The following is a 57050-nucleotide window of genomic DNA, read 5'->3' as shown; positions in this document are numbered from 1 at the left end:
GGCGGTTTCCGTGGCCGAAATTGAGCGCCGAGTACCCGGCAAGCATGTCGAGGTAGCGACGCCCCTCGACATCGGTCATCCACGCGCCGTCGGCCGAGGCGACCACGACGGGGAGCGGGTGGTAGTTGTGCGCGCTGTGCGCCTCCGCGGAGGCAATGGCACTCTCCGATGCAGACACGGGATCTCCGTTCGAGTAGAGACAAGACATCCGGCTGGGGCGGGGTCGTGCCCCTGTTTCTATCGTCGCTCGTATGGTGGACGAAGAAACCTTGCTGTGGGGCTTGGCCGCTAGGCTGGACACTACGCACGGCGACTGGCGTACGGGGAAGTGACCCCGAGGGAACCGCGCGCGGAAGATCACACGAGGTGCCGCCCGCCTGGGCACCACGGGACCCGTCCTGTGTGGTGCCGCTCGCCCCCTGCCTTCGGCGGGAGGAGCCCCGAGCTGCACCCCGGGACACGTCCCGTGTGGTGCGGCCCGCGCCCCTCGCCTCCGGCGAGGGATTCCGAGCCGTACCCCGGGACAACGACCGAGCAACGGATCGCCCCGGAGGACACCATGACTCTTCCCCTGCAGCACCCCGCACTCTCCGCCACCGACCCCGAACTGGCGGCCCTCATCGGCGCCGAGGAACAGCTTCAGGCCGACACCCTCCGGCTGATTCCCAGTGAGAACTACGTCTCCAGGGCCGTCCTGGAAGCCTCCGGCACCGTGCTGCAGAACAAGTACAGCGAGGGCTACGCCGGCCGCCGCTACTACGAGGGCCAGCAGAACATCGACCAGGTCGAGCGGCTCGCCATCGCCCGCGCCAAGGCCCTCTTCGGCGTCGAGCACGCCAATGTCCAGCCCTACTCCGGCTCCCCGGCCAACCTCGCCGTCTATCTCGCCTTCGCCGAGCCCGGCGACACCGTGATGGGCATGGCCCTGCCGATGGGAGGTCACCTCACCCACGGCTGGGGCGTCTCCGCCACCGGCAAGTGGTTCCGCGGCGTGCAGTACGGCGTACGCCAGGACACCGGCCTCATCGACTTCGACGAGGTGCGCGAACTCGCCATCAAGGAGCGGCCGAAGATCATCTTCTGCGGCGGCACCGCCCTGCCCCGCACCATCGACTTCGCGGCCTTCGCGGAGATCGCCCGCGAGTCCGGCGCCGTCCTGGTCGCCGATGTCGCGCACATCGCCGGCCTGATCGCGGGCGGCGCGCACCCCTCGCCGGTGCCGCACGCGGACGTGATCTCCACGACCACCCACAAGACCCTGCGCGGGCCGCGCGGCGCGATGCTGATGTCCCGCGAGGAGCACGCCAAGGCCATCGACAAGGCGGTGTTCCCCGGCCTCCAGGGCGGCCCGCACAACCAGACCACGGCCGCCATCGCGGTCGCCCTGCACGAGGCGTCCCAGCCCTCCTTCCGCACCTACGCCCAGTCGGTCGTCGCCAACGCCAAGGCGCTCGCCGACGAGCTCCTCGCCCGCGGCTTCGACCTTGTCTCCGGCGGTACCGACAACCACCTGATCCTTATGGACCTCACCCCCAAGGACGTGCCCGGCAAGGTGGCGGCGAAGGCTCTCGACCGGGCCGGGATCGTCGTCAACTACAACACCGTCCCCTACGACCCGAGGAAGCCCTTCGACCCCTCGGGCGTCCGCATCGGCACCCCCTCCCTCACCTCCCGCGGTCTGGGTACGGAGCACATGGCCGCCGTCGCCGACTGGATCGACCGGGGCGTGAGGGCGGCCGGCGCGGGCGACGAGGACGCGCTGGCCACGATTCGCGCCGAGGTCGCGGCTCTGATGGCCGAGTACCCCGCGCCCGGGCTGACTGCCTAGTGCGGTGACCGCGACGGCTGGCCGGTGGCCGGTGGCCGGTGGTCGGTGATCGGTGACCGGTACCGCGATGGCTGACCGGGCCCGGCCGACAGCCGGTTCGCGTGAAACGGGCCCTTCCGACTAGCCGTCCAGCAGCTGCTGGCGTGGTCCCGGCTCCGGTGTGCCGCCCCGCCCGAACGGCGGGCGCGGCAGCCGTGAGGCCAGCGGCCGCAGCACCAGGGTCAGCGCCGCCCCGGCCGCCAGCCCCGGTATCGCCCACCACCAGCCGGTGGTGGTGCCGTCGGAGGCAGGCGCGGCGGCAGGTGCTGTCGCGGGCTCAGCCTCCTGCTGGCTCTGCCCCTGGTCCTGAGCCTGCCCGTCGTCCCAGGCGGGCGGGTACTCAGCCACCCCGGCCCCGCCGGACTTCTTGCCCATCAGGCCCAGTTTCTTGAAGAGCCCGCTCAGCCCCGCGGGCTGCCGCGCCTGGTGCCAGTAGCCCCTCTGCGACTCCATTTCCCGCGCCGTATGTATCCAGACGGCGCCCGCCCGGTCGCGCGGATACACCCGGTCCACGCGCCAGGGCTGAACGTCATGAACCATCCAGGTCACATTGATCTGCCGGGCGTCCACCGCCATGTCCAGCGACGGCGGCCGGTCCGTCTGTCCCTTGGTCGGACCGTCGCCCAGCAGGTTCAGCAGGGCTGTGTAGTCCGTGTCGGAGTAGTAGAGAGACGCGGTCTCGCTGCTCTCCGGAGAGGTGATCAGCACACTGGTCGGCCCTCCGGCCACCGCGCCCGGGGCGAGGACCCACGTCAGCGCGAGCACCGTCACCAGTGCGGCAAGTCGTACCAGCAGTCGCATACTTCCCCCAGCCGACGTCCGGTACGGCCCCTCCGCACCGCGTCACCTCTGGTACACCGCCCGCCCGCTTCAGGTTCCACCCCGCCCGCTGCCAATTTCAGCGCGTCGATTCCGCGATCTCCTTGGCGCGCAGCAACTGAGGCACTCCCTCCAGCCGCCAGGTCGTCCGCTCGTCCGCCTCCGTCCACAGCAGCGTCGGGCCCGCCGACCGCTCGGCCTGCGTCCACACCTCGCCACGGGCGTCAGTCATGCCGAACCGCAGCAGATGCGGCTCGGCGAACCACAGCCCCATCCCGCCGCTCAGCGTCACCCACTCCGGCATGATCCGCGCCTGCTTGGCGAAGCCGAGGTCCAGCTTCGCCGGGAACTGGTCCAGCCGGATCGTCCGCCCCCGCTCGCTCCAGCACAGGCTCAGCACCGACCGGCCCGCGGGTCCTTCGGTCACCGAGACCGCGTCCGGGTCGCCCAGCCCGCCCGGCAGCCGCGCCCGGAATCCCGCGCGCCGCTCCGCCTCGGCCAGCGGCACCGGCCCGTGGCACCACGGCGGCTGGGTCCCCTGCCGCGGCGGCATCGTGGGGTCGTACCGCACCTCGACCCCGCCGAATCCGAACCAGTCGGCGACCGTTGCCCGCACCGGAGGCGTGAGCACCAGCACGACCAGCACCCCGGACAGGACGACCGTCAGCGCGCGCCACCTCCGGCGCGTCCAGAGCCTGAACCGCTCGGCCCGCCCTGGCTCGGCAGGCGGGGGCACCGCCTCGGCGAGGAGCTGGGCCAGCACCCGCTCGGCCATCGTCTCGCCGTCGACGTCCGGAATCCTGATCCCGCGCCCCAGCCCGCGCAGCTCCTGGCGCAAGGCCTCGTGCGGCTCCTCGCCCAGGGCCTCGTGCGGCTCCTCACCCAAGGCCTCGTGCGGCTCCTCGTCACTCATGCTCCTCACCTCCCTTCCCAGGAATGAGCTGCCCCAGCTTCGCCAGCGCGCGGTTCAGCCGGGACTTCACCGTGCCGCGTGGCCAGCCCAGCGCCTCGGCCGTCTCCGCCTCGTCCATCTCCAGCAGATAGCGGTAGGTGACGACCTGCCGCTGCTCCTCGCTCAGCTCCTCCAGCGCCGCCAGCAGCACCGTCCGCCGCTCCTCCGCCAGGGCCGCCACTGCCGGGTCCGCCGACTCCGGTATCAGCGGCTCGGAGCCGATCAGCAGTGCCTCCCGTCCGGCGAGCGCCCGCAGCCGCACCGCCGAGCGCACTGTGTTCCTCGTCTCATTGACCACGATCCGAAGCAGCCACGGACGGAACGCGGCGCCGTCCCGGAACCGCCCCAGCGCCTGGTACGCCTTGAGGAAGGCGCTCTGCACCACGTCCTCCGCGTCCGCACCGGCACCGAAGGCCACGGCCGCCCGCAGCGCGACATGCGTGTGGGCGCGCACCAGCTCCGCGTACGCCTCCGGCTCTCCGGCGCGCACCCGCGCGATCACCGCAGCTTCGTCCTCGACGATGCGGCCCCCCTCCGGACCCGCGTCCAGGGTCGCCTCCCGCGCCCTCACACCTTTCATACACCGGCGGCCGGGGATCGGTTCCACACCTGAGAGAATGATGAACATGGCCTCAGACCGACCCCGCGCGCTCTCCGGTATCCAGCCCACCGCAGGCTCGTTCCACCTCGGGAACTACCTCGGCGCGATCCGCCAGTACGTGGCGCTGCAAGACACCCACGACGCGTTCTACATGGTCGTGGATCTGCACGCGATCACCGTGCCGCAGGATCCGGCCGAGCTGCGCGCCAACACCCGGCTCGCCGCCGCCCAGCTGCTCGCCGCCGGTCTCGACCCCGAGCGCTGCACTCTCTTCATCCAGAGCCACGTCCCCGAGCACGCCCAGCTCGGCTGGATCATGAACTGCCTCACCGGCTTCGGCGAGGCCTCCCGGATGACGCAGTTCAAGGACAAGTCCGCCAAGCAGGGCGCCGACCGCGCCACCGTCGGGCTCTTCACGTATCCGATCCTGCAGGTCGCGGACATCCTGCTCTACCAGGCCAACGCCGTCCCGGTCGGCGAGGACCAGCGCCAGCACATCGAGCTCACCCGTGATCTCGCCGAGCGCTTCAACACCCGCTTCGGCGACACCTTCACCGTCCCGGCGCCGCACATCGTCAAGGAGGTCGCGAAGATCTACGACCTCCAGGACCCGTCGATCAAGATGAGCAAGTCGGCGTCCACGCCGAAGGGCCTGATCAATCTGCTCGACGAGCCCAAGGCGACCGCCAAGAAGGTCAAGAGCGCGGTCACCGACACCGACACCGTGATCCGCTTCGACCCCGTCGAGAAGCCCGGTGTCTCCAACCTGCTCACCATCCACTCCACCCTCACCGGCAAGACCATCGCCGAGCTGGAGGCGGAGTACGAGGGCAAGATGTACGGCGCGCTGAAGACCGACCTGGCCGAAATCATGGTGGAATTCGTCACTCCCTTCCGCACCCGCACGCAGGAATATCTGGACGATCCCGAGACGCTGGACTCGATTCTGGCCAAGGGCGCGGAGAAGGCCCGGGCGGTCGCAGCCGAGACGCTGGCCGCCGCATACGACAAGGTGGGGTTCCTGCCGGCCAAGCACTGAGTCCGTAGTGAGTCCGTACTGAACCGGCACTGAATCATCACTGTGTCCAAGGACTCTGGCCACACATACGGTGCAGCAGCCACACTGGCGGCTGCACACCTAACTACCGACGACTGAGGAGAACGACGTGGGGACCGTAACGCTCGGCGTTTCGATCGCGGTCCCGGAGCCCTATGGCAGCCTGCTCCAGGAGCGGCGCGCGGGCTTCGGGGATCCCGCCGCGCACGGAATCCCCACACACGTCACCCTTCTCCCGCCCACCGAGGTCGACGCCGAGGCCCTGCCCGCGATCGAGGCGCATCTCGCCGCGGTCGCGGCGGCCGGCCGACCGTTCCCGATGCGGCTCTTCGGCACCGGGACATTCCGCCCGCTCTCGCCCGTCGTCTTCGTCCAGGTCGTCGAGGGCGCGGCGGCCTGCTCCTGGCTGCAGAAGCGGGTGCGGGACGCGTCCGGGCCGCTCGTGCGTGAGCTGCAGTTCCCGTACCACCCGCACGTGACCGTGGCGCACGGCATCGCCGAGGAGGCGATGGACCGGGCGTACGAAGAGCTGTCCGAGTACGAGGCGGCCTGGACCTGTGCCTCCTTCGCGCTGTACGAGCAGGGCGCGGACGGCGTGTGGCGCAAGCTCCATGAGTACGCCTTCGGCGGCGACGTCGCGGCCGTTCCCGCCCAGGGATCCCCGGTCGACGAGCCCGCCACGACCCTCTGACCCCCGGGTCCGTCAGAGCGGCAGTCTGCGGAACAGCGGGCGCGGCACATGCCGCAGCGCCGACATCACCACGCGCAGTGCCCCCGGCACCCACACCGTCTCGGAACTGCGCCGCAGCCCCAGTTCGACGGCCGCGGCGACCGCTTCGGGGGTGGTGGCGAGTGGTGCCTGAGCCAGCCCCGCCGTCATTTTCGTAACGACGAATCCGGGGCGTACGACCATCACGTGCACGCCAGTCCCGTACAGCGCGTCGCCAAGACCCTGGGCGAAGGCATCCAGGCCCGCCTTGCTGGAGCCGTAGATGAAGTTGGCGCGGCGGGCGCGCTCGCCGGCGACCGAGGAGAGCACCACCAGCGAGCCGTGCCCCTGGCTCTGCAGTGCGCCGGCGCACACCAGACCGGCCGAGACCGCGCCCGTGTAGTTGGTCTGTGCGACCCGGACCGCGGCCGGCGGATCGGCCTCGTCGTTCGCCTGGTCGCCGAGGACGCCGAAGGCAAGCAGCACCATGTCGATGTCGCCCTCCGTGAAGACCTTGCTCAGCACATCCTCGTGCGCGGCACAGTCCAGGGCGTCGAAGGCGACGGTGCGGACGTCGGCCCCGAGCCTGCGGAGCTCGGCGGCCGCGTCGTCGAGGCCGGGGGAGGGACGGCCGGCCAGCCAGACCGTGCGGGTGCGGCGGGCGATGAGCCGGCGGGCGGTGGCCAGGCCGATCTCCGACGTGCCGCCGAGGACGAGCAGGGACTGAGGGCTGCCGAAGGCGTCCTTCATCGGTTGGTTCTCCTGGAAGGTCAGTAGTGGCAAAGTCAGACGGTTGGAGAGTCGGACGGCTAGAGAGTCAGTCGGCGCGAGAGGTCGGAGGTGAAGACTCCGCCGGGGTCGAGACCGGCCCGCACGGAACGGAATTCGGGCAGCCGCGGATACATCTTTGCGAGCAGTTCCGGGCGCAGCCTGGAGTCCTTCGCCAGATAGACCCGGCCGCCCGCCTCTGCGACCTCCTCGTCCAGCTCGTCGAGGAAGGCGCCGAGCCCGCTCAGCCCGGCCGCGATGTCGAGGGCGAGCGTCCAGCCGGGCATCGGGAAGGACAGCCACCCGGGATCGCTCTCGCCGAAGCGCTTCAGCACCGCAAGGAACGACGGGCAGCCGCGCCGTGAGATGCGCCGCACGATTCGGCGCAGGGTCTCCTCCTGCCCGTACCCGACGACGAACTGGTACTGCACGAAGCCGCCGCGGCCGTAGATCCGGTTCCAGTGAGGGACGCCGTCCAGGGGGTGGAAGAAGGCCGAGATCTTCTGCAGCTCACCGGTCCGTGAGCGGGGTGCCCTGCGGTACCAGAGCTCGTTGAAGAGCCCGACCGTGGCGCGTCCGAGCAGCCCTTCCGGTACGAATCCGGGGGCGGGCGGCAGTTGTCCCGGGCGGAAGGACAAGGGGGCGCGACGGGCGGTCCGTGGGAGCGCGGCCAGCGGCGCGTGCTCCCCTCTCGTCAGGACCGAGCGCCCCATCGCGCGCCCGCGCGCGAGGAGGTCGATCCAGGCGACGGAGTACCGGTACCGGTGGTCGGTGGCGGTGAGTCTTGCCATCAAGTCGTCCAGATCCTCCGCCCGTTCGGTGTCGACGGACATCAGGGAGGTCTCGACCCGGTGGAGCTGGACGGTCGCCGAGAGGATCACGCCGGTAAGGCCCATGCCGCCCGCCGTCGCGTCGTACAGGTCGGTGCCGGGGAGGACCGTACGTACCGTACCGTCCGCAGTCAGCAGCTCCAGCGAGTGCACATGGCGGGCGAACGAACCCGACACATGGTGGTTCTTGCCGTGGATGTCCGCGCCGATCGCGCCGCCGACCGTGACATAGCGGGTCCCGGGCGTCACCGGCACGAACCAGCCGAGCGGCAGCAGCACTTCCATCAGCCGGTGCAGACTGACGCCCGCGTCGCACACGACGACGCCCGTTTCGGCGTCGATGGTGCGGATGCGGTCCAGCCCGGTCATGTCGAGTACGGCTCCGCCCGCGTTCTGCGCCGCGTCGCCGTACGCCCGCCCCAGCCCGCGCGCGATGCCGCCGCGCGCGCCCCACTCCCGTACCGCTGCCGCGGCCTCTTCGTGGGTACGGGGACGCAGCAGACGGGCGGTCGTCGGAGCCGTCCGGCCCCAGCCGGTGACGGACACGAACTCGGAACCGGCACTGGCACTGGCACTGGCACGTGCGTCGGTGATGCGGGTGTCGGCAGCCACGCCCATGACCGTATAGCCACCTATGCCCTCTTTTTGCGGTACCTCAGGTGACTCGCCGAAATGGGTGATTATACGAGTGTCATCAAAGAATGACGTGAAAGTCGGCCGGTCGCCGACGAGAGTCGCCCCTGGCTCATGAGAGGGGTGGCAGATGAGATACGTCGACTGTGCGGCCGCCGACCGGCGGTTGTTGGCGGCGATGCGTGACTGCGGCAGTCAGCCGCGGATCGCCGCAGCCGCCCGCGCGCTCTCCCTCAGCGGCGAGCACGGCGCGCTCTGGCTCGCCGGGGGGCTCGTCGGCGCGGCGATCGACCGTGAGCGGCGCGGAGCCTGGCTGCGCGCCATTGCACTCGTGGGCGCCGCGCATCTGGCGAGCATGGGCGTCAAGCGGGCAGTACGCCGCCCCCGCCCCCGACTCCCGCACCGCGAGCCGCTCGTCCGCGTCGCGAGCCGTCACTCCTTCCCCAGCTCACACGCCACCTCGGCGGCCGCGGCCGCCGTGGCCTTCGGCGCGCTGCGCCCGGCCGGCCGCCGGCTGGCACCGCCGCTGGCGGCCGCGATGTGCGTGTCCCGTCTCGTCGTCGGCGTCCACTACCCGACGGACATCGCGGCCGGTGCCGTACTCGGCGGTCTGACCGCGGGCATGGGCGCGGCCTGGATGACGCGCCCGCTGGCTCCGCCCGCAGCGGGAGGCGGGCGGAATGGCTGAGCGCGGCTCCGCGCTGATCGAGCGGCCGGAACGCCCCGGCCGGTCAGGACGGCCCGCACAGCCCCGGGCCGTGACCCTGCCCGTCGGGCTGCTCAGGACCGCCCGGCCACGCCAGTGGATCAAGAACGTCCTGGTCGTGGCCGCGCCCGCCGCCGCCGGAGACCTGGGCTCCCGGCACGCCGCCGTCCAACTGTCGATCGTCTTCGCCCTCTTCACGGCGGCCGCCTCGGCCGTCTACCTGATCAACGACGCCCTCGACGCGGATGCCGACCGGGCCCACCCCGTCAAGTGCCACCGGCCCGTCGCCGCCGGCGAGGTGCCCGTGACCGTCGCGCACACCCTGGGAGCGGTGCTCGGCGTCGCCGCGGTCGCCGGGGCGGCGGCCCTGTGCAATCCCATGACCGGCGCACTGCTCACCGCGTATCTGTCGATGCAACTCGCCTACTGCGTCTGGCTCAAACACGTCCTCGTCGTCGATCTCGTCGTCGTCACCGCCGGGTTCCTGATGCGCGCGATGATCGGCGGGGTCGCGCTCGGCATCCCGCTGTCGCGCTGGTTCCTGATCACCACCGGCTTCGGCGCGCTGTTCATGGTGGCGGCAAAGCGCTACTCCGAAGCCGTGCAGATGGAGGACCGCAAGGGCGAGACCCGGGCGCTGCTGGGCGAGTACACGACCGGGTATCTGCGCTTCGTCTGGCAGCTCGCGGCCGGCGTGGCCGTGCTTGCCTACTGTCTGTGGGCCCTGGAGAGCGGGGGCGTGGCCGCCCAGGCGCTGCTCCCCTGGCGGCAGCTGTCGGTGATCGCGTTCATCCTGGCGGTGCTGCGGTACGCGGTCTTCGCGGACCGGGGCACGGCCGGCGCACCCGAGGACGTGGTGCTGCGCGACCGGGCGCTCGCCGTCATCGGCCTGATGTGGGCGGCGATGTACGGACTGGCGGTCGCCGACCTGTGAGCGGACTGTGGCCGACGGGCCGCGTCCGGCCCGCGCGGCACGTGGCGTGGTCCGCGCGGCACGTCCCGTGGCCCGAGCGGCACGTCCCGTGGTCCGAGCTCGGCCGGGACCCGCTGACCGCCAAGGCCTGCCTGCGATTCTGGGGCACCCGAACGCTGGTATTCGGTGCGGAGGGTACGCGTACGACATGGAATGGCTGACCAAGCTCCCCGTCATCGGCCCGCTCATCGCCCGGCTGATGCGGACCCACGCCTGGCGTTCCTACGAGACGCTCGACCGGGTGCACTGGTCGCGGCTCGCCGCCGCGATCACCTTCATCAGCTTTCTCGCACTCTTCCCGCTGATCACCGTGGCCGCGGCGATCGGCGCCGCGCTGCTCGACAAGGAGCAGCTGAAGAAGCTCGAGGACAAGATTTCCGAGCAGGTGCCTGGCATCTCCGACCAGCTCGACATCAACTCCCTGGTCGCCAACGCGGGTACGGTCGGGCTCGTCGCGGGCGCGCTGCTGCTCATCACCGGCGTCGGCTGGGTCGGCTCGATAAGGGAGTGTCTGCGCGCCGTCTGGGAGCTGGACGACGAGGGCGAGGGCAACCCGGTCCTGCGCAAGCTCAAGGACGGGCTCGTACTGCTCGGGCTCGGCGTGACCGTGCTCGTCTCGCTCGCCGCGTCCGCCCTCGGCTCCACCGCCGTCGGCTGGAGCGCCGACCGGCTCGGCATCGACGAAGGCGGAGCCGAGGGCGTACTGCTTCAGATCGCGGCGATCGCGATCGCCGTACTGGCCGACTTCCTGCTGCTGCTCTACGTCCTGACGCTGTTGCCGGGCGTGCAACCGCAGCGCCGCCGCCTGGTGGTGGCGGCGTTGATCGGCGCGGTCGGCTTCGAACTGCTCAAGCTGCTGCTCGGCGGCTACATCAGGGGCGTAGCCGCGAGGAGCATGTACGGAGCCTTCGGCGTCCCGATCGCCCTGCTGCTGTGGATCAACTTCACCGCGAAGCTGATGCTGTTCTGCGCCGCCTGGACGGCGACGCCGAGCAAGAACGCTGAAGAAGCGGCGGCCGGCGCCGCTAGCGGCGGCGCAGCGGCCAGCGGCGGTTGACCAGGAACACGCCGGCAGTCAGCAGCGTCAGCACCCCGCCGATCACGGCGAGCGCGATGCCGATGCCGCCGGAGCCCCGCTTCGCGTCTGCGGCGGTCTTCGCCGGAGCGCCGTTGTTGGCCGGCTCCGCGCCCTGGGACGCGGTGGCGGACTTCGGCGGGACCAGCTCGCCGACCGGCTTGACCTTCCCGGCCGCCGCGAAGCCCCAGTCGAGCAGCCTTCCCGCTTCCTTGTAGACCGCCTGGCTCTCGCCGGGGTCCGGGTTCATGACGGTGACGAGCAGCACTTTGCCGTTCCGCTCGGCGACTCCGGTGAAGGTCGCGCCCGCGTGCGTGGTGTTGCCGTTCTTGACGCCCGCGATGCCCTTGTACGGGGTGATGCCGTAGGCGCCGGTGAGCAGCCGGTTGGTGTTCTGGATCTCGAACGTCCCACGCTGCTTGCCCTCGACCTTTTCGCCGGGGAACTTGGCGCTCGCCGTCGAGCAGTACTCGCGGAAGTCCTTCTTCTGCATGCCGCTGCGGGCGATGAGGGTCAGGTCGTACGCGGAGGAGACCTGGCCGTTCGCGTCGTAACCGTCGGGCGAGACGACATGCGTGTCGAGCGCCTGCAGTTCGTCGGCGTGCTCCTGCATGTCCTGGACGGTCTTGGAAACGCCGCCGTTCATCGCGGCCAGCACATGTACGGCGTCGTTGCCGGAGCGCAGGAACACGCCGAGCCACAGATCGTGCACGGAGTAGGTCTGGTTCTCCTTGACCCCGACCAGGCTGCTGCCGTCGCCGACGTCCGCGAGCTCGTCGTTGGTCACCTTGTGGATCTCGGTCTTGGGCAGCCGGGGGAGCACGGTGTCCGCGAACAACATCTTGAGCGTCGACGCCGGGGGCAGCCGCCAGTGGGCGTTGTGCGCGGCCAGCACCTCGCCGCTCTCCGCGTCCGCGACGATCCAGGACCGGCCGGTCACCTCCTCGGGCAGGACGGGCGCGCCGGGGCCGAGGCTGACCTGGGTACCTGCCTTGCCGAGTTGGGCGCCGCCGACGGTGGACATGGAGGCCGGGGGGTTCGGGCGTTTCTCGTCTGCCAGGTCGTCGTAGGTGTCCGCCGATGCGGGAGCGACGGCGAGGGCAGGCAGCAACGCGGCGGCGGTGACCGTCAATGCGGTCCTCTTCAAAGCAGACACGGACGAGAACGTACATGCCTTTGCAGAAAATATGGTTATCAGCCCGGTGACCCGCCGGGGGTAACGCCGGGACAGCCCACCCCGGAAGCCCCGGTCGGAGGACGGCCGCGATACTGAGTCCATGAAGCTCAGCCGCCCCGTCTCCTGGTTCCTGCTCGCCTTCGGGGTGTGGAGCTGGTTCATCTGGATCACTTTCGTCAAGAACCTGTGGAAGGACGGGAGCGGGCTCGCCTTCGACGACGCGGGTGACCCGACGGCCTACTTCTGGGTCCATCTGCTGCTCGCCATCACGTCCTTTCTTCTGGGGACGGTCGTCGGAGTGATCGGGTTGCGTGGGGTGCGGGCATTGCGCCGCGAGGGGCGCGACGGGCGCGACGCGCGCGCCGAGGCTGACAGGGATATCAGGGATATCAGGGATAACAGGGATTAGGTGAGCGGTCCGTGCCGGTGGTTGTCCTGCTCGTGGTGATTGTGGTTGTCGCCCTGCTCGGGGGCGTGCACTGGTACGTATGGCGGCGGCTGGTCCGCGACACGACGGCGCGCGGCGGGGTGGCCCGTCGGGTGGGCACGGCGGCGGCGTGGGTACTGCCGCTGCTGACGGTGGGGGCGCTGGTGTCGGGGCGGGCGGGGGCGCCGTTCTGGCTGGAGCGGGTGCTGGCGTGGCCGGGGTATCTGTGGCTGGCGCTGCTGCTGTATCTGACGCTGGGACTGGTGGTGGGGGAGGGGGTGCGGCCTCTGCTGCCGCGGGTGCTGGAGCGGCGGGCGTCCGGGGTGACGGGAGGGAATTCCCCCAACCCGCCCCTTCCCGAAACTGGGGGGCAAGCCCCCCAGGCCCCCGAGCCCGCCGCAGGCTTCGCCGCGGCACCGGACGTGCCCGCACCGGACGCGCACGTGGGTGCGTTGCGCACCGCGGCGCACGGGGACCCCGGTACGGTCGCCGCCGCGGCGTCGGCCGCGCACCTGGCTGACGCGGCCCCGGCCGGGCTCGCCGACCCGGCCGCCGCGGGCTTCGCCGCGGCGCCGGGCACATCGGTGCTGGACACGCACCCGGCCGACACGGCCGCCGCCGCGCGGGACATGCACTTGGCCGACCCGGGCCCGGTTCGGGCCGAGCCCGTCGACCCGGCCGCCCAGGCCCCGGCCGACCCGGCCGCCCCCGACGCGCACGCGGATCCGGTCGGGCCTGCCGCCCCCGGCGCGCACGCGGATCCGGTCGGGCCTGCCGCCCCCGGCGCGCACGCGGATCCGGTCGGGCCTGCCGCCGCGGCCGCCTCGGACGCCGCGCCCGACCCAGGCGCCGACATCGCGGGCCCCAGCGCAGCCCTCTCCCGGCGGCTGTTCGTGGCTCGCGTCGTCGGCGGAAGCGCCGCCGCCGTTGCTCTCGGGACCGTTGGGTACGGGACCTACGGCGTCCTCCGTGGGCCCCGGGTGAAGCGTGTCACCGTGCCGCTCGGCAAACTTCCGCGCGCAGCCCACGGGTTCCGGATCGCCGTCGTCAGCGACATTCATCTCGGGCCGATTCTCGGCCGCGCGCACACCCAGCGCATCGTCGACACCATCAACGCCACCTCGCCCGACCTCGTCGCCGTCGTCGGCGATCTCGTGGACGGCAGCGTCGCCGACCTCGGGGCCGCCGCCGAGCCGCTCGCGCAGTTGCGGACGCGGCACGGCGCCTTCTTCGTGACCGGCAATCACGAGTACTTCTCCGGCGCCGAGGAGTGGGTCGACCACGTCCGCGAGCTCGGGCTCCGCCCGCTCCGGAACGAGCGCGTCGAGATCGCCGGTTTCGACCTCGCCGGCGTCAACGACGTCGCGGGCGAGAGCGAGGGCGACGGCCCTGACTTCGGCAAGGCGCTCGGCGACCGGGACCGGGCCCGCGCCTCAGTCCTGCTCGCGCACCAGCCCGTCGTCATCCATGACGCGGTCACGCAGGGGGTGGATCTCCAGCTCTCCGGGCACACCCACGGCGGTCAGCTGTGGCCCGGCAACTACCTCGCCGCCCTCGCCAACCCCACCGTCGCCGGTCTCGAACGGTACGGCGACACCCAGCTCTACGTGACTCGGGGAGCGGGCGCGTGGGGCCCGCCCGTGCGCGTGGGGGCCACCTCCGACATCACGGTCGTACAGCTCGCTTCCCGCCAGGCATAGCCGAGGTCGAAGGTGAGGAGCGACTGGTAGACGTTGCTGTACAGCGGGAGGTCGCGAAGGCTGTGCCGCTGGTGCCGCTGGTGCCGCTGTGGCAGAAGAAGGACTACGTCCTGAGCAGCGAGGACGTCAACGGCTCGCAGTATTTGACGGACGGCACCGGCATCTGGCGGCTCTGGGAGCTCGGCTGGATCTGAACGCCTCGGCTGGATCCGAACCGTGGTGTCCGGGCCTAGGTCACAGCCGCCGGGAGCGCCGCCGGGAGCGCCACCGTCACCGCCAGTCCCTTGCCCGGCGCCGTCCGGACCGTCACCGCGCCGCCGTGCGAGGCCACCACCGCCTGCACGATCGCCATGCCCAGCCCGCTGCCCGCAGGCTGACTCCCGCCGCCTGCCGCCCTGAAGAAGCGGTCGAAGATGCGGTCCGCGTCCTCGCGGGCCATGCCCGGCCCCTCGTCCGCGACCCGCAGCCGCACCGCTCCGGGGCCGTGCCCCGCGCCGTCCTCGCGCGCCAGCTCCACACGTACCGGCGCGTCGGCCGGGGTGTGGGCACGTACATTGGCCAGCAGATTGCCGACGACCTGCCGCAGCCCGGACTCGTCGCCGTGCACGACCATCGCACCGTCGGCCCGTACGTCGAGCGGGCGCTGCGGCTGCTGGGCCCGCAGATCGTCCGCCGCGTCCCGCACCAGAGCGCTCAAGTCGACCGGACACAGCCGCAGTTGTGCCTGCTGGTCCAGCCGGGCCAGGGTCAGCAGCTCCTCGACGAGCCGTCCCATCCGGTCGGCCTCGGCGGTCATCCGGGCCAGCGCCCTGGTCCGCTCGGCGGGCTCGCGCAGCATCCCCTTGTCGTACAGCTGCAGATAGCCGCGGATCGCGGACAGCGGCGTACGCAGCTCGTGCGAGGCGTCCGCGACGAACTGCCGCAGCTGGGCCGCGCTGTGCTCGCGCGTCTCGAACGCCGACTCGACCTGGTGGAGCATCGAGTTGAGGGCGATCCGCAGCTGCTCGATCTCGGTGACCGGATCGCGGCTGCCCGGCACCCGTCGCGTGAGGTCGCCCTCGGCGATCGCGGAGGCCGTCTCCACCATGTCCTCCAGCGGCCGCAGCCGATGGCGGGTGCCGAGCATGGTGCCCACTGCGAGGAACGTCAACAGGACGGTGCCCAGCGCGAGATCGAGCTTGAGTGCCTTCTTGATGGCCCCGTGCACGGACTCGGTGGAGGTCGCCATGAGCACGAACGTGCCGTCGGCGAGGCGCGCCCCGACGCCGCGGTACGCGTCGCCGTCGAGCGTCAGGTCGTGTGCCTCGGCGGACCCGGCGAACACGGCCGGGTCGCCGACGGCCGATGTGAGCTCGTGCTGCCTCTCCGTGGGCGCGATTCCAGCGAAGGCGATGGGCTGCCCCTTCGCGTCGAGGGCGACGAAGACCGTGTCCGCCCGGGGCAGGGTCCTCGCCGCCGCCCTCTCGGGGTCGTACTTGTCGCGCAGCGCCCCGATCGCGCTCAGCGAGTCGATCTGCTTCTGGGTGAGGCCGGCGCCCTGCAGCGCGTTGCGGGACCCGAGCAGCTCGGAGTCGACGTTGTCCAGCAGATAGTGCCGCATGCCCATCAGGCTGACCGCGGTGGCCGCGACGATGCCGAGGGCCAGCAGAGCCACGTTCACCAGGGTGAGGCGGCCGCGCAGGGAGTGGATGCCGCGGTGGTTGCACCTCATGCGAGTCCGTATCCGACGCCCCTGCGGGTGGTGATCAGCGGCGGTCCCAAGGGGTCCAGCTTGCGCCGCAGATAGCTGATGTATGTCTCCACGACGGTCGACTCGGCCTGGTGCTCGTACTGCCAGACATGGCGCAGCAGTTGCTCCTTGGGGACGATGCGCCCGCCGTTGCGTACGAGAAAACGCAGCAGCGCGTACTCGGTGGGCGTGAGCTGCACCGAGCAGCCCGCGCGCCGCGCCGCGTACGTCGCGTCGTCCAGCTCCAGATCCCCGTACCGCAGCGGCGGGCGCACCGGCAGCACATCCGTGGGCCTGGTGCGGCGCAGTACGGCCCTGATGCGGGCCACCACCTCGTCGACGTTGAACGGCTTGGTGATGTAGTCGTCGCCGAAGCCGAGCGCCCCCACGATCTCGGCGGGCGCGTCGCGCGCGGTGACGAAGACGACGGCCATATCGGGGTGCAGGGCGCGCAGTTCACGCCCCAGCGCCCGCCCGTCGCCGTCCGGAAGCATCACATCGAGGAGCGCCACATCGGGGCGCGTCTGCCCGGCCAGCCGCTGTGCCTGCCGTACGCTTCCGGCCGTAATCACCTCAAAGCGGTGATAGCGCAGTGCGATGGCGAGGACGTCGGCGATGCTCGGCTCGTCCTCGACGACCAGCACGGTCGCTCCCTCATGGTCCATGCCCTCAGTATCGGCGTGTTCCCGGTGCGCGGGGCGGGTCACTGTCTTGGAGTTCCTTGAGAGTCATGGCCGCGTCACGCCACGGACCGTTTCCACGGCCGATTCTGGAGACCGGCCCGGGGGAGACGGATCGACGAAGGGGCAGGAATCGTGGCGGCATTGGCAGGCTGGTGCTATCGGCACCGGCTGGTGGTCCTGGTGCTGTGGGTGGGGGCGCTGTTCGGTCTGGGGGCCGCGGGCAGCGCGGCAGGCACCAACTACTCCAACAGCTTCAGCCTTCCGGACACCGACTCCACACATGCGTACGACTTGATGGTCAAGGCGTTCCCGGAGCGCTCCGGCGACACCGACACGGTGGTGTGGCGGGTCTCCGAGGGATCCGTGCGCGACACGGCGGTACGGGAGCGGGTGGAGCCCGCGCTCAAGGAGATCGCGGGCATGAAGGGGGTCGGCGAGGTCGCGAGCCCGTACTCGCAGGCAGGCGCGACGCAGATCAGCAAGGACGGGCGGATCGCCTACGCCCAGGTCACCTTCGCCGAGCAGGCCAACGCCGTGCCGAAGGAGCTGGTCCAGGACGTCGTCGACACCGCGCAGGACGCGGAGCGGACGGGTCTGCAGGTCGAGCTCGGCGGGCAGGCGATCTCCCGTATCCAGGAGCCGCCGGCCGGCACGGCCGAACTGGTCGGCATCGCGGCCGCCGCGGTCGTCCTGTTCCTGGCCTTCGGCTCGCTGTTCGCGATGGTGCTGCCGCTGGTGGTGGCCATCTTCGGCGTCGGCACCGGAATGCTGTCGACCATGCTGCTCAGCCATGCGACGGATGTGCCCGAAGTGGCGCCGCTGCTCGGCTCGTTGATCGGCCTCGGCGTCGGCATCGACTATGCGCTGTTCATCGTCACGCGGCACCGCAAGGGCATTCTGCGGGGCATGGCGCCCGAGGACGCCGCGGTCACCGCGCTGAACACTTCGGGGCGCGCGGTGCTGTTCGCGGGCGGCACGGTGTGCATCGCGCTCGCCGGCATGCTCGTGATGAACATGCGTTTCCTCGACGGCGTGGTGATCGCCACCTCGCTGACGGTCGTACTGAGCGTGCTGGCCGCGACCACCCTGCTGCCCGCGCTCCTCGGCGTCCTCGGCCCACGGGTGCTGAGCCGTCGCCAGCGCCGCAGGCTTGCCGCCGATGGCCCTGATACGGCGGAGTCGAGCGGCGCCGCCGCCCGCTGGTCCGCGACCGTGCAGAAGCGGCCCAAGTCGATCGCGCTGGTCGCGGTCGTGGTGATGGCCGCGCTGGCGATCCCCGTGCTCTCACTGCGGCTCGGCGCGACCGACCAGGGCAACCACAAGGAGGACACCACCACCCGGCAGGCGTACGACCTGCTCGCCGAGGGCTTCGGGCCCGGCTTCAACGGGCCGCTGCAACTGGTCGCGCGGGACGCGGAACCGGCGGCCGTCCAGGCGCTGGTGAGCACAGTGCGCGCCACGGAGGGTGTCGCCCAGGCCGTCGCGCTGCCCTCGTCGCCGGACTCCGGCGTCACGGTGATCCAGGTCGTCCCGACGACATCGCCGCAGTCCGAGGAGACGGACCAGCTGATCGACATTCTGCGCGGCGAAGTCATCCCGCAGTCGGGCGAGGAGGTCCATGTCGGCGGAGTGACCGCGATCTTCAAGGACTTCGCGGAGGTGACGGGCGACCGGTTGCCGTACTTCGTCGGGACGATCATCGCGCTGGGCTTCCTGTTGCTGCTGATCGCGTTCCGCTCGCTCGTCGTCCCGCTGACCGCCGCCCTGATGAACCTGATCGCGGCCGCGGCCTCCTTCGGCGTACTGGTCGCGATCTTCCAGTGGGGCTGGGGAGCGGAGGCACTGGGCCTCGGCAAGGAGGGCCCGATCACGGCGTTCCTGCCGGTCATCATGTTGTCCCTGCTCTTCGGGCTCTCGATGGACTACCAGGTCTTCCTGGTCAGCCGGATGCACGAGGAGTGGGTGCACACGAAGGACAACGCGCGGGCCGTCCGGGTCGGCCTCGCCGAGACCAGCCGGGTCATCAACTGCGCCGCCCTGATCATGATCTGCGTCTTCAGCGCCTTTGTGCTGAGCGGCGACATGGAGGGCGCGATGGCGGGCATCGGGCTTGCGGCGGCGGTGGCGCTGGACGCGTTCATCCTGCGTACGGCGCTGGTGCCGGCGGCTATGCATCTGCTGGGGAAGTCCAACTGGTGGCTGCCCGCGGGTCTTGAGAAGCGGCTGCCGCATCTGGCGGTGGAGCCGCGGGAGGACGTGCCGGAGCCGGCAGGGTCTGCCGCCTCCGGCTCTGTTCCCGCGCCGCGCTCCGGGGTGCCGGCGGGCATCGGAGGGTCCGTCGTCCACGGATTCGTCCGTACGCCGCAGGGCGAGCCGGTCGGGGACGCGATCCTCACCCTCGTCTCGCCGGGCGGCCGCCAGGTCGACCGGGTGGAGTCGCTGGCCGACGGCTCGTACATCCTGTCCGCGCCGGCCGGCGGGGCGTATCTGCTGGCCGTGACGGCGGGTGTCCATGAACCCTGGGCCGGGCACATCATGATCGGCGGCGATTCGCTGGTCCACGATGTGGTGCTCTCGGACGTGGGTGTCAGCCGCTGACCGCCAGATCCACGAACACCCCGGCTGCGGCCGGGGTGTTCGTCGTTCCGCATTCGGAATTCGGCATTCCGAATTCCGCATTCCGCATTCCGCGGTTCCGGGCTACTTCTTGCGGGCGGCGACCGTCTCCGCCATCCCCGGCAGGAAGTCCGTGAACAGCTCGTGCACATCGCGTACGAGCGGCCGCAGCACCCGGAAGCGGGCGAGCGCGATACCGCGCGTGGTGAGCCGCGCCCCGCGTTCGGCCAGGCGCCTGCTGCGCTCACGGCCCTCTGATCGGTCGAAGACCCAGAACAGGACGAGTCCCATCTGGGACAGCCACATCAACTCGGGCAGAACGTCGGCCAGTTCTTCCGGCACCTTCGCCTTGGCGCCTGCCAGGACTTCCCGGTGGACGGCGATGGCAGCCTCGCGGGCGTGTTCCGACTCGGGGGAGAAGGGGCTGAGCGGGCTCTCCGGGTCGGCCGCGTTCTTGAAGAACTGGGCCGCGAACTCGTGGTACGGCGCCGCGATGTCCAGCCACACCGTCATCACCCCGGCGAGCCGGGCCTCCAGATCGGTCTCCCGGTCCAGCAAGGGCCGGACCGCCTCCTGGTGCTCGGCGGCGATCCGGTCGTAGAAGCCCTGGACGAGGTGTTCCTTGGAGGAGAAGTAGTAGTACGCGTTCCCTACCGAGACCCCCGCCTCCTTGGCGATGGCCCGCATCGTCGTCTTGTCGTAACCGCGCTCCTGGAAGAGCCGGAGCGCGGTCTCGAGGATGAGCGTGCGGGTCTGCTCGCTCTTGGGGGCCTTTACTTCTGTCACGGTGTCCGAGCCTAACCGGGGACGGAACACTGGTCGTGGCAGGGCGTACCGATGGCCCCTCCACCCGCGGTCGCCTCGCGGTACCTGGCCGCCGCGAGCATCGTCACCCGTACGAACGGCAGTCCGGCCGGGGTGGCGAGCCAGTGGGCCTTGGGCCGGTACTCGGCCAGGGCCCAGAGGCAGACGATCCAGGCGGCGGGCCCGGTATAGATCTGGCCCCTGTCGCCGATGACGGTGATCTCCCGCAGGGTCGTGGCGTGGTCGAGGCGCGGGTATCTGCGCCGCGCCTCGACCGATCCTGCGGGCACCAGGTCCAGCGGTACGAGCTGCTTCTGCCGCAGCAGCCAGCTGCGCAGGTGGACGCAGAGGGAGCACTGGGCGTCGTACAGGACGGTCAGTCTCCGGACCGGGGTGCCCATCGCGCTCACGCTCCGGCGGGACCGGGGGTGGGTGCGTCCCACGGGCCCTGGGTCGCCTGGTTCGTCCAGCCCTGCGGCCCGACCGGCGGCACCTGCTCGCGCTCCATCACTCCGCGCCGGCGGATCTTGTTGAGGACCCAGACATTGCCGAGGTGCATGACGCCGAGGACGAGGAGCACGACGCCGAGCTTGACCGAGAGGGCCTCGAAGAGTCCGCGGGCGTCCTCGACCGAATCCGCCGCCTTGAGGTAGAGGGCGACGAAGCCGAGGTTCACGAGGTAGAAGCCGACCACCAGCAGGTGGTTGACGGCGTCGGCCAGCTTCTCGTCCCCCTGCAGGACGCTGGCGATGAAGATGCGCCCGTTGCGGCTCAGAGTCCGCGCCACCCAGATGGTGAGCGCCACGCTGATCAGCAGGTAGACGACATACGCAACAACAGTGAGGTCCATCCCCCACCCTCCCTTGAACGCGTTCAAAAGCTGGTGTCATGGACTGTAGACCTACTTTTGAACATGTTCAAGCGGGATGGAGGGTGGGTGGAAAACGAGGGGCGTGGCTCGCGTGCGGGCTCTAACCTCGGCCGGATGACGCTCTCTTACGACATGGCCGGTCAGGGGCCCGCGGTGGTGCTGCTGCACTCGTCGGTGTGCGACCGGCGGATGTGGGACGCGCAGTGGCAGGCGCTGGCGGATGCCGGATACCGAGTGGTGCGCTGCGACTTCCGGGGGCATGGGCAGACGCCGGCGGACGCGGGTGAGTACAGCGACGCGGAGGACGTACTGGAGCTGCTGGACGAGCTCGGCATCCAACGGGTGGCCCTGGTCGCCTCCTCCTTCGGCGGGCGCGTCGCACTGGAGGCCGCGGCCCGCAGGCCGGACAGGGTGACGGCGCTGGCGCTGCTCTGCCCGGGCATGCCGGGCCATGAACCGAGCCCGGAGCTGCGGGCTTTCGGTGCGCGCGAGGATGCGTTCCTCGACGTCGGTGACGTGTCGGCCGCCGTCGAACTCAACCTGGACACCTGGCTGGGCCCGCAGGCCGACGAGCGGGTCCGCGAGAAGGTGCGGATGATGCAGCGCCATGCGTTCGAGATCCAGCTGGCGGCGGACGAGGCGGCGGACGAGGCGGCGCAAGCGAGGGCGTCCGAGGCGTCCGACGAAGGGCCGGTATCACCCGCGCCCGCGCCCGCCACGGAGCCCGTCCTCGGAACGATCGAGGCGCCCTGCCTCGCCGTCGGCGGTGCGCACGACGTCGCCGACTTCCGTCGGATCGCCGCCCGGCTGCCGCAACTGCTCCCCGGCGCCCGTCACATCGAACTGGACTGGGCCGGTCATCTGCCCTCGCTGGAGCGGCCCGACGAGACCACCGCGCTGCTCCGCGGCTTCCTCGCCGAGCATCTGGGCGGCCGCGCCGACCTGCGCGGCCAGGACGTGCTCGACCTCCTGGACCTCCTCGACGGGGCCGGTATCGAGGTCTGGCTGGACGGCGGCTGGGGCGTCGACGCGCTGCTCGGTGAGCAGATCCGGGCACACAACGATCTCGACATCGCCGTACGTTCCGAGGATGCCGACCGCTACCGGCGGACCATGCGGGACGCGGGCTTCCGGCTCTTCCGGGACGACGGCCCCCACAACTTCGTCCTCGTCGACGACTTCGGCCGCCAGGTCGACGTCCACTTCGTCGACCTGTCCGCCACCCGGACCGACGAGCACGGCGCCCGGGTGTACGGCCCGGACGGCATCGCCTACCCGGTCGGCGCCTTCGGAGCAACCGGCACGGTCCTGGGCAGCCAGGTGCCGTGCTGCACGGCCGAGTTCCAGGTCGGATCGCACGCCGGATACGAGCTCGATGAGGACGACCTACGCGATGTACTCGCCCTGCACCGCCGCTTCGGCGTCCTCCTTCTGCCCGAGCATGCCGCCTACGCGTCGCGCCTGGGCTGAGCATGTTCCGTCGCGCCCGCCGGCCGCCGAGGCGTGAACGAGGCCCCAGCACGCCTTACATGCTGCTGAGCGACCGCGCGTAGTTGATCTGGCCCATCACCGTCTGGAAGGTATGAGGACCTTGGGCCGGAATCATCGTCGAGTGGTGCTTGCCGCCACTGGTCACCGTGACCTGGATGAAGCCCGTGGTCGTCTTCTCCTTCATCAGCAGGAAGAGCAGACCCAGCAGACAGAAGATGAAGAAGACGATCGCGAGCACGATGGCGTGCGTCGGGATCTTCTCCTCGGTGCGCGACATGTCGGTCGCGTTCCACACCGATCCCCGCAGCGGCAGCGTGCCGGCCGGCGTCACGATCGAGTCGCCCATGACGGTGATGTCACCGATCGACACCAGCGGCGCACCGCCCATCGGAGCGGGCGCACCCATCGGAACCGGAACCCCCGCGGGCATGGTCTGGCTGTAGTCCTGGCCCTGGCCCGGATAGCCGTACCCCGGCGCCGGATTGGGGTAGCCGTACCCCGGCGTCCCCGGAGGCTGCGTCGGCCCCCACTTGTACTCCCCGTCCGCGTACGGATTCGGCTCGCTCATGATCTCGTCCCCGCTTTCCTGCTGTGTCATGTCAGACGTGCTCGATCCTGCCAGGTATCGCCCGGTCGGTGAAGCGAAGCCGGTACGGCGAAGGGCCCCGCCTCCCAAGTCCCGGGAGCGGGGCCCTCGTACAGAGTCAGCCGGAAACGCTAGAAGCGACGCGTGATCAGCGCGCGCTTCACTTCCTGGATCGCCTTGGTGACCTCGATACCGCGCGGGCAGGCGTCCGTGCAGTTGAACGTCGTACGGCAACGCCACACGCCATCCTTGTCGTTGAGGATCTCCAGGCGCTGCTCCCCGGCCTCGTCACGCGAGTCGAAGATGAAGCGGTGCGCGTTGACGATCGCCGCCGGGCCGAAGTACTGACCGTCGTTCCAGAACACCGGGCACGAGGACGTGCACGCGGCGCACAGAATGCACTTGGTGGTGTCGTCGAAGCGCTCGCGGTCCTCGGCGGACTGCAGACGCTCACGCGTCGGCTCGTTGCCGGACGTGATCAGGAAGGGCATCACATCGCGGTACGCCTGGAAGAACGGCTCCATGTCCACGACCAGGTCCTTGAGGACCGTCAGGCCCTTTATGGCCTCGACCGTGATCGGCTTCTCCGGGTTGATGTCCTTGATCAGCGTCTTGCAGGCGAGCCTGTTCTTGCCGTTGATCCGCATCGCGTCGGAGCCGCAGATGCCGTGCGCGCAGGAGCGCCGGAAGGTGAGCGAGCCGTCGACGTCCCACTTGATCTTGTGGAGGCCGTCGAGCACACGCTCCTTCGGGTCGATCTCGATCTGGAAGTCCTGCCACTGGGCCTCGTCGGAGACCTCGGGGTTGAAGCGGCGGATCCGGAAGGTGACCGTGATGTACGGGGAGGCGGCAGCCTCCGCCTCGACCTTGTCCAGAGTTGGGGTAGCCATCAGTACTTACGCTCCATCGGCTGGTAGCGGGTCTGGACGACCGGCTTGTAGTCGAGACGAATGGACTCGACGCCGTCGTCGCCGACCTCGCGGTACGCCATGGTGTGGCGCATGAAGTTGACGTCGTCGCGGTTGGGGAAGTCCTCGCGGTAGTGACCGCCGCGGGACTCCTTGCGGGCCAGTGCCGAGACGGCCATGACCTCGGCCAGGTCGAGCAGATTGCCCAGCTCGACGGCCTCCAGGAGGTCCGTGTTGAAGCGCTTGCCCTTGTCCTGGATGGACACGTTCTTGTAGCGGTCGCGCAGCTCGCCGATCTTCTCGACCGCGGTCTTGATCGTCAGCTCGGTGCGGAACACCATGACGTTCGCGTCCATGGTCTCCTGCAGCTCGCGGCGGATGTCCGCGACCCGCTCCTTGCCCGTCGAGCTGCGCAGCCGCTCGACCTGCGCCTCGACCAGCGAGGCCGGGTCCTCGGGAAGCTCGACGTAGTCGCTCTTCGCGGAGTACTCGGCGGCGGCGATACCCGCCCGCTTGCCGAAGACATTGATGTCCAGCAGGGAGTTGGTGCCGAGGCGGTTGGCGCCGTGCACCGAGACGCAGGCGACCTCACCGGCGGCGTAAAGACCCGGGACGACGGTGGTGTTGTCCGCGAGGACCTCACCCTGGACGTTCGTCGGGATGCCGCCCATCGCGTAGTGCGCCGTCGGCTGGATCGGGATCGGGTCCGTGTAGGGCTCGATGCCGAGGTACGTACGCGCGAACTCGGTGATGTCCGGGAGCTTGGCGTCCAGCTGCTCCGGCGGCAGGTGGGTCAGGTCCAGGAAGACGTGGTCGCCCTCGGGACCGCAGCCGCGGCCCTCGCGGATCTCCGTGTAGATGGAGCGCGAGACGACGTCACGCGAGGCGAGGTCCTTCATGACGGGCGCGTACTTCTCCATGAAGCGCTCGCCGTCCTTGTTGCGAAGGATGCCGCCCTCGCCGCGGGCGCCCTCGGTGAGGAGGATGCCCATGCGCCAGATGCCCGTCGGGTGGAACTGGAAGAACTCCATGTCCTCCAGCGGCAGTCCGCGCCGGTAGCAGGCGGCCTGGCCGTCACCGGTCAGCGTGTGCGCGTTGGAGGTCACCTTGAAGAACTTGCCGGTGCCGCCCGAGGCGTAGATCACGGCCTTCGCCTGGAAGATGTGGATCTCGCCGGTGGCCAGCTCGAACGCGACCACGCCCGCCGACTTCTTGACGCCGTCGACCTCGGTGATCAGCTGGTCCAGGACGTAGAACTCGTTGAAGAACTCCACGCCCTCCTTGACGCAGTTCTGGTACAGCGTCTGGAGGATCATGTGGCCGGTGCGGTCCGCGGCGTAGCAGGACCGGCGGACCGGCGCCTCGCCGTGGTTGCGCGAGTGGCCGCCGAAGCGGCGCTGGTCGATGGTGCCGTTCGGGGTGCGGTTGAACGGCAGGCCCATCTTCTCCAGGTCGAGGACCGCGTCGATGGCCTCCTTCGCCAGGATCTCGGCGGCGTCCTGGTCGACCAGGTAGTCACCGCCCTTGACCGTGTCGAAGGTGTGCCACTCCCAGTTGTCCTCCTCCACGTTGGCGAGCGCGGCGGCCATGCCGCCCTGCGCCGCGCCCGTGTGGGAGCGGGTCGGGTAGAGCTTCGTCAGCACGGCGGTACGGCTGCGCTTGGTCGACTCGATGGCCGCGCGCATACCGGCGCCACCGGCGCCGACGATGACGGTGTCGTACTTATGGATCTTCATTGGTCTCGTCAGCCCCGGCTTTAGCGGATGTTCGGGTCGAAGGTGAAGATCACCAGCGTGCCCAGAAGGATGGTGAACACCGTGGCGGTGTACAGCAGGCCCTTGAGCCACAGACGCGTGTTGGCGCGCTCCGCGTAGTCGTTGATGACAGTACGGAGGCCGTTGGCGCCGTGCAGCATGGCGAGCCACAGCATCAGCAGGTCCCAGGTCTGCCAGAACGGGGACGCCCAGCGGCCGGCCACGAAGGCGAAGCCGATCTTGGAGACGCCGCCGTCGAGCACAAGCTGGATCAGCAGGTGGCCGATGACGAGGACGACGAGGACGACGCCGGACAGGCGCATGAAGAGCCATGCGGCCATCTCGAAGTTGCCGCGGGTCGCCTTCGGGGTCGTCCTGGTGCGTTGGCGCGGCGCCTCGATGTACGGGGCCGGGTTGTCAGTGTCGAATCGGAGGACAGGCTCGCCGCCCTCGACGGGGCCGACGGCGGACGTGGTGTCAGCAACTGTGTTGTTCGAAGACATGGTCTGGCGTCAGCTCCCGAACAGTTCACGTACGGCGTGGCCGAGCACCGGGTAAAGGGCGCCCAGCATCAGCACGAACCAGATGGCCATCACGGTCCAGAGCATCTGCTTCTGGTAGCGCGGGCCCTTGGACCAGAAGTCCACGGCGATGACACGCAGGCCGTTGAGCGCGTGGAAGAGAATCGCGGCCACCAGGCCGTATTCGAGCAGCGCCACGATCGGCGTCTTGTACGTGGCAACGACATCGTCATACGCCTCTGGCGAGACGCGGACGAGAGCGGTGTCCAGCACGTGTACGAACAGGAAGAAGAAGATGAGGACGCCGGTGACTCGATGAGCCACCCAGGACCACATTCCTTCCCGGCCGCGGTACAGCGTTCCAGCCGGCACGGAAGAACCCTCCGGGAGCGGGGATTGGGGCCTGCCGGCTTGGGGGGTCGGTCTGGCCCGGCCGGGTACGGTCCACCGGCCCCGGCCATCGTAGCGACGACTTGTCGGTTCGCTTGCCCGGGGTCCACAGGTGTGATCAAACAGGCAATCAAACAGCCTCGGACGGGCTATCGGGAAGCCCCTGCGACGTCTGATTCCGGATGGTTGGCCACTACATGTGCCAGTCGGGAGCGCGTGAGCCCTCGCAGCTGCTCGGCCGAGACGGCCCGCTCCTCGTCCGGTTCGTGGCCGAGACGGGCGCGGATGCCGGCCAGCACCTGGTCGAGGTACTCCTCGGGGCGGTACCCGTCGAGGCAGATCACGAAGGCGTGGCCGAAGCGGCTCTCGTACGCGGCGTGGGCGGCGCCGATCGCGGTGTGGGCGGCCTGGGGCGCGCCCGGGTGCACTCCGGCGGACGACTCGTCGGCGAGGGCCTCACAGAGGTCGGCGTGGGAGAGGTCGTAGCTGGCCTCGTCGGCGGCGGCGAGGAGCGCGTCGAGGTCGGGGTAGGGGCGGTGGGTGACGAGTCGCTGGGCCCAGCGACTGCTGCCGCAGCAGGCGAGAAGGGTGGCTTCGGCGACGTCGGCGGGGGCGGTGTTGAAGCGCTCGAGGCCGGGAGTGCCACGGTGCCGGCCCGGCAGCGGGGCCGGGTGTGAGGCCTGGGAGGGAGAGGTCTGGGAGGCCTGGGAAGTCTGGGAGGCCAGCTGGGACGGTATGGCCGATGGGGTGAGGGCGCGGGGCGTGTGGTGGAGTGTCGGCGGTCGCTTCGGGAGGCCGGCGTGGGATTCGCTGGACAGCGGGGGCTCCTCGAAAAGGACAGCTGGACGGCTGCGACGCAGGGGATGGATGGGTCATAACGCTATCCGCGCCCGACGGGAGCTGTCCGACGGATGCGCAATTTTCACCCGGACGAGAGAGTTTCGATCATGTGATGGACGATGGACGGGGGTGCTTCGCCGTAGTTACGCAATAAATGGGAGGTATCCGAGTGATACGGCACTTTGGGCGCACACGGTTCACCGGGGTTGTCCTCGCCGCAGCCGCGGCCTTCTCGATGACGCTGTCCGGCTGCTCGGCCGGTGAGCCCGACAGGGCGGGCGGCGGTGGTGCGCGGGGCGACGTGAAGGCCCCCACCGCGAGCCCGTCGCCGTCGCCGTCCCGGACGTACGCCCTCTCCAAGGCGCCCGCCACCATCCCCTCCGTACGCACGCACGAGCCGGCCCGCGGTCCTGGCTGGCGGCCCGGGCCCGGCGGGGGAGTCGTCGTCGCAAAGGGCAGTGAAGCGCTCGCCGACGAGGGCCGGCTGATAGCCGGCGAACTGAAACTCGGCTACCGCGGCGCGGTCCCGGCCCGTGCGGGCGACGTGGAACTGGCGCTCGCGGGCAAGGGCGGGCGCGAGTCGTACACCGTCCTCACCGGCGGCGGACGGGTGCGGATCACCGGTGCCGACGAGGCCGGCGCCTTCTACGGGACGCGGACCCTGAAGCAGGCCGTGAAGTCCGGCGGCCTGATGCCGGAGGGCGTCGTACGGGACGGGCCGGACCGGCCGCAGCGCGGGCTGATGATCGACATCGCACGCAAGCACTTCACCGCGGGCTGGATCGAGGACCGGCTGCGCGAGATGGCCGACCTGAAGCTCAACCAGCTCGGCCTGCACTTCTCCGACGACCAGGGTTTCCGTATCGCATCGGACTCGCATCCCGAGGTGGTCTCGAGTCAGCGCCTCACCAAGGACGAGGTCCGGCGGATCGTGGACCTCGCCGCACGGCTGCACATCGCGGTCATCCCGGAGATCGACTCCCCGGGCCACCTGGGCGCGGTGCTGGCCGCGCATCCGCAACTGCAGCTGCGGGACGCGGCGGGCAGGTCCGTGCGGGGCGCGATCGACATCGGGCAGCCGGCGTCGGCGCAGATCGTCGATGAGCTGCTGAAGGAGTACGCGGAACTGTTCCCCGGCGCGTACTGGCATCTGGGCGGGGACGAGTACCAGGCGCTGGTCCGGCAGAACCCGGAGGCGTCCTTCCCGCAGCTGGCGGCCCTGGCCCGGCAGAAGTACGGCCCGCAGGGGCGGGTCCAGGACCTGGCGACGGCCTGGGTGAACGACCGCGCGGCGGTGCTGCGGCCGGAGGGCAAGAAGCTCAAGGCCTGGAACGACGGCTTCTTCCGCGGCGGTGTGGTCGCCGTGGACAAGGACATCGAGGTCGAGTACTGGACGGGCAAGGAGATCGGCGCGCGCCCGCCGGTGGAGTATCTGCGCGAGGGCCGACGGCTGGTGAACGTCAACGACGAGTACCTCTACTACGTGCTGGGCCAGCCGCAGACCTTCGTATATCCGACCGGCCGGCGGATATACGAGCAGTGGAACCCGTTCGTCATCCGCGGCACCCAGCCGGTGTCACGGCAGTACTCGGACCAGATCCTGGGCGGCCGCTTCGCGGTGTGGTGCGACCTGTCCCAGTCCCAGACCCAGGACCAGGTGGCGCGCGGCATCGCCATGCCGCTGGCGGCGACGTCCCAGAAACTGTGGGACCCACGCAAGCCGAGCCGCAGCTGGCAGAGCTTCGAGCAGCTGGCGCGGACGCTGGGCTTGGCCTGAGCTGCGGATTCGCGCTGGACGGTGGCCGTCCCCGAGGCATATCTTCCGGGCGGCCGCGCGGTGTGCGGCCGCGATTCTGTGACGCCGCCGGGGGGGCGTCTTCGCACCCGTGGGGGGTCTGCTCAGCCATGCTCTGCTCCGACTGCCGGATGGATACGGCTACAACCAAGGAAGGTCTCTGCGACGCCTGCGCGCCTGCCGCGACCGCGGAGACTGCCGCGCCTGCCGCGCCTCCCGCGCCTGCTTCGACTGACAGAGCCGAGGGGCAGGACCGGCCGTGGCCCGCGGGGGGCCTGCGCTCGCCGGTCGGACTCTCGTACGCCGTCGTCGGGCTGCTCTGCTTCGTCATCGCTGCCGACGTCTTCGCCCTGTTCACCGCGGTCCCCCTGAGCCGCCTGACGGCGACGGTCCGGGACGGCGGGTTCGAGGCCTACCTCGGCGAGGACCTGGAGCGGGCCGACGTACTGATCGGCTATGCCGGCCGGCTCCAGACGGCCTTGATGGGGGTGACCGCAATCCTCTTCATCGCCTGGTTCCGCAGGGTGAGGTTCAACGCCGGGGTCTTCGCGCCGGATCTTCAGCAGCGGGGGCCTGGCTGGGCGGTCGGCGGTTGGTTCATCCCGATCGGCAATCTCTTCATCCCGCGCGGGATCGCCGCCAACATCTGGGCGGCGAGCCGGCAGGACCCGTACGCAACGCGGAAGCAGGAGCCGCACACCGTGATCAACATCTGGTGGATCGCGTGGCTCGCCGCGAATCTGCTCCCCCAGGTCGCGAGCAGCCAGTACGACTCGTCCCGGACGCCGGACGCATACAAGGCGGCCGGGACCGCTTTCATCGTCGCGGATCTCGTCGACATCGTGGCCGCCCTGCTCGCGATCCTCGTTGTCCGCAGGCTCACGCGTATGCAGCTCACCAAGGCGATGCGGGGAGCGGAGAAGGTCGCGGTGTGAGCCCGCCCGGGGGCGCGCGGGCTCACACCGCGTGATTCGGCCGAGGCGTTCCCAACAGGGCGCTCTGCAGGCCGAGTTCCCGTGGCGCAAAATGTAACAGAGCTGTGGCGTATATGTGTACGAGTTGCGCATGGTGAATAGCACACGTCGGCTTGACAGGACTGTGGCGGCAGGGGTGTCAAAGGGAGTACTTTGCGCCAAGCGGTCCGCGGCCCGCGCCGAGGAACTCTGCTTCCGATTGCTGGAAGGAACTGGGGATTCCCGGCCCGTGGGAGTGACGCATTTGAGCCACGGGGCGCAGTAAGAGGAAGTACTGCGTCCGCGATGGGAGTCGTCCGGTGGCATCGAAGTGCCTGAGGGAACTGATCGCACAGGCGGATGAGCAAGGCCTGGCCGCGAGTGGGCTCGCCTGTCTCGACCGTTGTCTGCCTCTGCTTGCGTCGGAGGCCGACGCGCTGCGTCCGCTGTGGACGGGGCTGGTCGACGGTGAGGCCGACTGGTCCGGACGTCTCGCGGCGGCCAGAGAGGCGATGGAGAGTGAGGCGGCCGACGACGAAGCCGCAGTGCTCGTACGGCAGATGCTCGGCGCCGCACCCTCGGACTGGGCGGCGGAACCGCTGCGCGAGTGGGCGGACGACTGCTCTGTCGCCGCGCTCGAACTCCACCACCGCCTCGACGCGGGCCCCGGGGCCGACGAGCCCGCTGCCGCCGATGTCGTCGAGGTGCTCAAGCGCTGCCGCGAAGGCGAGCCGGACGGTGCGGGCCCGCTGCTCTCCGGTGAACTGCGCCGCCAGGTGCAGATCCTGGAGATCCTGGCGGACGCGGAGGGCGGCGTCGGGCTGCGTCAGGCACTGGACGTGTCGACCGAGGGGCAGCGGGTCCTGCGCGCGGTGGTCTCCCGCCGCGCGCGCGTCCAGCGCTGACGCGTCCGGTCGCACGCTGAGCATGCTCGGTGGCGCCGGGCTGGTGCCGGGCGCGAGGTCTGCATGCCTTGTCTCCGTGCCCGGCGCTGACGCCGCCTGGTACGCGTGGCCACGAGCGCGCCGGTCGGGGTGCCGGATATGAGACGAGCGGGCGTCAGTGGGCGTCAGTTCTCGCCGCGCTCGCCGGCCGGTAGTTCGCCGGTGCAGGTTGCTCGCCCAAAGCTGCCGGAGGCGGTGGCGAGTTGTACATGCTTGCCGCGGATGGCGAGCGTGCAGCTGGCCTGCCCGCCCTTCTCGCCCAGGACGATGGCGATGGTCGGTGCCTTGCCGAGTGGTACCTGGACGGACTTCTTCCAGGGCAGTGCGACGCTCTCCTCGGCGGTCGCCTTGCCGGATTCGCTGCGTGCGAGGTAGGAGAGCTCGGCCGTGCCGGTTCCGGTGACCTCGTAGGTCACCTCGGCGGTCGGGACGGCGCGGGCCTTCGGCTTGTCGGGGGTGTTGAGGATTCCGTAGCCGATGAGCCCGCCGCAGGCGAGCAGCACCGCGGCCGCGATGGCCAGGCCGCGCCTGTCAGGGCGGCCCTTCTCGGCAGTCTCCGGCTCCCCGCTGCTTTCCGGATCCGCGCCCTCGGGCTCAGCGCTGCTTTCCGGCTCCACCCTGCTCTCCGGCTCCGTGATTCCGGTCGAGTCCGTCGACTCGGTGGATTCCGTTGACTCCGTAGATGGCATGAGGACTCGGCTTTCCATGAATTGACTCGGTGCGGAACCGGGTGGTTATACCTCATTCACTCCGCCCAGCGCGAGCCATCGGAGGAAACGGGCAAAGCGGCCCGCATTTCAGAGGCCAACTGTCCTGAATGTCCTGCGGGTTGACGAGACCTCAGGTAACTGATTAGAACTCCACCGCTGCGCCCCGGCCATGCATTTTGTGTCCGTGGTGCCGTGAGTCAAGCCAGCCCGGAAACCTCCGAGCGGGCCCATTCGGCGTGCCCATTTCGCGTGCGGCGAATGGGATGCCGATACGGAAAGGTATCGAGGTGAAAGTTCCATACAGGAGATATCTCTCCTGTCTGGTGGTATCGGCGGTAGCGGGTACGCTGCTGCCGCAGGTCGCTTATGCGGCCCCACCATCCACGCCCGAAAAGGACGACGAGAAAGGAATCGTCGACACCGTAAAGGGCTGGTTCTCGGACGACGAGGACGTAACGACGGCCAAGCCTCCGGTCGGCGGCAAACTTGAGATAGCCAGCCGGGAGAAGCTGCCCAAGGGCAAGAAGCTCCCGCCGGCGAAGCGGGTCAGGGAGCTGACCGGGAAGCGGACGCCGCAGGCGCGGTTCTGGCAGATGTCGGACGGACGGGTGGAGGCCGATCTGTCGGCCTCGCCCGTGTCCTACAAGTCCGGGAAGTCCTGGAAGCCGATCGACACCACGGTCACGGCGACGAAGGACAACGGCTTCGACTTCGCCAACACCACCAACACCGGCCGCAGCTGGTTCGGCTCGGACGCGAAGAAGCTGCTGCGTTTCGAGACCGAGGCCGGTCAGGCGGTCACCCTGGGCCTGGAAGGTGCGCCCAAGGGTGTCGAGCCGAGCGCCAAGGGCGACACGGTCACCTACAAGGGGCTGGCGTCCGGCGCGGATGTCTCGTACCAGGTGGGTGCGGGCCGGGTGAAGGAGAACATCACCCTGGCCGAACGCCCCGCCGGGCCAGTGAAGTTCGTCTTCACGCTGGATGCGGGTGCGCTACAGCCGACCGAGCGCAAGGACGGCTCGATCGCTCTGTTCGGCGAGGACCCGGCCCATCCGGTGCTGGTGATTCCTCCGGCGTTCATGACCGACGCGAAGAAGGACAAGGCCTCTCCGTACGGCAAGGCCTTCAGCGCGAAGGTGTCCCAGAAGCTCGCCCGCGACGGCAAGCAGTGGCGGCTGACCGTCACCCCCGGCGCCAAGTGGCTCGCGGCGCCGGAGCGGCAGTACCCGGTGGTGATCGACCCGACGATCACGATCGCGCCGTCGCCTTCGGTCTCGCAGGACGTCATGGTCCGCTCGGACCAGCCGACGACCAACTTCAACAGCACCTGGGACATGTCGGCGGGCAAGACCAGCAGCACGGGTATCGCCCGTTCGCTGATCAAGTTCCCGCTGGACGAGATCCCGGCCGGCTCGAAGATCGACACGGCGCAGCTGTCGCTGTACTACGACCAGGTCCACACCTCGGGTTCGACCAATGTGGACGTCGAGGTCCGCCGCGCCACGGGTACGTGGGACGAGGCCACGGCGACGTGGAACAACACCAGTGCGCTGGTGGGCGAGCAGTCCGCGACCACGGTCCTGATGGACGACGGTGACGCCGGGACGGCCGCGGTCGGTGAGTGGCCGCGCGTGAGCGGCACGGGCTACGCCGGCGACTACGCGTACAACAAGAACACCGCGACCGGCGAGTCGTACACCTGGCAGCCCCAGGTGCCCGAGGCGGCGGACTACCGCGTCGAGGTCCACACCCCCGTGCAGACGGACGGCGCAACGGCCGCCCCCTACACGGTGACCTCGGCCGACCCCACCGCGAACTTCACGGTGAACCAGGCGACGGGCACCACCGGCTGGCGGCAGCTCGGCACGAGTCAGATCGACTTCGCCAAGGGAAACACGGGCAAGATCGTCCTCGGTGACACCGGCGACTCGACCAAGCGGACGATCGCGGACGGGGTTCGGCTGGTCAACCCCGCCCAGATCCGCAAGGACATCGGCGAGTACAACGAGTGGCACAACTTCCGGGTCGGCGACACCGTCCAGAAGTGGGTCTCGGGCACCTCGCCGAACTACGGCTTCGTCATCAAGGCCGTCGACGAGTCCTCCACCGCGCCGCTCGGCGGTCCGCAGTACGAGGCCGGGGACTACGACTACGGCGGCGAGACCTCCACGATCCCGCGTCTGACGGTCACCTTCGGCAAGGTCGGCACCGAGCTGAACTCGCCGACCGTGGTGCACGGCACCGGCCCGGAGCTGTCCTGGGCGGCGTACAAGAACACCACCGGCGACACAAAGCTGGACATGGTCGAGTACCAGCTGCACCGCTCCACGCAGCAGGTGTTCACTCCGTCCGCCGCGACCCTCGTCGCGCCCGTGGCCAAGACGGCCACCCAGTACACCGACACGACCGCGGTACCGACGCCGGACTCCAGCTCCGCGGAGATCGGCAAGTCGTACTACTACCAGATCGCGGTCAAGACGGCGGACGGCCAGGTGCTCGGTTCGCCGACCCGCGTCGTCGGCATCCCCAAGGCCGGCCGCACCATGCGGCTCATCCAGGCCGGTGCCGGTGTCACCGACACCACCCTGTCGTCGCTCAAGCCGACCACCAACCTGAACACCATCGAGCAGGGCACGGTCGGTCAGGACTGGCTGAGCGTGGGCAACAACTCCGCCACCTACGGCAAGACCCGCTCGGTCATCAAGTGGCCCACCACCACTATCCCCACCACCGCGACGGTGCTGGAGAGCCGGGTCTTCCTGTGGTCCACGCTCACCGACCGCACCACGACCACCAAGGCCCAGTACAACCTCCACGGTCTGACGAGGGACTTCACCGAGACCCAGGCCACCTGGAACAACGCGAACTCCACCACCGCGTGGACCGCACCCGGCGGTGACCACTCCGCGGTCGTCTCCGACTACGTGCCGGCCTTCAACACCGACCTGGGCCGCCACTGGTGGGACGCGACCAGCCTCACCCAGGGCTGGGTCAAGACCCCGACCAGCAACAAGGGCGCCCTCGTCAAGCTCAAGGACGAGACCACGGCCGGCCCCCAGGAACGCTCCCTGTTCCTGTCCGCCGCTGCCCCGGACCCGCAGCTGCGCCCCCTGCTGCGTGTGATCTACGTGGATGCCACCACGGAGGACACGTACTACGCGCCGACAACCCCGGCCCGGATGACGCCGAACTCGCAGTACACGGTTGAGTTCACCGTCACCAACACGACCGCGACCGCGTGGGCGGCGGGTGAGCGGCAGCTGTCGTACACCTGGAAGCTGCCTGACGGGACCGATGTCACCAACGGCGGCAACCAGCTCTCGACGGCGATCCCGGCGCTGCTGCCGGGCAAGTCGGCCACCATTCAGGCGCAGGTCAAGACCCCCATCAACTCCGATGAGGGCAACAAGCGCCTGGACTACGTGCTCGGCTGGGACGTCAGGAAGGTCGCCGACGGGACCTGGCTGTCCGCCGGGACCGGCGCCATCCCGCCGCTGAAGCAGAACGTCACGGTCGAGGACCCCACGTCCAACACGCTGGGTCTGGAGAAGTTCTACTCCTACGCGGGCAAGAACACCGGCGCCGGCTCGACGGTCATGAACAATCTGGCGTCCGGCAACACCGTGTGGTCGTACAACGCCATCAACAACCCGGGCCGCGGAGTCAACACCTTCGCCCGTGTCGCGTACAACTCGCTGGACACCTCGGACACGGTCCTCGGCCACGGCTGGTCGGCGCAGATCTCCGGACCGACGCGCCTGGGCGCGCCGCTGGAGTTCCACCCCAAGCCGAACCCGACGGAGATCCGTCTCCCGGACGGTGACGGCACCACGCACGTCTTCCGCTGGGACGCAACGAACAGCGTGTGGAAGGCACCGGCCGGTGTCCACTACAAGCTGACGATGAAGGCGGGCCTGGACTGCAAGCCGACCAAGGACCCGGTCCCGGACGCCTGGACGCTCACGCGCCCGGACGGCACGCGGTTCGTGTTCGGCTGCGACGGCTACATGACGTCTGCCGTCGACAACGACGGCAACACGCAGACGTACACGTACGAGGAGCGGAAGTCCAACAACAAGCCGACCAAGTTCCTCAAGTACATCACCGACCCGGCCGGCCGTCAGTCGCTCACGATCGACTACTACGGCAAGGGTGACGCCACCTACGAGTACATCAACGACTCGGGCGCCAAGGTCTCCGTCACCAGCCTGACCAACTCCAAGATCTACGACCACGTGAAGTCCATGACGGACATCTCGGGCCGCAAGATCTCCTTCTACTACACCGACAAGGGCCTGCTCGGGCAGATCGGGGACGGCGAGACGTCCTCCCAGCCCAAGGTGTTCAAGTTCACCTACGACGCCACGCAGGGGAACAAGAACGTCAAGCTGGTCAAGGCCACCGACCCGCGCGGCAACAACACGCAGTTCGCGTACTACGCCCCGCAGACCGGCGACGACCCGAAGTACCACTGGTGGACCAAGACGATCACCGACCGTCTGGCCTTCACCACCGGCTTCGCATACAAGGCGAACACGGCGAACACCAACTTCACCGACACCAAGGTGACGGATGCCGAGAGCCGTGCCACGGACTATGTGACGGACGACTTCTTCCGTCCGGTCCAGATCACCGACGCCAAGTCCCAGACCACCAAGATGTCCTGGGACGCGGACAACAACGTCACCTACATGGAGGCGGCGAACGGGGCCAAGGCCGCGTCCTGCTACGACTCCAAGACCGGCTACCCGCTGCGCCAGTGGGACCCGGAGATCACCAAGTCGTGGTCGTCGTTCAACCAGACCGACTACTGCGACCCGGCCAAGTACCCGGCCAGCGCGACCAAGTTCGAGTACCAGACCCGCCTCGACGGCTACTCCGCCGACCTGTGGCGGAAGACCAGCCCGATGGGCAACGTCTGGGAGTTCGGATACGACTCGTTCGGTAACCAGACCTCGGTCACGGACCCTGAGGGTGTCGCCTCGGCGACGGCGGGCGACTACCAGTCGACCACCACGTACGACGCCTACGGCCAGCCGCTGACGGACACCGACGCCAACGGCCACGCCACCACCTACGCGGACTACGGCCCGCACGGGTACCCGGCGACGATCAAGGACGCGCTGAACAACCCCACGACCTTCGTCTACGACGACCGCGGCAACACCAAGGAGGTCGTCAACGCCAAGGGCGCCAAGGTCACCCAGAACTACGACTACTTCGGCCGTCCGCTGGAGCAGAAGCAGCCCAAGGACCAGGCCGCCGGTGTCTACATCACCACGCCGGCTCCGGTCTACGACGCCAACAACAACACGCTGAAGGCGTTCGGGCCGAACGGCGCCGAGACCTCGTCGGTGTACGACGCGGCGGACCAGGTCACCGACTCCCTCGCCCCGAAGGACGAGGCGACCGACCCCGAGCGGCGCACGACCACCACGTACGACAAGGTCGGCAACGTCAAGACCGTCACCGAGCCGAAGGGCAACCTGACGCCGACGGTCGGCGACTACACGACCACGTACACCTTGGACGAGATCTACCGGCCCGTCTCGGTGGTCAACGCCAGGGGCGACAAGGTCTCCAGCACCTACGACAGCGTCGGCAACCTGATCACGGTCGTCGACCCCAAGAAGAACGCCACCCCCGACACGTCCGACTTCACATCCAAGTACGACTACGACCTGAACAACCGGGTCGTGAAGACGACGGACGCGGCGGGCAAGTTCACAGAAGTCCACTACGACCTCGACAGCCGCACCGACAAGGCGACGGACGCCGAGGGCAACACCTCCGAGACCAGCTTCGACCGACGTGGCCTGACCAAGGAGGTCAAGGTCCCGTACTCGAAGGACGGCTCGGGCATCGTCACGTACCGGACGACCAGGTTCGAGTACGACGAGGTCGGCAACAAGACCAAGACGATCAGCCCGCGCGGTGTCGAGACGACCTCGGATGCCACGGACTTCACCTCGGAGACCGTGTATGACGAGCTGAACCGGGTCAAGGAGACGCTGTCTCCGTTCAAGCAGGGCGACGCCAACTACGGCAGCCCGGATCGGACGCACTACTTCTACGACTCGGTCGGCCAGCTGTCCAAGGTCTCCGCGCCGCCGTCGCAGGGCCAGACGGTCCGTAACGACACCGATTACGAGTACTACGACAACGGCTGGACCAAGTCGGCCAAGGACGCCTTCGACATCACCACGGCGTACGACTACAACACGCTGGGTCAGCAGACCAAGAACACGCTGACCTCGGCCGGTGGCTCGTCGCAGCGGACGATGACGTGGGACTTCTATCCGTCCGGCAACCAGAAGGCCCGCTCGGACGACGGTGTTCCGGTCGGCAAGCAGGTCGTGGTCGTCGACTCGACGGACATCCACAACACGGCCACGCAGGGCAACTGGGACGCTTCCCAGGCGCTCGGCCAGTGGGGTTACGACGTCCGCACGAACGCCAAGGGCACCGGCACGGAGTCCTTCACCTGGCAGCTGAACATCCCGCAGGACGGTACGTACGAGGTCTTCGCCCGGCACGGTGACGTGACCGGCGCGGCCACGGACGCCCCGTTCAAGGTCACCCACTCGACCGGGGAGACCACCCGGACCGTCAACCAGTCGACGGGCTCGGGCACGTGGGTCTCGCTGGGCTCCTACTCCTTCACCGAGTCGGGCAGCCAGAAGGTCACCCTGACCGACGCCGCCAACGGCACGGTTGTCGCCGACGGCATCAAGCTGGTGCGCTCCAACACGGGCGAGACCGACAACGAGAAGAAGGACTTCACCTACAAGTACGACGCCAACGGGCTGCTGTCGGAGGTCAAGGACCTCTCGCCGGGCGCGAAGGCGGACGCGTACGCGATGGCCTACGACGAGCTGAACCAGCTGTCGAAGGTCGAGGAGAAGCTGGGCAGCACGGTCAAGAACACGACCTCGCTGACCTATGACGTCAACGGCAACCCGCTCGAGACCACGCACGACGTGACGTGGTCGAAGGCGGAGTACGACGTCCGCGACATGATCAACAAGATCACGAACGCGGACACGCCGACGGCGGGCAACCAGCAGATCACCACCCTCACCTACACCGACCGCGGCCAGCCGCTGAAGCAGACGAAGCCGAACGGGAACACCGTTGACTACGCGTACTGGCTCAACGGTGCGGTCAAGTCGCAGGTGGAGAAGAAGAGCGGCGGCACCGTCGTCGCTTCGCACGACCTGGAGTACGACCCGAACGGGAACCGCTCCAAGGACACGGCGAAGCTGATGAACGCCGACAACACGGCGGCGTATCTGGACACCGTCTCGACGTTCGACTACGACCCGCAGGACCGCATCTCCAAGGTCACCAAGACCGGTAACGGTGCGGGCACGGAGGAGTACGTCTACGACGGCAACTCCAACATCGTCGAGCAGAAGTCGGGCGGGGTCACGTCGACGTCGACGTACGACCGCAACCGTCTGCTGAAGACGTCCGCGGGCGGTGTCGCCTCGACGTACAACTACGACCCGCTGGGTCGTCTGGACACGGTCTCGTCGAACGGGTCGGTGCAGGAGAAGTACTCGTACGACGGTTTCGACCGGATCGCCAAGCACACGGCGGGTACGGGTGCGTCGGCCAAGACGACGTCGTACGTGTACGACGCGTTCGACCGTACGGCGTCGGAGGCCACGTCCGGGACGAGTGGGAAGACCACGCTCTTCACCTACCTGGGCATGGAGTCCAAGGTGCTGCGGGAGGAGGTCGCCGGCAAGGCGACCAAGTCCTACCAGTACTCGCCGTGGGGTCAGAAGCTGACCCAGATCAAGCACAAGGACACCGGACCGCACGAGTACTCGCAGTTCCTCTACCACCCCAAGGGTGATGTCGAGGCGATCACGAAGGAGGACGGCAACACCCGGGCCACCTACGGCTACACCGCCTACGGCTCGGACGACGACGCGCAGTTCACCGGTGCGGACAAGCCCGATGCGGCGAACCCGGACAAGGAGCAGTACAACGACTACCGGTACAACGCGCACCGGTACGACGACGGCTCCGGTACGTACGACATGGGCTTCCGCAACTACAGCCCGGGTCTGAACCGGTTCCTGACGCGCGACATGTACGGCGGCGCTCTGGACGACATGTCCCTGGCCACCGACCCGTACACCGGTAACCGCTACGCCTTCGCCGGCGGCAACCCCATCTCCTTCGTGGAGCTGGACGGCCACCTCTTCGGCATCGACATCTCGCTTTCGGACGTCGGCCATGCCGCGCTCGATGTGGCGGGCATGGTGCCGGTCATCGGCGAGGCGGCGGACGTCGCGAACGGCATCTGGTACGCGGCCGAGGGCAACTACACGGACGCGGCGCTGTCGATGGCGGCGGCGATTCCGGGCGCGGGAGCCGCGGTCACCGCGGCTAAGTGGGCGAAGAAGGGCGCCAAGGCCGCAGACGCGGTCAAGAGCGGCAAGGCTGCGTCGAAGGCCCCTGCGCCCAAGCCCAAGTCGAAGCCCGGGGCGAAGAAGGCCGAGAGCAAGGCTCCTGAGAAGCAGGGAGGCAGCTGCAAGGTCCCGCCGAAGAAGAACAGCTTCGTGCCGGGCACCAAGGTGGTGATGGCCGACGGGTCCACGAAGAACATCGAGGACCTGAAGGAGGGCGAGTACGTCCTGGCCTCCGACCCGGAGACCGGGAACTTGCAGGCCCGTGAGATCACCGACACCCGTAACCACAGCGGTGTCAAGCACCTGATCACCCTCACCGTCGACCCCGACGGCAAGGATGGCGACGCGAAGCCCGAGACCATCACAGCCACGGACGAGCACCCGTTCTGGCTGCCGGACTTCGGCAAGTGGGTCGAAGCGGAGGACCTCGAGCCCGGCATGTGGCTCCAGACCTCCGCCGGCACCTGGACCCAGATCACCGCGGTGGACGATGCGCACCGCACTCAGCGCGTCTACAACTTCACCGTCGACGGCGTACACACGTACTACGTCGCTCTGGGCACGTTCGGGATTCTGACCCACAACGAGGGAATCGAGGCCTGCAAGACGAGGGTTGGTCACCCTTCCAAGGCGAACATTCCCAGTAAGTCGAAGAAGAAGACGACCGGCGTCTCCAATGGCAAGGCATACCGATCCGGATGGTCGGCGAAGAAGCCCAAGTCAATGGAGAAGGTAGACATCGCCCAGGTTTCCGCCGGGCGAGTGAACATGGGAATGCCGCCGACTCCGCACTTCCGGGACAACGGCATTGTCGGCAAGTACCAGGACTCCCACGTCGAGGTCCAGGCCATCTCCGACAACATGGGCAAGAGCGATGTGTTGGTGGACCGTGAAATGTGCGGCCCCTGCCAGGAATTCGCAAGCTGGTTTGCCTATTCCCACAATGTGGACATAGCCGTGTCCGATCCGATTGGAATGCGCATATTCCGGCGGACCGGAGACCAGGAATTCTCCCCTTGGTAGTAGTTTCGTAGGGGTGAAATGAGTTGGGGCCTCTCCGGCAACATGCCGGGGAGGCCCCGCGTGTTATTTTGATGCTCAGTCGATGTAGGAGGGCTACGTGCCTAGTCGTGGAAACCGCCGTGAAGAACTCCTTGCGCGCGCAGAGGCGGGCGATGCCGATTCGATGCTGGCGCTGGCCGAAGCCTCGGAAACCGCTGATCGGGGAAGGTGGTTGCTGCGAGCGGATCAGGCCGGGAGCGAGGAGGGGCGACGGAGGCTCGCGCAATTCCGCCCCGTTCTGGAGCAAGCGGCGCGAATGGGTGAGTCCGGCTGTCAAAGTGTACTTGGTGGGATTCTGCTCGCTTTGGACGAGGATCCATCGGAAGCCGCCGTATGGTTCGGGAGGGCGGCAGAGTCCGGAAACAACGAGGCCCGTCGGTCCCTGGGCTACCTATACGTAGAAGGCGTCGGTGTCGACCAGGACTTGGCGAAGGCCGAGGCGCTCTTTCTTCTCGCCGCGCGCGAGGGGGACGTGATTGCCGCACACAATCTCGGCGTCTTCTACCTCGAAGAGAGCGATGGTTCCCACAACCTGGCCGAGGCGATCCGCTGGCTCCGCACAGCGGCGGACGCCGGTGTTGACGAGGCGGCGGCCAAGCTTGGCGATGTTTTCTCAGGCATGGACCGGGATGAGGAAGCGCTCCACTGGTACGAGAGGGCAGGCGACCTGGGCCATACCGGGGCCATGATGGCTGCGGGCTGCTGGCACCGGGACGGGGTTGGGACGGAGGAGAACCGGGCTGTCGCCGTCAAGTGGTTCCTGAGGATGCTTGAGTTCCACAACTTCGAAGGGGTACACGAGGTCTTCCAACTCGCCCCACGGATGACTGATTCGGAGATCAGGGAGGGCGGCCGACTGGCCGGCAGGGAGGCGGAAGCCGAAAAGATCATCCAGATGTGCAACTCTGGTGCCGGCCATGGCTCTACGGCTGGCCCGTGAAGGCTGCGTGTTATGCCGCTTCGTCGGCAGCAGCGGGAGTTCTTCGGTCATCCGGTCGGCATTCGCACGCCCGACGATCGGGCGTGGAATCCACCGGGCAAGGCGGTTGGTCTGTTCGAGGCGGGCGCGGACACGACAGATCGGGTCTTCATTGACGGGCCCTGACGTGAAATTGACGAGACGTCAAGTACGTCGTGGGATGGCACGGTCGGATTCAGCAGGTACGCGGACGACAGTGAGTGGAGTAACACTCCTTGGCGACTGGAGCCAGATCCTTCTGAACTCCATGCTGATAGGGCCGCCATGATGGGGACCCGGAAGAGCCCCGAGAGCAAGTCCGTGGTCAGATTCTTGACTACCCAACAGTCTCGGACGGCTACGTCGATGACATTTTCGGCTGAGGTGCCATGATGTCGTCCATGAAGCAATTGCATAATGCCACCTTCCGGACGCTCAAAGTCATCGGAGGGTCGAAAACCCTGGGTGATGTCAGTCTGTCCCGCTGCAACTACGTGGGTTCTACTGTCGCCCAGTTCGATGACCCCGGGTACGGCCTTACCGTCCGCAACGTCGAGGCAAGGCGATGCAAGGTGGACAATTCCGGCACGCATGGTGTTCGCTTCCAGAATGTACTGGTCGAGGACCTCACTGTGGCCGGGGGGCTGCTCCTGGAGGCTTGCATCTTCGAGCGGGTCACTCTGCGGGGGAACATCGGCAGAGTGGTGACCACTCCTCCCAATGACTCCCTGGCAGAGGAGGTTCGAGCGAGTCTCGTGGATGCGATGCGAGTCGCATACCCCCGTACCACCCATTTTTGTCTTGCTGGATTATGGGCGTGGGGTGTGCAGGCTGATGGAAGAAAGGCGCGGATTTCCCTTCCGGGATTCTGTTTCGTCGATAATTGCGCGGGGTGAAGCTGCCCTGGAGGCTGGCGATCCGGTAGCGGCGGGTAACTGGTTCGTGCACGCTTTCCGGCTTGGTTCCGGGGTGGCGAGGGTCCACCTGGAGCAGATCGCTCCGGTGCTGGAACGCCTGCTCGACGATCCGAGGGAAGGGGCCGGTGCGAGTGCGCTGCTGGGTGGAATCCACCTGATTTCGGAGACGCAGTACGAGCGTGCTCTCGCCCTGTTCCGTCAGGCTGCCGAATCCGGAGCACCTGACGGCATGCGCGGGCTCGGTTTCATGCTCGCGGAGGGCGTGGGTACACCGGCGAACCGAGCGGAAGCCAATGGGTGGTTTCGCCGAGGGGCAGAACTCGGTGACGGGTACTGCGCCTACAACATTGCACTGGCAGCCCGTGACGGTCTGGGGATGCGGCGGAATGCGAAGGATTTCCTGGCCTATCTTCACCAGGCTGCCGATTATGGTATTCCCGAGGCTTGTGCCCTGCTCGCAGATCAGTACAACTCGCGGGATGAGGAGGAAGACGCCTTTAGGTGGTATTTGGTGGCCGCGCAGGGTGGGCATGTTGCCGCGATGTGGGTGGTAGCCGCCAGGTACGAGGCCGGCCTGGGGGCGGCGGAGGACAGAGTCCGGACGGATCCAGCGCAGATCATTGCCCGAGTGGGTAATTTCACGGAGCGCGAGCGTGCCATCGAGGTGTGGATGTACCTCGCCGACAAGGCCGGATGGCAGGTGAGCCGCGTTCCGGACGGGTCGCTGGACACCGATGCCGGTGACTGCGGCGTCGTCGAGGTGGAAGGCTTGCGCTACCGGATCCGGCTCACGCCGCGAGTGCGGACGACACTGGTCGACGACGCGGGCGGCCGGGTGTCGAAGCGTCCCGTTTTCTCGCACGCCGCGTGGGCGGAGCCCGTACTGGAAACAGACGGCTTCGTCCCTTACCTCGGTGGCTGAGGAGTTGCCACCTGGGTGAGTCGGTGGTAGCCGATGAGGGCTGCGGCTATGCCGACGAAGGCGAGAAGCGCCGACGGCGGCGCAGCCCTGCAGACGCCGTAGGAGGTCGTCAATACGGCGCTGGGCGCCCTGGACCGCCGCACACCGCCTCCGAGGCGTGATCTCCGGCCGGAAGAACCGGATCGCATACCGGGCCACCCGCCTTATGAGCCGCAGCACCACCATCAACGTCGCAACCCGCGCACCAAGACCGCTTGAGAAGCGGGACGTACGCCCTGAGTTCGACGGTCAGTACCACATCCGTGATGCCAGGGTCGTCAAAGGCGCCGCCTGGCCCACCAGCACAAAGGGGTGGCAGCGCGGCCCATGCCGAACTGGAACCATTGCTGGAACAGGTCGAGCTCCAGTATCCGGTGGCCGGCCGTATTTCCAGGCCGTGGAGTCGCTGTTCGGGAGCGAAGACGTAGTGGCAGCGATTCCCTTGATGAGGGAAGAGGGGCCTTCGTCTCACGTTGAGTGAGTTGGCCCCGGAGCGGCTGTCGTCGGCGGCTCGTGATGCGCTCGCCGACTGCTTGAGGTGAGGTCCGGCGTGACGTGCGGACCGCCGGGCGTCAGGCGGGATCTGCCCTGATATGTCCTGGTGGAAAGCGCAAGGGGAATTCGGACACTTCGCCGATGATTTCATGGGATTAGTCCGAAAGGTCGCTGGGGTCGCATCCGGGCGTCGACCTGGTATATAACCGGCCTCATTTCCCCGCGCCGGGCTCGGCCGGTCATCACCAGCAACCGAAGGATTACATCGTGCTGCCCTCGTCCCGTAGGTTCTCGGCCGCACTGGCTGCCACCGGCGCGCTATTCCTGGTGTCGGCGTGCGGAGGCCAGGGCGAGACTGCCCCGGCCGCGGATGTCGCAGCCAGTGCCGAGAGCGTGGCGCCGGACGTGTCCACCTCGTCCGCTTCTCCGAGCAGCTCCCCTTCCGCTACGGCTTCCCCCTCCGCCTCTGCGTCCGCGTCGCCGTCCGGGAGCGCGTCGCCGTCCTCCAGCGGCTCCCGCGCCGCGGCGGCCGGCGGTGCGGAGAAGGGGCAGTCCTCCGCCGCGCCCGCGGCACCGAACTTCCCCGTTCCGGTGAACGTGGGCAACGCCACCCAGGTCATCACCGTGAAGGCGAGCGGCTCGTACGCCACGGTGACGGCCTGGGCCAAGGGTTCGTCCGGCTGGAAGTCGGTCATCTCCGACAGCGGCCGGGTCGGATCGAACGGCGTTGTCGATGGATCCACCCGCAGGCAGAGCACCTACACCACGCCGTCCGGCACCTACACCATCACCGAGGGCTTCGGCGTAGAGTCCAGCGGCACGAGCATGCCGTACACGAGGGTCAACTCCAGCCACTGGTGGGTCCAGGACCCCGAGTCGAAGTTCTACAACCAGATGCACACCGAGGCCGGGGCCGACTTCCCGCTCACCGAGAGCGGCGAGCGCGGCAGCGAACACCTCATCAACTACCCGACGCAGTACGCCAAGGCCCTGGTCATCAACTTCAACCGCTGGCCGGCCACGCCGGGCCGCGGAGCCGGGATCTTCCTGCACGTCAACGGCAAGGGGGCGACGGCGGGTTGCGTATCGGTGCCGCGCGCCACCATGGACCGGATCATGGGCTGGATCAAGCCCGGCGCGCACCCCCGCATCGCCATCGGCTGACCCGCCGGCCGAAGGAGCGTGAGCATGCGAGTGAACTACAGACTTGCGGCGCTGATCATCCCGCTCTCCGTTTCGTTGATCGGTTGCTCTGCGGAAGGGGAGCCGACGGAGTCGGTCGAGTCGGCTGAGTCCACGAGCCCCGGAGTAAAGACAACGGAGCCTGCGAAGCCGGTCACCGCAGCGGACTTTCTTGACCGAGCGGAAGAGGCGATGGCGGCCCAGGGCGGCTGGACGTTCGCGGTGAAGGGCAGTGAGAGTCTCGTCTTTCAGGGGCAGACGAGCGCCGCTTCTTACGAAGCCACCGTAAGGCGGACCCAGGCCCCTGCGGCTTTCCATTCCTCAGGGTCCGTCATCAGTAAGGGGAAGCGTAAGCCTGAAGAGATCTTTGCGATCGGTGCTACGCAGTACGTCAAAGAAGGAGGGGACGCCTGGAAGCACGGCCCCGTCTCCGACCCGGACATGAAGAACAAAGTGGAAGACCCTGTGGCTGTCATAGGGGAGTTCAGGAAGTACGTACAAGAGTCGGGGGATGACGTCACGCTGACCAAGGAGGGAGGGAAGGTTCGACTCCAAGTCCGCTCTGGCTCACGGAAGTTGTCGGAGGTGCGGGACCGGTCCTTTGCCGAGAAGGCTGTACGCGAGCTGAAGCCGACCCTGAAGCAACTCCAGAAAGCCGGGGTTTCAGCGACCGAGGATCAACTCACCCTGTCCCGGCTGGAGGAGACGCTGATCCTCGACCCCGAAACGTACAGAGTCGAATCCCACCGGTTCCGTTTCGATGTCCTGATCCCCTACGGGGGACAGGACATCACCTATGGCCAGGATGTGAACGAGGAGAACCGGGGAGTGTTCGACGGGGACATCGAGCTTCCCGCAGGGGTGAATTGAGCGGGGAGAGGCGTTCCCTCACGGCTACTCAACGTCGGCCAACGGCTCGAAGTCGATGTGGTCCAGCGGGTCCTTCACCCGGCCGAGACTCGGCAGGCCTTCCGTGGCGAACCGGCCGCGCAGCCACTCCAGCAGGATGTGGGTGAGCGTGCCGGTCAGCGGCGGGCCCTGTTCGGCGTGGCGTGGGTAGACGATCAGCGGCCAGTCGTCCGGCGTGGGGCCCTCGGTGAGCCAGCCCAGTTGGTCGCCGTCGATGGAGTCGGCGAACGGGAGGAAGCCGCCAGGCTCCGGCCAGACTGCCAACGGCTGGAACTGCGGGTATTCGGCGCGCAGTCCACGGTAGGCGTCGCAGACCCACCTGACCTCCTCGGCAAGTCCGTGCTCGCCGGTGCTCAGCGGGGCGCTGACTCTGAGCCAGTTCGTCCAGCAGCCGCCTCCGTACGTCTCCATCAGGGTCACGTACTCCGCCGGCAGCCGCGTGCCGAGGCGCTCGTACAGCCGCTTCCATGTGCCGTCTCCGAGAAACGGCTTCCGCGGCGGTGGTACGAGTGCGGTCAGCGCCGCCAAGCCCGTGCCCTCGGTCAGCGCGGCGCGCTGCTGCGGGGTCGGTGCCGGGCGCGGGACCGGCGGGGTCCACGGGCCGGGGTCGACTTCGGTCAGGAAGGCCGTGCGGCTCGCGCTCGGCCGGAGGCCCTCGCCGATGAGCGTGGTCAGGGTGGGCAGCAGTGGAGTCCTGTAGCGGTGCCAGGGGTCCGCGCCCGCGCGAGCCCCGTCCTTGTGGAAGGTGACGACCGGCCACTCGTCAGGATCGTCGGACGCCGTGGTGTCCCAGTACAGAAGGTCGCACTTCCGGGTCTCGCCCCACGGGAGCAGTCCCTCGGGCGCCTCCCGCCGTGCGCCCTCCAGCCAGTTGCCGTACTCGAACCAGCCCTCCCTGGCGCACGGTATGTGCAGCCAGAGGAACTCCCCGATGTCCAGCGGCCCGTACGCGGAGGCGATCGCCTTGTAGTCGGCGGGCAGCCGCAGCCCGAGCCAGGACTCGACGGTGTCCCAGTCGACGGGGACGGGGGCGGGAGCCGGGGCGGCGCCGGCCGGGGGTTGGCCGAATAGTTCCGCGAAGGCGGCGGCGTATGAGGCCGGTGTCATGGGGCGCATCCTGGCACGTTGGCGTGAATGGTGTGGGCGGATGACGCCTGAGCCGTGAAAATGGTTGTACGGGTGGCCTGAACTCATACGTGAGAACGAACACTTCCGCTTGGCGTGATGTTCTTCATGCACATGCCGCTGGGTCTGGCATGGATACGGACTTTGGAGTGCTGCCCGGTGCTGCCGAGATGCGCGTCTATGTCGCCGGGGTCGTCGACCGGCTGACGGCGCGCAGCCGGCTGCCGCTCGACTACTCCGTCGCCAGCCTGCGGATCGTCGACTTCATGGTGGACGGGGTACGGCGCGGCCGTCCGGAGGTCGGGCGGGTCGCCGGGCTCCTCCAGGGCCTCGGGGCGTACGCGGGAGAGGTGATCGTCCGGCGGGCCGGGGCCCGGTGGGTGGACTTGGATCCGGAGCAGCGGGAGCTGTTCGGCCAGCCCGTGGGAATCCGGATGCCCGACGGGCGCGTGTGGAATCCGCTCGGCAAGGTGGTCAACCGCTTCGAGCTGGGCGGCCCGGAGGAGTCGGTGCAGCGCTTCTATCTGCTGCTGCACGGGCGGGCGCGCAAGGCCGCCGCGCCGGATGCCCCACCGGTCGTGTGCTGTTGACGGAGTGGCCCCGGACGTAGAAGGACGACCGGGGCCGCCACCCCCCACAGGAGAGGCCCCGGTCGTCGTTCGCCGGGGCGGCAGAGCCGCCCCGTACTCCTCTCAGCGCCGAGCGTGCGGTTTCTGTCACACCCCGCTGTGTCGGCACGTTGTTGCTGGTTGTACAAATTATGGACGCGGCCCCCTGCAAGGACGTAGCGTGCTGATTCGCGCAGGGCGGCGCGGCAGTGGTGACCAGCTGCGATTTCAGGACAGGTTGGGGTAGTGCTGGGGGACGACGCGGAGTTGACCGCCGCGGTGCTCGCGGCACAGGACGGGGACGAGAGCGCCTTCCGTACTGTGTACCGCGCCGTGCACCCGCGGCTGCTCGGCTATGTACGCACTCTGGTCGGCGAACCGGACGCCGAGGACGTCGCGTCCGAGGCCTGGCTGCAGATCGCCCGCGATCTCGACCGGTTCAGCGGCGACGCGGACCGCTTCCGCGGCTGGGCCGCACGGATCGCCCGCAACCGCGCTCTCGACCACATACGCATGCGCGGCCGTCGCCCCGCCGTCGGCGGCGACGAGACCGAGCTCACCGGCAAGGCCGCCGACTCGGACACCGCCGACGAGGCCATGGAGGCACTCGCCACCGGCAACACGATGGCCCTCATCGCCCAGCTGCCGCAGGACCAGGCCGAGGCCGTCGTCCTGCGCGTCGTGGTCGGCCTCGACGCGAAGAGCGCGGCCAAGACGCTGGGCAAGCGGCCCGGCGCGGTACGCACCGCTGCGCACCGCGGGCTGAAGCGGCTGGCCGAGCTGCTGGGCGAGGAAGCCGCGCCGGCCCTCAGTGAGGAAGCCGCGCCGGCCCTCAGTGAGGACAGCGGCGAAGCGGACCACGTAAACCCTGGCGCCGAGCGCGCCGAGCGCGCCGACCGCGCGGATCTGAACGGCGTACCGCCGCAGCGCGGCCCCCGGCCCGGCGCGACGGCACCCGCAGGTGTGACGCATTCACGCCTGCGGACGCAGAAGGACATGTGATGGCCGACGAGCGGTACGAGTGGCTTGACAGGGAAGCGGCGGAGCGACTGCTGCGCGGTGAACCGGTCGAGGCTGCCGACGAACACGCCCGTATCCAGGCCGCGCGACTGTCCCGAGAGCTGTACGGCATGGGCAGACCCAGCCGCTCCGGCTACATGGACGGCGGTGAAATGCCCGGCGAGGCGGCCGCATTGGCCGCGTTCCGCAAGTCCAGGGCGGACGCCGACGCGCCCGCGGGGGACATGCTCGGGACCGTACGTCTCGCCCCTTCCACGCGCCCCGCTTCTGCGCGCCGCGCACCCCGCACGATCTTCGCCCGCCCGGTGCGCTTCGGGCTTGCCGCCGCGGTGGCCGGCTGCGCGCTCGGCGGCGTCGCCGTCGCCGCGGGCACAGGCTTCCTGCCGTCGCCCTTCGGCGGCGATCCGCTGCCCGCGTCCTCCGTCTCGGCCGCCGCGACCCCGGGGCCGCTGGTCTCCGAGTCGCAGACCGGCGGGGGAACAGTCGCACCCCCGCCGATCTCGGGCTCGCCCAGTACGCCGCCGGTGTCACCCCCGGCGAGTGACGGCGGCGAGCACCCGGACGCGTCAAGGGGCGCGGACGGCGGCTCGGGCGAGCGGCACGGCGACCCGGACGACAAGTCCCTCGACCGGAACGCCGAGTCGTACCGCACGTCGGTCGAGGCCTGCCGCGACTACCGCAGTGGCCGCATCGCCCCCGACCGCAAGCGGAAGCTCGAGGAGGCGGCCGAGGGGGCGAGCCGGGTGGAGAGATTCTGCGACCGGCTGCTCGACGGCGACACCAAGGGCGGCGGCCAGACCGACGGCGGCGGCGACAGCGGTGACGGCGACGACGGCGACAGCGGTGACGACGACCGGAAGGACCACGGCGCCCCCGCCTTGGACAGCCACTCGGGCGCCGCTTCCCTGCCGCCCGTCGCCTGGACGCCACTGCCCGCGGAGCCCGCGCCCCTGCCGTCCGAAAGTGCACCCCTGCCTTCGTCCGGCGTTGCCCTTAACTCCTTCTGACCTGCAATTTCTCGGCAGTGACGATTTTCGGCCGCCCAGGTGTGACGTTTTTTGAAGCCACGGCGCAGTAGAGAGTGAGCCGACTGGTCATCGGCTGCGCCAGAGCCGGGGTTCCCCCCGTACCTACGGCTCGGTGCAAACGGCGCGGGCGGGACACGTTCCCCCGGTCCCGCCCGCGCCACACTCACCCCTCGCGCTCACCAATAGATGACCACGCGGTCACCGTTGCGGACCTGCGAGAAGAGCGAGGCGAGCTTCCCCTCGTTCCGGACATTGACGCAGCCGTGCGAAGCGCCGTTGTAGCCCCGCGCCGCGAAGTCCGCCGAGTAGTGCACCGCCTGGCCGCCGCTGAAGAACATCGCGTACGGCATGGGCGTGTGGTAGATCGACGAGACATGGTGCCGTGACTTCTGGAAGACGCTGAAGGCGCCCTCACGCGTCGGCGTGTACTGAGAGCCGAACCGCACGTCCATCGTCGACTGCACCTTGCCGTCGATCACCCAGGAGAGTGTGCGGGTGGTCTTGCTGATGCACATCACCCGGCCCGTCTTGCAGCGCGGGTCCAGCTTCGCCGACGGCTTGTTCACGGTCCTGCCGTTCAGCTCGTCGCGCGTCGGCTTCTTCGTCATGGCGAGCAGCTTCTGCCAGGTCACGGTGTCCGTGTCGCCCGTCGTCGGCAGCCCGCGCTTGCCCTGGAAGCCCTTGACGGACGCAACCGTCACCGGTCCGTACGTACCGGTCGGGGTGTCGTCGAACCAGCCGATCTGAGCCAGCCTGGCCTGTAGCTCGCGCACCCGCTCGCCCTTCGAGCCGCTCGCCATCAGGACCTCGGGCTTCGCGGTCGTGGCGGACTCGCTCGGCTTCGCCGACGGCGTGCCCGGGTCCGACGCGGAAGGCGTCGGCGTCGAAGTGGCGCCCGGCGCGGGCGTTGTGCTGCCCGGCTTCGCGTCGGCCACCGGCCGGCCGGTGGCCGCCTGCGCCATACAGCCGGTGGTCACGGCCAGCACGGCGGCCGCGGCGAGTGTTCTGCGTATGACGGCCCTGCGTATGCCGGTTCTGCGTATGCCGGCTCTGCGTATGACAGCTCTATGTATGACGGCTTTCCGAAGCATGTACGTCCCCCCTGTATTTCCTGTGCCTCATGAGACAGATTCCCGCTCTGCCCGGTTGCGCAATCCCGCGCATTATGGGGAAGAAGCTGTGAGGAAGGTCCCAGCGCGTGGCCCTCCACCCGTACCGGGCCCGCCGCTACAGTCCGTCGCGAGGGTCGGTTACCAACGAGTAGCTTCAGCGGAGGCACACATCATGGCGCGCGAGTCCGAGTCGGGACTGCCCATCGAACCGGTCTACGGGCCGGATGCACTGGAGGGGTGGGACCCGGCCGAGAAGCTGGGCGAGTCCGGCTCGTACCCCTTCACCCGCGGCGTCTACCCGACGATGTACACCGGCCGTCCCTGGACGATGCGCCAGTACGCGGGCTTCGGCACCGCCGTCGAGTCCAACGCCCGCTACAAGGACCTCATCGCCCACGGCACCATGGGCCTGTCCGTCGCCTTCGACCTGCCGACCCAGATGGGGCACGACTCGGACGCGCCCATCGCGCACGGCGAGGTCGGCAAGGTCGGCGTCGCAATCGACTCGCTCGACGACATGCGGGTGCTGTTCGACGGGATCCCGCTGGACAAGGTCTCCACGTCGATGACGATCAATGCGCCGGCCGCGCTGCTTCTGCTGCTGTACCAACTCGTCGGCGAGGAGCAGGGCGTCCCCGCGGAAAAGCTCACCGGCACCATCCAGAACGATGTGCTCAAGGAGTACATCGCCCGCGGCACGTACATCTTCCCGCCCAAGCCCTCGCTGCGGCTGATCGCCGACATCTTCAAGTACTGCAAGGCCGAGATCCCGAAGTGGAACACCATCTCGATCTCCGGCTATCACATGGCGGAGGCCGGGGCCTCGCCCGCGCAGGAGATCGCGTTCACGCTCGCGGACGGCATCGAGTACGTCCGTACGGCCGTGGCCGCGGGCATGGACGTGGACGACTTCGCGCCGCGCCTGTCGTTCTTCTTCGTCGCCCGTACGACGATCCTGGAGGAGGTCGCCAAGTTCCGTGCCGCGCGCAGGATCTGGGCGAAGGTGATGCGCGAGGAGTTCGGCGCGAAGAACCCCAAGTCGCTGATGCTGCGCTTCCACACACAGACCGCCGGTGTGCAGCTGACCGCGCAGCAGCCCGAGGTGAACCTGGTGCGCGTGGCCGTCCAGGGGCTCGCGGCCGTGCTCGGCGGCACGCAGTCGCTGCACACCAACTCCTTCGACGAGGCGATCGCGCTCCCGACGGACAAGTCTGCCCGGCTCGCCCTGCGTACGCAGCAGGTCCTCGCGTACGAGACGGATGTGACCGCGACCGTCGACCCGTTCGCCGGCTCGTATGTCGTGGAGAAGATGACGGACGACGTGGAGGCGGCGGCGCTGGCGCTGATGCAGCGGGTCGAGGACCTGGGCGGCGCGGTCAGCGCGATCGAGCACGGCTTCCAGAAGAACGAGATCGAGCACAGCGCCTACCGCATCGCGCAGGAGACCGACAGCGGCGAGCGCGTCGTCGTGGGCGTCAACCGCTTCACGCTGGATGCCGAGGAGCCGTACGAGCCGCTCCGCGTCGACCCGGCGATCGAGGCGCAGCAGGCGGAACGGCTTGCGAAGCTGCGGGCGGAGCGCGACCAGCAGGCGGTGGATACGGCGCTGGCCGCGCTGCGGAAGGCCGCGGAGGGCACGGACAACGTCCTTTACCCGATGAAGGACGCGCTGAAGGCGCGGGCGACGGTGGGCGAGGTGTGCGACGCCCTGCGCGCGGTGTGGGGCACCTACGTCCCCACGGATGCGTTCTGAGCGGATCCGGCACGCCTCATTCCGCGATACGGAACGCAAAGGCGGAGTGTCGTACCCATGTGCGACACTCCGCCTCATGCTGGGTGTTACTGATCTGCCGACCTATCTGGTGGGCCTTGTCCTGATCATTCTGCTGCCGGGGCCGAACTCCCTGTACGTGCTCTCGGTCGCCGCACGCCGTGGTGTGCGCACGGGCTATACGGCCGCCGCCGGTGTGTGGTGCGGCGACACCGTGCTGATGGTGCTGTCCGCGGCGGGTGTTGCCTCGCTGCTCCAGGCCAACGCCGTGCTCTTCGGGATCGTGAAGTTCGCGGGCGCCGGCTATCTGACCTGGCTTGCGATCGGGATGCTGCGCGCGGCCTGGTCGATGTGGCGCACCCGGCGCGAGCGGACGATCGAGGAGCCGGCCGCGGACGGTGCTTCCGCCGCCGAGCGGCCCTTCCGCAGGGCCTTTGTGATCAGCCTGTTCAACCCGAAGGCGATCCTCTTCTTCATCGCCTTCTTCGTGCAGTTCGTCGATCCGGGCTACGCCTATCCCGCGCTGTCCTTCGTGGTGCTCGGTGTGCTCGCGCAGCTGGCGAGCTTCCTCTATCTGACTCTGCTGATCTTCACCGGTACCCACCTTGCGGCCGCGTTCCGCCGTCGCAAGCGTCTGTCGGCGGGAGCGACGGCGGCGGCCGGCGCGCTGTTCCTCGGCTTCGCGGTGAAGCTTTCGCTCAGCAGCTCCTGACCCGCTCCAGCCACTCGGTCAGCCCCGCCGTGTCCCCGCCCGCCCAGCCGACATAGCCGTCGGGCCTGACCAGGAAGAGGCCCTTTCCGTACGGCTCGTACGCGTCGATGCGGTGTACGTGCACCAACTGGGCGTCCAGCGGCGGCAGTTCCGCGTCCGTGCCGACCGCGAGCAGCGTGAAGTGCGGGCCGCGGAAGAGGTCGAACAGCCGGCGCCCGCCGGGCAGCGGGCCGTCCGGGGCGCGGTCGCCCGCCTCCAGCGCGCCGCCGGCGCCGCTGCCTCCTGAAGCGAGCGGGCCGCCGCGGTAGCCCAGGCCGAGCTGTATGGTGGCCGCGCCGCGCCGCTCCTCGCCGCGGTGGATACGGGTGGACAGGCCCAGCATCTGTGCGGCGACAGGCTGCCGCTCCTCTTCGTACGTGTCGAGCAGCGCCTCGGGCGCGCCGTGGCGCAGCACCTGGCCGAGCTTCCAACCGAGGTTGTACGCGTCCTGGACGCTGGTGTTGAGGCCCTGCCCGCCGGCGGGGGAGTGGATGTGCGCGGCGTCGCCCGCGAGGAAAACACGCCCCTCGCGGAAGCGGGCGGCCATGGCGGCGCGCGGCCGGAAGTCCGATACCCACAGCACCTCGGTGACCTCGTCCGCGGCCAGATGGCTGCGGGCGGCGACCAGCGCCCGTATCCCCGCGGGCGAGGTGTCGGGCTCGCCTTCGTTGAACTGGCCGATGAGCTGGAAGTCGTCGGTGCCCGGCAGCGGGCAGACGGCGAGGTGGCCGGTGCCGTCGCCGGGGAAGATGTGCCAGCTCAGACGGTCCAGCGCCGGAATTCGGACATCCGCGACGAGCATCGGCGCCGGGTCGACGTCCTCGCCGGTCATCGGGATGCCGAGAGCCCGGCGCACCGTGCTGCGGCCGCCGTCGGCGGCGACCGCGTACGACGCGTGGACCTCGCCCGTCGAGAGCCGGGCCGTCACTGTGTGCGCGTCCTGCCTGATCCCGGTCAGGGCGGTGCCGAAGGCGACGCTGCCGCCCAGCTCCGTCAGGCGCGTGTGCAGGATCTGCTGTGTGCGCCACTGCGGGAGCAGCCAGGGTTCTGTATACGGTTCGGCCTCCGAGGGCGCGGGCCGCTCGAACATGTCGTGCTCGCCCTGCCGGGCGCCGTCCTGCCAGATCATGCCGACCGGGGCCCGGCCGCCGGATGAGAGGACCGCGTCCACGACCCCGAGGTCGTCGAAGACCTCCATGGTGCGCGGCTGGATGCCCTTGCCGCGCGAGCCGGGGAAGAGCGTGTCCGACTGCTCGACGACGAGGGTTCGCACGCCGCGGCGGGCCAGATCGCAGGCGAGAGCGAGCCCGGTGGGCCCGGCCCCGACGACGAGGACGTCCACGTTCCTCGGTTCCTTAACGCTGTTAAGTTCCATGGTTACGGAGGATGCGCTTAACGCTGTTAAATTGTCAAGGTGGCTACGGAACGACTCGACCGGATCCGGGTGGCGCGCACCGCCCTGCGCCTGCTCAACGAAGTGGGCCTCGAAGGGCTGACCCTGCGCGCCATCGCCAAGGAGCTCGACGTCAAAGCGCCCGCGCTGTACTGGCACTTCAAAGACAAACAGGCGCTGCTCGACGAGATGGCGACCGAGATGCTGCGGCGGATGGCGGCGGACATGCAGGAGTCGGACCCGTCGGCCGACTGGCGCGAGGGCCTCGCCGCGGCCATGCGAAGGCTGCGCGAGCATTTGCTGCGCTACCGCGACGGCGCGAAGGTCTACAGCGGCACGCATTTCACCGACATGAGCTACGCGGGCCCGATGGAGGCGCATCTGCGCATGCTCACCGTGGCGGGCTTCACCCCGGCGGCGGCCGCGCGCGCCTGGCTCACCGCGTACAGCTACACGATCGGCTACGTGATCGAGGAACAGGCCATGGGCCCGGACCCGGCGACGGGTGCGGAGGGCTACGACCTGGCGGCGCGCGCCGAGCGGCTGGCCGAGTACCCGCTGTCCGCGGCGGCGGGCGAGGAGATGTTCGCGGGGCGCGATGCGGGGTTCGAGGTGGGGCTGGCGGCGGTGGTGGCGGGGGTGGGGGCGGTGCTGCTGGGCTAGCGCCTGCGGCGGGCCTGTTCCCCGACCCGCCCCTTCCCGAACTGGGGGCAGCCCCCAGACCCCCGTACGCGCTTCGCGCGTGTCCTCAATCGCCGGACGGGCTTGATATGCCCGGGCAAATCAAGCCTCGTGGGGGTCCCCCCGGACGAAGTCTGGGGGAGATTGAGGAGCGGGTTCTGGGGCGGAGCCCCAGGGAAACCTCAGCCCAGCGCCACCCGCTTCAGGCGGCGCGCCCGCCGCACCACCCTGCGCACCGCCGCGTTCCGCGGCACCGGAATCCCGCCCGGCAGGCCGAGCACCGTCAGCCGGCGGCGCTTGAAGTAGCGCCAGGTGTGCGAGTCCAGGTGGCCCCTGAGATAGCTCTCCGCCGCCGCGCGCAGATCCGGCCTGAGCTGTGCCTGCATCGCGAAGCCGACCGTGTTGAGCAGGCCGGTCACCGTCTCGTCCGCTTCCCTCGGCGCGCCCGATTCGCCCTCCGCCAGATCGGGCAGCAGCGCGTCGACGATCGTCAGCGGAATCCGGTTGCTGTTCTGGTACGGCGTGAGCCGGTCGAGGAGCGGCTCGGTGCCGATGCGGGCCACCGGGATTCCGTAGAACGTGCTCGCCGTGAACAGCGCGGTGGAGAAGCAGCCCGCCACCAGTGCGGGCCGCAGCTGACGGTAGAGCACTTCGGCGATCAACGGCCGGTCCAGGACGGTCAGTTCCGCCTCCAGCTTCTCCGCCTCACGCTCCAGGGTGCGCGTCCAGGAAGCCGGGGCCGTGGGATGCGGCTTGAATACA

At 69.0% G+C, this 57050-nt stretch carries 50 protein-coding genes, 1 pseudogene and 1 riboswitch (2 of these 52 running past the window's edge); of the genes and pseudogenes, 27 read left to right on the top strand and 24 right to left on the bottom strand.

Features of this window, described 5'->3' with window-relative positions; all coding sequences use genetic code 11:
* On the bottom strand, positions 1-178 hold the 5' end (the start) of the coding sequence (gene rocD / locus QFZ67_RS14835) for an ornithine--oxo-acid transaminase (protein WP_307661576.1). It extends 1028 nt beyond the left edge of the window; 178 of the gene's 1206 nt are visible here — the first part of the coding sequence; the start codon lies at positions 176-178; the stop codon falls past the left edge of the window.
* Positions 179-299: 121 nt separating this feature from the next.
* Positions 300-390: riboswitch (ZMP/ZTP riboswitch) on the top strand.
* Positions 391-559: 169 nt separating this feature from the next.
* On the opposite strand from rocD, the gene glyA reads away from it, so the two are divergent.
* Complete coding sequence (gene glyA / locus QFZ67_RS14830; protein WP_307661575.1) at positions 560-1828, top strand: serine hydroxymethyltransferase; 1269 nt, start codon at positions 560-562, stop codon at positions 1826-1828.
* A 120-nt stretch (positions 1829-1948) separates the two neighbouring features.
* Here the strand turns inward: glyA and QFZ67_RS14825 are convergent, their stop codons facing one another.
* From QFZ67_RS14825 to QFZ67_RS14815, 3 genes are all read right to left on the bottom strand, one after another.
* Positions 1949-2668 carry a hypothetical protein gene (locus QFZ67_RS14825; protein WP_307661574.1) on the bottom strand — a complete coding sequence of 240 codons (720 nt, stop codon included), beginning with the start codon at positions 2666-2668 and terminating at the stop codon, positions 1949-1951.
* Between the two features lie 97 nt (positions 2669-2765).
* Complete coding sequence (locus tag QFZ67_RS14820) at positions 2766-3599, bottom strand: hypothetical protein (RefSeq protein ID WP_307661573.1); 834 nt, start codon at positions 3597-3599, stop codon at positions 2766-2768.
* Positions 3592-4218, bottom strand: coding sequence for an RNA polymerase sigma factor (locus QFZ67_RS14815; protein ID WP_307661572.1), 627 nt, complete (start codon positions 4216-4218; stop codon positions 3592-3594). The genes QFZ67_RS14820 and QFZ67_RS14815 overlap by 8 nt, the downstream gene beginning before the upstream one ends.
* 46 nt (positions 4219-4264) lie before the next feature.
* Between QFZ67_RS14815 and trpS the strand changes: the two genes are divergently transcribed.
* Both trpS and QFZ67_RS14805 read left to right on the top strand, forming a co-directional pair.
* A complete protein-coding gene (gene trpS, locus QFZ67_RS14810) occupies positions 4265-5278 on the top strand; it encodes a tryptophan--tRNA ligase (RefSeq protein ID WP_307661571.1) in 1014 nt (337 codons plus the stop codon).
* Positions 5279-5405: 127 nt separating this feature from the next.
* A complete protein-coding gene (locus QFZ67_RS14805) occupies positions 5406-5987 on the top strand; it encodes a 2'-5' RNA ligase family protein (protein WP_307661570.1) in 582 nt (193 codons plus the stop codon).
* 12 nt (positions 5988-5999) lie between these two features.
* Here the strand turns inward: QFZ67_RS14805 and QFZ67_RS14800 are convergent, their stop codons facing one another.
* Together QFZ67_RS14800 and QFZ67_RS14795 are read right to left on the bottom strand one after the other, a co-directional pair.
* Positions 6000-6755 (bottom strand): decaprenylphospho-beta-D-erythro-pentofuranosid-2-ulose 2-reductase, encoded by a 756-nt coding sequence (locus QFZ67_RS14800; RefSeq protein WP_307661569.1) that lies wholly within the window; start codon positions 6753-6755, stop codon positions 6000-6002.
* A gap of 59 nt (positions 6756-6814) precedes the next feature.
* Positions 6815-8149, bottom strand: a complete 1335-nt coding sequence (locus tag QFZ67_RS14795) for an FAD-binding protein (protein WP_373430226.1) — start codon at positions 8147-8149, stop codon at positions 6815-6817.
* A 217-nt stretch (positions 8150-8366) separates the two neighbouring features.
* On the opposite strand from QFZ67_RS14795, the gene QFZ67_RS14790 reads away from it, so the two are divergent.
* From QFZ67_RS14790 to QFZ67_RS14780, 3 genes are all read left to right on the top strand, one after another.
* Positions 8367-8924, top strand: coding sequence for a phosphatase PAP2 family protein (locus QFZ67_RS14790; RefSeq protein ID WP_307661567.1), 558 nt, complete (start codon positions 8367-8369; stop codon positions 8922-8924).
* On the top strand, positions 8917-9876 hold the full coding sequence (locus QFZ67_RS14785; RefSeq protein WP_307661566.1) for a decaprenyl-phosphate phosphoribosyltransferase: 960 nt from the start codon (positions 8917-8919) through the stop codon (positions 9874-9876). Before QFZ67_RS14790 ends, QFZ67_RS14785 begins: the two co-directional genes overlap by 8 nt.
* A 187-nt stretch (positions 9877-10063) precedes the next feature.
* On the top strand, positions 10064-10972 hold the full coding sequence (locus QFZ67_RS14780; protein ID WP_307661565.1) for a YihY/virulence factor BrkB family protein: 909 nt from the start codon (positions 10064-10066) through the stop codon (positions 10970-10972).
* Here QFZ67_RS14780 and QFZ67_RS14775 read toward each other — a convergent pair.
* Positions 10941-12146 (bottom strand): D-alanyl-D-alanine carboxypeptidase family protein, encoded by a 1206-nt coding sequence (locus QFZ67_RS14775; protein ID WP_373430044.1) that lies wholly within the window; start codon positions 12144-12146, stop codon positions 10941-10943. The genes QFZ67_RS14780 and QFZ67_RS14775 overlap by 32 nt on opposite strands.
* A 121-nt stretch (positions 12147-12267) precedes the next feature.
* Here QFZ67_RS14775 and QFZ67_RS14770 point away from each other — a divergent pair, with 121 nt between their 5' ends.
* The 3 genes from QFZ67_RS14770 (at position 12268) to QFZ67_RS14760 (ending at position 14488) form a co-directional block, all read left to right on the top strand.
* Positions 12268-12576: an SCO4848 family membrane protein gene (locus QFZ67_RS14770; RefSeq protein ID WP_307661563.1), complete on the top strand. Its 309-nt coding sequence runs from the start codon at positions 12268-12270 to the stop codon at positions 12574-12576.
* Between the two features lie 17 nt (positions 12577-12593).
* Positions 12594-14294, top strand: a complete 1701-nt coding sequence (locus tag QFZ67_RS14765; protein ID WP_373430225.1) for a metallophosphoesterase — start codon at positions 12594-12596, stop codon at positions 14292-14294.
* A 62-nt stretch (positions 14295-14356) separates the two neighbouring features.
* Positions 14357-14488, top strand: a complete 132-nt coding sequence (locus QFZ67_RS14760) for a hypothetical protein (RefSeq protein WP_307666127.1) — start codon at positions 14357-14359, stop codon at positions 14486-14488.
* Between the two features lie 35 nt (positions 14489-14523).
* On the opposite strand, the gene QFZ67_RS14755 is transcribed toward QFZ67_RS14760, so the two are convergent.
* Both QFZ67_RS14755 and QFZ67_RS14750 read right to left on the bottom strand, forming a co-directional pair.
* Entirely contained in the window at positions 14524-16005 is a 1482-nt protein-coding gene (locus tag QFZ67_RS14755; RefSeq protein WP_307661561.1) for a cell wall metabolism sensor histidine kinase WalK, read from the bottom strand.
* Positions 16002-16688: a response regulator transcription factor gene (locus QFZ67_RS14750; protein ID WP_307661560.1), complete on the bottom strand. Its 687-nt coding sequence runs from the start codon at positions 16686-16688 to the stop codon at positions 16002-16004. Before QFZ67_RS14750 ends, QFZ67_RS14755 begins: the two co-directional genes overlap by 4 nt.
* A gap of 159 nt (positions 16689-16847) precedes the next feature.
* Between QFZ67_RS14750 and QFZ67_RS14745 the strand changes: the two genes are divergently transcribed.
* Positions 16848-19304: an MMPL family transporter gene (locus tag QFZ67_RS14745; RefSeq protein ID WP_307665850.1), complete on the top strand. Its 2457-nt coding sequence runs from the start codon at positions 16848-16850 to the stop codon at positions 19302-19304.
* A gap of 102 nt (positions 19305-19406) precedes the next feature.
* On the opposite strand, the gene QFZ67_RS14740 is transcribed toward QFZ67_RS14745, so the two are convergent.
* From QFZ67_RS14740 to QFZ67_RS14730, 3 genes are read right to left on the bottom strand one after another with little or no spacing between them, the layout of a single operon-like run.
* Positions 19407-20108, bottom strand: coding sequence for a TetR/AcrR family transcriptional regulator (locus tag QFZ67_RS14740; protein WP_307661559.1), 702 nt, complete (start codon positions 20106-20108; stop codon positions 19407-19409).
* A gap of 11 nt (positions 20109-20119) precedes the next feature.
* A complete protein-coding gene (locus tag QFZ67_RS14735) occupies positions 20120-20527 on the bottom strand; it encodes a thiol-disulfide oxidoreductase DCC family protein (protein ID WP_307661558.1) in 408 nt (135 codons plus the stop codon).
* 5 nt (positions 20528-20532) lie between these two features.
* The gene (locus QFZ67_RS14730) at positions 20533-20976 is read right to left on the bottom strand and encodes a hypothetical protein (protein ID WP_307661557.1); all 444 of its coding nucleotides are present in this window, start codon (positions 20974-20976) and stop codon (positions 20533-20535) included.
* 135 nt (positions 20977-21111) lie between these two features.
* On the opposite strand from QFZ67_RS14730, the pseudogene QFZ67_RS39100 reads away from it, so the two are divergent.
* Both QFZ67_RS39100 and QFZ67_RS39095 read left to right on the top strand, forming a co-directional pair.
* Positions 21112-21918, top strand: a pseudogene (locus tag QFZ67_RS39100) (alpha/beta fold hydrolase); the annotation flags it as partial.
* A 36-nt stretch (positions 21919-21954) separates the two neighbouring features.
* Positions 21955-22467 carry a nucleotidyltransferase domain-containing protein gene (locus QFZ67_RS39095; RefSeq protein WP_373430224.1) on the top strand — a complete coding sequence of 171 codons (513 nt, stop codon included), beginning with the start codon at positions 21955-21957 and terminating at the stop codon, positions 22465-22467.
* A 55-nt stretch (positions 22468-22522) separates the two neighbouring features.
* Here QFZ67_RS39095 and QFZ67_RS14720 read toward each other — a convergent pair whose 3' ends face one another.
* The 6 genes from QFZ67_RS14720 to QFZ67_RS14695 all read right to left on the bottom strand — a co-directional run bounded on the left by QFZ67_RS14720 (position 22523) and on the right by QFZ67_RS14695 (position 27309).
* On the bottom strand, positions 22523-23056 hold the full coding sequence (locus QFZ67_RS14720) for a hypothetical protein (protein ID WP_307665849.1): 534 nt from the start codon (positions 23054-23056) through the stop codon (positions 22523-22525).
* Positions 23057-23205: 149 nt separating this feature from the next.
* On the bottom strand, positions 23206-23964 hold the full coding sequence (locus QFZ67_RS14715) for a succinate dehydrogenase iron-sulfur subunit (protein ID WP_307661555.1): 759 nt from the start codon (positions 23962-23964) through the stop codon (positions 23206-23208).
* Entirely contained in the window at positions 23964-25718 is a 1755-nt protein-coding gene (gene sdhA / locus QFZ67_RS14710) for a succinate dehydrogenase flavoprotein subunit (RefSeq protein WP_307661554.1), read from the bottom strand. Before sdhA ends, QFZ67_RS14715 begins: the two co-directional genes overlap by 1 nt.
* 20 nt (positions 25719-25738) lie before the next feature.
* The gene (locus QFZ67_RS14705; RefSeq protein WP_307661553.1) at positions 25739-26239 is read right to left on the bottom strand and encodes a succinate dehydrogenase hydrophobic membrane anchor subunit; all 501 of its coding nucleotides are present in this window, start codon (positions 26237-26239) and stop codon (positions 25739-25741) included.
* A 9-nt stretch (positions 26240-26248) separates the two neighbouring features.
* Positions 26249-26629, bottom strand: a complete 381-nt coding sequence (sdhC, locus tag QFZ67_RS14700) for a succinate dehydrogenase, cytochrome b556 subunit (protein ID WP_307661552.1) — start codon at positions 26627-26629, stop codon at positions 26249-26251.
* A 167-nt stretch (positions 26630-26796) separates the two neighbouring features.
* Complete coding sequence (locus tag QFZ67_RS14695) at positions 26797-27309, bottom strand: 2-oxo-4-hydroxy-4-carboxy-5-ureidoimidazoline decarboxylase (RefSeq protein ID WP_307665848.1); 513 nt, start codon at positions 27307-27309, stop codon at positions 26797-26799.
* Between the two features lie 332 nt (positions 27310-27641).
* On the opposite strand from QFZ67_RS14695, the gene QFZ67_RS14690 reads away from it, so the two are divergent.
* The 3 genes from QFZ67_RS14690 (at position 27642) to QFZ67_RS14680 (ending at position 31140) form a co-directional block, all read left to right on the top strand.
* Positions 27642-29264 (top strand): glycoside hydrolase family 20 protein, encoded by a 1623-nt coding sequence (locus QFZ67_RS14690; RefSeq protein WP_373430043.1) that lies wholly within the window; start codon positions 27642-27644, stop codon positions 29262-29264.
* A gap of 149 nt (positions 29265-29413) precedes the next feature.
* Complete coding sequence (locus tag QFZ67_RS14685; RefSeq protein ID WP_307661551.1) at positions 29414-30217, top strand: DUF4328 domain-containing protein; 804 nt, start codon at positions 29414-29416, stop codon at positions 30215-30217.
* Positions 30218-30555: 338 nt separating this feature from the next.
* Positions 30556-31140: a hypothetical protein gene (locus QFZ67_RS14680; RefSeq protein ID WP_307661550.1), complete on the top strand. Its 585-nt coding sequence runs from the start codon at positions 30556-30558 to the stop codon at positions 31138-31140.
* Positions 31141-31304: 164 nt separating this feature from the next.
* Here the strand turns inward: QFZ67_RS14680 and QFZ67_RS14675 are convergent, their stop codons facing one another.
* On the bottom strand, positions 31305-31868 hold the full coding sequence (locus tag QFZ67_RS14675; protein WP_307661549.1) for a hypothetical protein: 564 nt from the start codon (positions 31866-31868) through the stop codon (positions 31305-31307).
* A gap of 284 nt (positions 31869-32152) precedes the next feature.
* Here QFZ67_RS14675 and QFZ67_RS14670 point away from each other — a divergent pair, with 284 nt between their 5' ends.
* The 4 genes from QFZ67_RS14670 to QFZ67_RS14655 all read left to right on the top strand — a co-directional run bounded on the left by QFZ67_RS14670 (position 32153) and on the right by QFZ67_RS14655 (position 44174).
* On the top strand, positions 32153-41338 hold the full coding sequence (locus QFZ67_RS14670; RefSeq protein ID WP_373430042.1) for a DNRLRE domain-containing protein: 9186 nt from the start codon (positions 32153-32155) through the stop codon (positions 41336-41338).
* 343 nt (positions 41339-41681) lie between these two features.
* Positions 41682-42317: a tetratricopeptide repeat protein gene (locus QFZ67_RS14665; protein WP_307661547.1), complete on the top strand. Its 636-nt coding sequence runs from the start codon at positions 41682-41684 to the stop codon at positions 42315-42317.
* A 419-nt stretch (positions 42318-42736) separates the two neighbouring features.
* The gene (locus QFZ67_RS14660; protein WP_307661546.1) at positions 42737-43231 is read left to right on the top strand and encodes a hypothetical protein; all 495 of its coding nucleotides are present in this window, start codon (positions 42737-42739) and stop codon (positions 43229-43231) included.
* Positions 43170-44174, top strand: coding sequence for a tetratricopeptide repeat protein (locus tag QFZ67_RS14655; protein WP_307661545.1), 1005 nt, complete (start codon positions 43170-43172; stop codon positions 44172-44174). Before QFZ67_RS14660 ends, QFZ67_RS14655 begins: the two co-directional genes overlap by 62 nt.
* 794 nt (positions 44175-44968) lie before the next feature.
* Here QFZ67_RS14655 and QFZ67_RS14650 read toward each other — a convergent pair.
* Positions 44969-45319, bottom strand: coding sequence for a hypothetical protein (locus QFZ67_RS14650; protein ID WP_307661544.1), 351 nt, complete (start codon positions 45317-45319; stop codon positions 44969-44971).
* On the opposite strand from QFZ67_RS14650, the gene QFZ67_RS14645 reads away from it, so the two are divergent.
* Together QFZ67_RS14645 and QFZ67_RS14640 are read left to right on the top strand one after the other, a co-directional pair.
* A complete protein-coding gene (locus QFZ67_RS14645) occupies positions 45300-45872 on the top strand; it encodes a L,D-transpeptidase (protein ID WP_307661543.1) in 573 nt (190 codons plus the stop codon). The two genes, QFZ67_RS14650 and QFZ67_RS14645, sit on opposite strands and share 20 nt — an antisense overlap.
* A 24-nt stretch (positions 45873-45896) precedes the next feature.
* Positions 45897-46760 carry a hypothetical protein gene (locus QFZ67_RS14640; RefSeq protein ID WP_307661542.1) on the top strand — a complete coding sequence of 288 codons (864 nt, stop codon included), beginning with the start codon at positions 45897-45899 and terminating at the stop codon, positions 46758-46760.
* A gap of 24 nt (positions 46761-46784) precedes the next feature.
* Here the strand turns inward: QFZ67_RS14640 and QFZ67_RS14635 are convergent, their stop codons facing one another.
* Positions 46785-47906: an SMI1/KNR4 family protein gene (locus tag QFZ67_RS14635; protein WP_307661541.1), complete on the bottom strand. Its 1122-nt coding sequence runs from the start codon at positions 47904-47906 to the stop codon at positions 46785-46787.
* A 149-nt stretch (positions 47907-48055) separates the two neighbouring features.
* Here QFZ67_RS14635 and QFZ67_RS14630 point away from each other — a divergent pair, with 149 nt between their 5' ends.
* From QFZ67_RS14630 to QFZ67_RS14620, 3 genes are all read left to right on the top strand, one after another.
* Positions 48056-48514, top strand: coding sequence for a hypothetical protein (locus tag QFZ67_RS14630; RefSeq protein WP_307661540.1), 459 nt, complete (start codon positions 48056-48058; stop codon positions 48512-48514).
* A 264-nt stretch (positions 48515-48778) separates the two neighbouring features.
* Positions 48779-49534, top strand: coding sequence for an RNA polymerase sigma factor (locus QFZ67_RS14625; protein ID WP_307661539.1), 756 nt, complete (start codon positions 48779-48781; stop codon positions 49532-49534).
* On the top strand, positions 49534-50559 hold the full coding sequence (locus tag QFZ67_RS14620; protein WP_307661538.1) for a hypothetical protein: 1026 nt from the start codon (positions 49534-49536) through the stop codon (positions 50557-50559). Before QFZ67_RS14625 ends, QFZ67_RS14620 begins: the two co-directional genes overlap by 1 nt.
* Before the next feature lie 197 nt (positions 50560-50756).
* Here QFZ67_RS14620 and QFZ67_RS14615 read toward each other — a convergent pair whose 3' ends face one another.
* Positions 50757-51671 carry a L,D-transpeptidase family protein gene (locus tag QFZ67_RS14615; protein ID WP_307661537.1) on the bottom strand — a complete coding sequence of 305 codons (915 nt, stop codon included), beginning with the start codon at positions 51669-51671 and terminating at the stop codon, positions 50757-50759.
* 193 nt (positions 51672-51864) lie between these two features.
* Between QFZ67_RS14615 and QFZ67_RS14610 the strand changes: the two genes are divergently transcribed.
* Positions 51865-53445 (top strand): methylmalonyl-CoA mutase, encoded by a 1581-nt coding sequence (locus QFZ67_RS14610; protein WP_307661536.1) that lies wholly within the window; start codon positions 51865-51867, stop codon positions 53443-53445.
* Between the two features lie 76 nt (positions 53446-53521).
* Positions 53522-54175 (top strand): leucine efflux protein LeuE, encoded by a 654-nt coding sequence (gene leuE, locus QFZ67_RS14605; protein ID WP_307661535.1) that lies wholly within the window; start codon positions 53522-53524, stop codon positions 54173-54175.
* On the opposite strand, the gene QFZ67_RS14600 is transcribed toward leuE, so the two are convergent.
* The gene (locus tag QFZ67_RS14600; protein ID WP_307661534.1) at positions 54162-55589 is read right to left on the bottom strand and encodes an FAD-dependent oxidoreductase; all 1428 of its coding nucleotides are present in this window, start codon (positions 55587-55589) and stop codon (positions 54162-54164) included. The two genes, leuE and QFZ67_RS14600, sit on opposite strands and share 14 nt — an antisense overlap.
* 30 nt (positions 55590-55619) lie before the next feature.
* On the opposite strand from QFZ67_RS14600, the gene QFZ67_RS14595 reads away from it, so the two are divergent.
* On the top strand, positions 55620-56270 hold the full coding sequence (locus QFZ67_RS14595; protein WP_373430223.1) for a TetR/AcrR family transcriptional regulator C-terminal domain-containing protein: 651 nt from the start codon (positions 55620-55622) through the stop codon (positions 56268-56270).
* A 200-nt stretch (positions 56271-56470) separates the two neighbouring features.
* Here QFZ67_RS14595 and QFZ67_RS14590 read toward each other — a convergent pair whose 3' ends face one another.
* A protein-coding gene (locus QFZ67_RS14590; protein ID WP_307661532.1) for an alpha-2,8-polysialyltransferase family protein crosses the window boundary here: on the bottom strand, positions 56471-57050 show its 3' end. 770 nt of this gene lie beyond the right edge of the window; the window shows 580 of its 1350 coding nt (coding positions 771-1350); the start codon falls outside the window, past its right edge; it ends in the stop codon at positions 56471-56473.

Source organism: Streptomyces sp. V1I1 (assembly GCF_030817355.1).
Classification (GTDB): Bacteria; Actinomycetota; Actinomycetes; order Streptomycetales; family Streptomycetaceae; genus Streptomyces.
This window is presented reverse-complemented; position numbering and strand designations above follow the sequence as displayed.

Excerpts from the sequence above, each read along its gene's own strand:
- glyA (WP_307661575.1), top strand. The coding sequence starts at position 560 with ATGACTCTTCCCCTGCAGCACCCCGCACTCTCCGCCACCGACCCCGAA.
- QFZ67_RS14825 (WP_307661574.1), bottom strand. The coding sequence starts at position 2,668 with ATGCGACTGCTGGTACGACTTGCCGCACTGGTGACGGTGCTCGCGCTG.
- QFZ67_RS14820 (WP_307661573.1), bottom strand. The coding sequence starts at position 3,599 with ATGAGTGACGAGGAGCCGCACGAGGCCTTGGGTGAGGAGCCGCACGAG.
- QFZ67_RS14815 (WP_307661572.1), bottom strand. The coding sequence starts at position 4,218 with ATGAAAGGTGTGAGGGCGCGGGAGGCGACCCTGGACGCGGGTCCGGAG.
- trpS (WP_307661571.1), top strand. The coding sequence starts at position 4,265 with ATGGCCTCAGACCGACCCCGCGCGCTCTCCGGTATCCAGCCCACCGCA.
- QFZ67_RS14800 (WP_307661569.1), bottom strand. The coding sequence starts at position 6,755 with ATGAAGGACGCCTTCGGCAGCCCTCAGTCCCTGCTCGTCCTCGGCGGC.
- QFZ67_RS14790 (WP_307661567.1), top strand. The coding sequence starts at position 8,367 with ATGAGATACGTCGACTGTGCGGCCGCCGACCGGCGGTTGTTGGCGGCG.
- QFZ67_RS14785 (WP_307661566.1), top strand. The coding sequence starts at position 8,917 with ATGGCTGAGCGCGGCTCCGCGCTGATCGAGCGGCCGGAACGCCCCGGC.
- QFZ67_RS14780 (WP_307661565.1), top strand. The coding sequence starts at position 10,064 with ATGGAATGGCTGACCAAGCTCCCCGTCATCGGCCCGCTCATCGCCCGG.
- QFZ67_RS14770 (WP_307661563.1), top strand. The coding sequence starts at position 12,268 with ATGAAGCTCAGCCGCCCCGTCTCCTGGTTCCTGCTCGCCTTCGGGGTG.
- QFZ67_RS14755 (WP_307661561.1), bottom strand. The coding sequence starts at position 16,005 with ATGAGGTGCAACCACCGCGGCATCCACTCCCTGCGCGGCCGCCTCACC.
- QFZ67_RS14750 (WP_307661560.1), bottom strand. The coding sequence starts at position 16,688 with ATGGACCATGAGGGAGCGACCGTGCTGGTCGTCGAGGACGAGCCGAGC.
- QFZ67_RS14735 (WP_307661558.1), bottom strand. The coding sequence starts at position 20,527 with ATGGGCACCCCGGTCCGGAGACTGACCGTCCTGTACGACGCCCAGTGC.
- QFZ67_RS14730 (WP_307661557.1), bottom strand. The coding sequence starts at position 20,976 with ATGGACCTCACTGTTGTTGCGTATGTCGTCTACCTGCTGATCAGCGTG.
- QFZ67_RS14720 (WP_307665849.1), bottom strand. The coding sequence starts at position 23,056 with ATGAGCGAGCCGAATCCGTACGCGGACGGGGAGTACAAGTGGGGGCCG.
- QFZ67_RS14715 (WP_307661555.1), bottom strand. The coding sequence starts at position 23,964 with ATGGCTACCCCAACTCTGGACAAGGTCGAGGCGGAGGCTGCCGCCTCC.
- sdhA (WP_307661554.1), bottom strand. The coding sequence starts at position 25,718 with ATGAAGATCCATAAGTACGACACCGTCATCGTCGGCGCCGGTGGCGCC.
- QFZ67_RS14705 (WP_307661553.1), bottom strand. The coding sequence starts at position 26,239 with ATGTCTTCGAACAACACAGTTGCTGACACCACGTCCGCCGTCGGCCCC.
- QFZ67_RS14690 (WP_373430043.1), top strand. The coding sequence starts at position 27,642 with ATGGGAGGTATCCGAGTGATACGGCACTTTGGGCGCACACGGTTCACC.
- QFZ67_RS14685 (WP_307661551.1), top strand. The coding sequence starts at position 29,414 with ATGGATACGGCTACAACCAAGGAAGGTCTCTGCGACGCCTGCGCGCCT.
- QFZ67_RS14675 (WP_307661549.1), bottom strand. The coding sequence starts at position 31,868 with ATGCCATCTACGGAGTCAACGGAATCCACCGAGTCGACGGACTCGACC.
- QFZ67_RS14670 (WP_373430042.1), top strand. The coding sequence starts at position 32,153 with ATGCCGATACGGAAAGGTATCGAGGTGAAAGTTCCATACAGGAGATAT.
- QFZ67_RS14660 (WP_307661546.1), top strand. The coding sequence starts at position 42,737 with ATGAAGCAATTGCATAATGCCACCTTCCGGACGCTCAAAGTCATCGGA.
- QFZ67_RS14655 (WP_307661545.1), top strand. The coding sequence starts at position 43,170 with ATGGAAGAAAGGCGCGGATTTCCCTTCCGGGATTCTGTTTCGTCGATA.
- QFZ67_RS14640 (WP_307661542.1), top strand. The coding sequence starts at position 45,897 with ATGCGAGTGAACTACAGACTTGCGGCGCTGATCATCCCGCTCTCCGTT.
- QFZ67_RS14635 (WP_307661541.1), bottom strand. The coding sequence starts at position 47,906 with ATGACACCGGCCTCATACGCCGCCGCCTTCGCGGAACTATTCGGCCAA.
- QFZ67_RS14630 (WP_307661540.1), top strand. The coding sequence starts at position 48,056 with ATGGATACGGACTTTGGAGTGCTGCCCGGTGCTGCCGAGATGCGCGTC.
- QFZ67_RS14620 (WP_307661538.1), top strand. The coding sequence starts at position 49,534 with ATGGCCGACGAGCGGTACGAGTGGCTTGACAGGGAAGCGGCGGAGCGA.
- QFZ67_RS14615 (WP_307661537.1), bottom strand. The coding sequence starts at position 51,671 with ATGCTTCGGAAAGCCGTCATACATAGAGCTGTCATACGCAGAGCCGGC.
- QFZ67_RS14610 (WP_307661536.1), top strand. The coding sequence starts at position 51,865 with ATGGCGCGCGAGTCCGAGTCGGGACTGCCCATCGAACCGGTCTACGGG.
- leuE (WP_307661535.1), top strand. The coding sequence starts at position 53,522 with ATGCTGGGTGTTACTGATCTGCCGACCTATCTGGTGGGCCTTGTCCTG.
- QFZ67_RS14600 (WP_307661534.1), bottom strand. The coding sequence starts at position 55,589 with ATGGAACTTAACAGCGTTAAGGAACCGAGGAACGTGGACGTCCTCGTC.